Below are 55,742 nucleotides of genomic sequence, written 5' to 3'. Positions count from 1 at the left end.
CCGACCTGGCCGCGATGGCGCAGCAGGTGGTCGGCCAGCGTGAGCGCCAGCATGGCTTCGCCAACCGGCACGGCACGGATGCCGACACAAGGGTCATGGCGGCCCTTGGTGGCGATCTCGGTCTCGGTGCCAAAGCGATCCACCGTGGCGCGCGGGCTGAGGATGGATGAGGTCGGCTTCACGGCGAAGCGCACCACGATCTCCTGGCCGGTCGAGATGCCGCCGAGGATGCCGCCGGCCTGGTTCGACTGGAACTCCGCCTTGCCATCCTTCAGCCGCATCTCGTCGGCATTGGCCTCGCCCGAGAGTGCGGCGGCGGCGAAGCCCGCGCCGATTTCCACGCCCTTTACGGCGTTGATGCTCATCATGTTGGCGGCGAGATCGGCATCCAGCTTGCCGTAGATCGGCTCGCCCAGGCCCGCGGGAATGCCGCTGGCGCGCAGTTCCACAACGGCGCCAACGGATGAGCCCGCCTTGCGAATCTCATCGAGATAATCTTCCCACTCCAGCGCCACTTTCGGATCAGGGCACCAGAAGGGATTCTGCGTCACGCTGTCCCAGCTCCAGGTCGAGCCGTCGATCTTCTTCTCGCCGATCTGCACCAGCGCGCCGCGGATCTGCACCTGCGGGCCGATCAGCGTCTTCAGCACCTGGCGCGCCACCGCGCCGGCGGCTACGCGGGCAGCCGTCTCGCGCGCCGAGCTGCGCCCGCCGCCGCGATAGTCGCGGATGCCGTATTTGCTCCAGTAGGTGTAGTCGGCGTGGCCGGGACGGAATTTGTCCATGATCTCGCCGTAGTCCTTGCTGCGCTGGTCGACATTGTCGATGAACAGCATGATCGGCGTACCGGTGGTCTGACCTTCAAATGTCCCGGACAGAATCTTCACGGCATCCGGTTCGCGGCGCTGGGTGACGAAGCGCGACGTGCCCGGCTTGCGCTTGTCCATCCAGTCCTGGATATCGGCTTCGGTCAGCGCGATGCGCGGCGGCGCGCCGTCGATGACACAGCCCAGCGCCGGCCCGTGGCTTTCGCCCCAGGTGGTGACGCGGAAGAGCCGGCCGAAGCTGTTATCGGACATGGGGCCTGCTTACGCGTCTTTCTTGAGCGACAGCAGCAGTTCGGCGACCTGCGCCGCCTGATCCACCGCCACCATGCCGACGCTGTGATAGCCGCTGTCGACGTGATGGGTCTCGCCTGTCACGCCGGAGCCGAGATCGCTCAGCAGATACAGGCCGGCGCCGCCGACCTGTTCGATGGTGACGTTGCGGCGCAGCGGCGCGTTCAGCTCGTTCCAGCGCAGGATGGCGCGGAAATCGCCGATGCCGCTGGCGGCCAGCGTCTTGATCGGACCGGCCGAGATGGCGTTGACGCGGATGTTCTTGCGGCCGAGATCGGCGGCGAGATAGCGCACGCTGGCTTCCAGCGCCGCCTTGGCCACACCCATCACGTTGTAATGCGGCATGACGCGCTCGGCGCCGTAATAGGTCAGCGTGATCGCCGAACCGCCGTCAGTCATCAGCTTTTCTGCGCGCTGCATCACAGCGGTGAAGCTGTAGCAGCTGACATTCATGGTCAGCGCGAAGTTGTCGAAGCTGGTGTCGATGTAGCGGCCCTTCAGCTCGTTCTTGTCGGAGAAGCCGATGGCATGGACCAGGAAGTCCAGCTTGCCCCAGGCTTTTTCCAAGGCAGCGAAGGTGCTGTCGATCGAGGCGGGATTGGTGACGTCGCATTCCAGCACATGCTGGGCGCCGATGGTGGCGGCCAGCGGCTTCACGCGCTTCTCCAGGGCTTCGCCTTGATATGTGAACGCCAATTCTGCGCCCTGATTATGCAGCGCCATGGCGATGCCCCAGGCCAGCGAACGGTCGTTGGCGACGCCCATGATCAGGCCACGCTTGCCCTGCATGAGCGGTTGCGGATTGGACATGAATCCCCTCGGTAATCAGCTTTATTTGGGCCGGACGGCCGGGGCCGCCGTGAAAAAACAGGCAGCCGGGCACGCATTCTGGTCGGGGAGACTACCCCAGTTGAGTCGCTGCGCCAAGGCGGATAACCTGTTTTTAAACAAGGACTTGGGAGAAATTTGGGGGGCTTGGCGCAGAACGGGCGAAGAAGCCGTGCTTCCCATGGATAAAGGATGGGTTTTGCCCGTTTAACGATTATACTCCACGCGTTGCATTTTTCGCCGCCCCAGCCATGTTCAGCCTCGTTGCCCTCACATTCCTGATCGTCCTGCGCGAAGGGCTCGAAGCCCTGCTGGTGGTGGCCGCGCTGGCCGCCTTCCTGATCCGGGCCGGCGAAGCCCACCGCCTGCGCGCACTCGCCATGGGCGCCGGCCTGGCGCTGCTGGCCAGCCTGGGCGCAGCCTGGGTCTTCGAGGAAGTCTTCGCCAATGTCGACGATCTGACCGAAGCCATCATCATGCTCTGCGTCGCCGTGCTGCTGTTCCATGTCAGCGCCTGGCTTTGGCGCTTCCGCAACCTGCGGGTCTGGCAGCAGCATCTGGAACACAAGATGAGCAGTGCGCTGGCGGGCGACAGTTCGCTGATGCTGGGCGCGATCGCCTTCCTGTCGGTGTTCCGCGAGGGCGCGGAGACCATCCTGTTTCTCTATGCCGCCACCGATGATGAAGTGGGCGCGTTGCCGGCCGTGGTGATGGGCTGCTCACTGGCGTTGATTGCGCTGGCGATCTGCTACTGGGCGATGACGCGCCTGGCCATGAAGCTGCCGTTGCGGCCGCTCTTTGCCGTTACGTCGCTGTTCCTGTTCGTGCTGGGCCTGCGGTTTGTCGGCGAGGCAATCGACGAATTCCAGATCGCCGGCTGGCTGCCATCGGATCAGGTGCTGCTGCCGGACTGGCTGGTCAATCTCGGCGTCAATCCCAGCCTGCAGTCGCTGGGCCTGCAACTGCTGCTGATTCTGGCCGCAGGCGCCGTGCTGTGGCTGACGCCGTCAGGCGGCAAGCTCGGCGGCCCCGACAAGGCCGCATAATCAGATGCATCATGCCGCGCGTGATGCGCGGCATGACAATCTCTGGCTTGAAGCTCAGCCCAGGATGGACTGCAGCTTCATCGCCACGCCCATGCTGCCCTTGACCTTGAGCTTGCCCATCATGAAGGCGGTGGTGGGATCGAGATCGCCGCTCGACAGCGCGACGAAATTGTCCATCGAGATGGTGATGGTGCAATCGGCCTCGGCATCCTCGTTGCTGACGGTGCCAGCATTGCCGTCGACGAAAATCTGGCCGTCGTCGCCGAAATCGAACTTCACGGTCGCGTCGAGCGCGCCCGGCTTCACACGCTGGGTCATCTGCTGGGTGATTTGTTCGAGCGACATGGCCAAGGCTCCCGGTTGTATAGCGATAGTCGCAGGGCGGAATTGACGTAACGTCAGGCGCCATGCGGGTTTTTCGCACCCTATATTGACGCTTACGTTAGCGTCAAGTAGCGTCTCCTGATAACGAAAAACAGATGACGGTTTGCTTTCAAGGACCGCATCAGGGAGCGAAACATCCGATGCCGTATCAGTCGGTCTTCCGCGATGATTTGTTCGCCGGCCAGGTCATCCTGGTCACCGGCGGCGGGTCCGGCATTGGCCGCTGCACCGCCCATGAGTTGGCGCGTCTGGGCGCGACGCTGGTGCTGATCGGCCGCAAGATCGAAAAGCTGCAGGCCGTTTCCGAAGAGCTGCGTACGGACAATGGCGGTGACGTCAAGGTCGCCTGCTTCAGCTGTGATATCCGCGAGGAAGCCGCCGTCGCCGAGACGGTGAAACTGGCGCTGAAGCAGTTCGGTCGCATCGATGGCCTGGTCAACAATGCCGGCGGGCAGTTTCCCGCGCCGCTGGCCCAGACCTCGCAGAAGGGCTGGGACGCCGTGGTGCGCAACAACCTCACCGGCGGCTTCCTGATGGCGCGGGAATGCTACACGCAATGGATGGCCGATCACGGCGGCAGCATCGTGAATATCGTCGCTGATATGTGGATGGGCATGCCCAACATGGGCCATTCGGGTGCGGCGCGTGCCGGCATGGTCAATTTCACCGAGACGGCGGCCTGCGAATGGGGCATGAGCGGCGTGCGCGTCAATGCAGTGGCGCCAGGCTGGATCGCGTCCTCGGGCATGGACACCTATCCCGACTGGATGAAGCCGCTGATCCGCGACATGCGCAACCATGTGCCGCTGCAGCGTCTGGGCACCGAAGCCGAGGTCTCGGCCGCCATCGTCTATCTGTTGTCACCGGCGGCGAATTTCATCAGCGGCACGACCTTGCGTGTCGATGGCGCGGTGCCGAATGCGCGCCGGCATTATCCGCTCACCAAGCATGCGAAGTCGAAAGCGTTTGATGGCTTCCACCGCTCGGTGCAGCCCGACGTGCTGAAGGATAGCTAACGATGGCGCTGATCCGGTCGCAGATCGAGACGCAGTCCGACAGCTACCGGCAGAACCGCGTCGATATGCTGGCGCTGGTGGAAGGTTTCCGCGCGCTGGAACAGCGCGTGCGCGACACCTCGAATGCGCGGCGGCCAGTGTTCGAGAAGCGCGGCCAGATCACGCCGCGCGACCGCATCGCGCATCTGCTGGATCGTGGCAGCGCTTTTCTGGAAATCTCGACGCTTTGCGGTTTCCAGATGCATGACGATGACGGCGCCGAGAATATCATGGGCGGCGGCTTCATCGCCGGCATCGGCAGCATCAGTGGCATCCGCTGCATGATCACGGCGTCCGATTCCGGCATCAAGGGCGGCACCATCGCGCCGATGGGTTTGCGTAAATCCTTGCGCGCACAGGAGATGGCCTATCGCAACAAGCTGCCAGTGGTGAACCTGGTTGAGTCCGGCGGCGCCAACCTCAACTATCAGGCCGAGATCTTTGTTGATGGCGGGCGCGGCTTCGCCAACCAGGCGCGGCTCTCGGCGGTTGGCATTCCGCAAGTCACCGTGGTGCATGGCTCCAGCACGGCGGGTGGCGCCTATATCCCGGGCCTCAGTGATTACGTCGTGGTGGTGAAAGGCCGCGCCAAGATTTTCCTCGCCGGGCCGCCTTTGCTCAAATCCGCCACCGGCGAGATCGCCACCGACGAGGAGCTCGGCGGCGCCGAGATGCACACGACGGTGTCGGGCGTGGCCGAATTCATGGCTGAGGATGATGCCGACGGCCTGCGGATCGCGCGCGAGATCCTGGCCAGGCTGCCCTGGAACGAGCGCGGGCCGCAACTCCAGAAGAAAAGCTGGGCCACACCGCACTACGACATCGACGAACTCTGCGGCATCGTGCCGGTGGATTACCGCAAGCCCTATGACGTGCACGAGGTGATCGCGCGGCTGGTCGATGCCAGCGACTTCACCGATTTCAAGCAAGCTTACGGCAGTCACACGGTCTGCGGCCAGGCCAGCATCGAGGGCGAGGCGGTTGGCCTGATCGGCAATAACGGCCCCATCGACACCGAAGGTGCGGTGAAGGCCGCGCAGTTCATCCAGCTCTGCGACCAGGCCGATATGCCGATTGTCTTCCTGCAGAACACCACCGGCTACATGGTCGGCAAGGAGGCCGAACGCGGCGGCATCGTCAAGCATGGCTCCAAGATGATCCAGGCCGTGACCAATGCGCGCGTGCCCAAGCTGACCCTGCATATCGGCGCCAGCTTCGGCGCCGGCAATTACGGCATGTGCGGCCGCGCCTATGATCCGCGCTTCATCTTCGCCTGGCCCAACAACCGTATCGCCGTGATGGGGCCGGAACAGGCCGCCGGCGTGCTGGGCATCGTGGCCGAGGAAAAGTTCCGTCGCGCCGGCGTCGAGCCAGACATGGCCGCGCTGGAAAAGATGAAGGCGAGCGTCGTGAAAAAGATGGAAGCCGAGTCGACCGCCTATTACGCCACGGCGCGGCTCTGGGATGATGGCCTGATCGATCCGCGCGACAGCCGCCGCGTGCTGGCCATGTGTCTCGATATCTGCCGCATGGCCGATGCCCGCGAAACCAAGCCGAATGCCTTCGGCGTCGCCAGGATGTAAGGAGGATTCATCATGGAATTCACCCAGGAACATGAAGGCCTGCGCCGCAACCTGATCAAGTTCATCGACACGGAGATCAATCCGCATGTCGATGACTGGGAGCGCGATGGCATCTTCCCGGCCCACGATCTGTTCAAGAAAATGGGCAATCTCGGTTTCCTTGGTATCAACAAGCCCACGGAATACGGCGGCCTCGGCCTCGATTACTCTTACCAGATGGTGATGATCGAGGCGCTCGGTCATATCAACTGCGGCGGCGTGCCGATGGGTCTCGGCGTGCAGACCGACATGGGCACGCCGGCACTCGCCCGCTTCGGCTCGGATGAGCTGCGCAAGGAATTCCTTGTGCCCGCCATCGCCGGCGACCAGGTGGTCTGTCTCGGCGTGTCGGAAGTCGGCGCCGGTTCGGATGTCGCCGGCATCAAGACCACCGCCAAGAAGGACGGCGGCGATTACGTCATCAATGGTGGCAAGATGTGGACTACCAACGGCACACAGGCCGACTGGATGTGCCTGCTCGCCAATACCGGCGAAGGCCCCATCCATCAGAATAAGTCGCTGCTCTGCCTGCCGATGAAGACCAAGGGCGTGCAGATCGCGCGCAAGCTCGACAAGATGGGTATGCGCAGCTCGGATACGGCGCAGATCTATCTCGATGACGTACGCATCCCGCAGCGCTACCTGATCGGCCAGGAAGGCCAGGGCTTTGTCTATCAGATGCAGCAGTTCCAGGAAGAGCGCCTGTGGTGCGCCTTCTCCAGCCTGCTGGCGTTTGACCGCCATATCGACGAGACCATCGAATACACCCGCCAGCGCAAGGCTTTCGGGCAGTCGATCCTCGACAACCAGGTCGTGCATTTCCGCATGGCCGAACTGCGCACCGAGGTCGAACTGCTGCGCTCGATCAGCTATCGCGCCGCCGATCTCATGCTCAAGGGCGAAGATGTGACCATGCTGGCCTCGATGGCCAAGCTGAAGGCCGGACGCCTGGCGCGTGAGATCACCGATGCCTGCCTGCAGTATTTCGGCGGCATGGGTTTCATGAACGAGACGCCGATCAGCCGCGCCTATCGCGACAGCCGGCTGGCCTCCATCGGCGGGGGTGCCGACGAGGTGATGCTGGGGATCATCTCGAAATACATGGGCATCCTGCCCGGCAAGAAGAAGTAATGGGCAAGCGGAAATAGTGGCGGCTTTCGACACCATCCTGATCGCCAATCGCGGCGAGATCGCCTGCCGGGTGATCCGCTCGGCCCGCGCGCTCGGATACCGGACAGTGGCGGTCTATTCCGAGGCCGATGCCGGCGCGCTGCACACGCAGATGGCCGATATGGCGGTCTGCATCGGCCCGGCAGAGGCGAAGCAGAGCTACCTGAAGATCGAGGCGATCATCGCCGCCGTAAAACAGTCCGGCGCGCAGGCCGTGCATCCGGGCTATGGCTTCCTGTCGGAGAATGCGGATTTCGCCAAAGCATGCACAGAAGCCGGGCTGGCCTTCATCGGGCCACCGGCCTCTGCCATCGCCGCCATGGGCAACAAGGCCGCGGCCAAGCAGCGCATGATCGCAGCAAACGTTCCCTGCGTGCCGGGCTATCAGGGCGGCGACCAGTCGGATGCCACGCTGATTGCCGAGGCGAAGAAAATCGGCCTGCCGGTGATGGTGAAGGCGGCTGCCGGTGGCGGCGGGCGCGGCATGCGGCTGGTGCATGACGCGGTTGACCTGCCGCATGCGATCCAGACGGCGCGCACGGAAGCCGAGAATGCCTTCGGCTCCGGCGAGTTGATCCTGGAGAAGGCCGTGGTCGATGGCCGCCATATCGAGATCCAGGTCTTTGCCGATACCCAGGGCAACACCATCCATCTGGGCGAGCGCGATTGCAGTGTGCAGCGCCGACACCAGAAGGTGATCGAGGAAGCCCCGTCACCCGCAGTCAGCGACGCTTTGCGCGCGCAGATGGGTGCGGCTGCCGTGGCTGCGGCCAAGGCGATTGGCTATGTCGGTGCCGGCACGGTGGAATTCCTGCTCGATGCCGATGGCAGCAGTTTCTATTTCCTGGAAATGAACACGCGGCTGCAGGTCGAGCATCCGGTCACCGAGATGATCACCGGGCTGGATCTGGTGGCGCTGCAGATCGCGGTGGCGGCCGGCAAGCCGCTCCCGTTGACGCAGCAGGACGTAACGCTCAACGGCCATGCCATCGAGGTGCGGCTCTATGCCGAGGCGCCGCATCAGGGCTTCCTGCCGCAGGCCGGTGAGCTGCTGTTGTGGCGGCCCTGCGATGGCGTCCGCACCGATCACGGCCTGCATGGCGCCAGCCAGACCATTACGCCGTTTTATGATCCGATGATCGCCAAGATCATCGCGCATGGCGAAACCCGCGAGGAGGCCCGTCGCAAGCTGCTGGCCGCCCTGTCGCGCACAGTGGCGCTGGGGCTGGAAACCAATCGCCACTTCCTGACCGACCTGCTGGCGCATCCGGACTTTGCCGCCGGCCGCGCCACCACGCGGTTCATCCCGCAGCATTTCGCCACGATCACCGCACCGGTGCCGGACGATGCGCTGTTGCAGGCGGCGGCACTGCTGTGGTTCGAGCGCAGTGCCACGCAGACCGGCCATGATCCTGGTCGCGGATGGTCATCGACAGGCAGCGTCATCTGGCCGGTGCTGCTTGGCTTCGATGAACGAAAACGAAAGTGTCAGGTCGCCGTGCTGGGTGCGAATCACTACAATGTGGATGGCGCAACGCTGCAGGTGACGCAGCGCAGCATGAATAGCCTGTGCCTGCTGGTTGATGGCATGGAGCGCGAGATCGCCTTCGCCTTTGCGGCGGAGACGCTGTATATCAGCAGCAGCGCTCATCATCTGGCCTGTCGCGACCTCACCTGGGCGCCGCCGGCGGAGAATGAAGCGGCGGCCGAGCGCGAGCTGCGCGCGCCAATGAATGGCAAGATTGTCGCCGTTCTCGCCGCCGAGGGCGAGCGGGTGGCGAAGGGCCAGCGGCTGGTGGTGATGGAAGCGATGAAGATGCAGCACGAGATGGTGGCACGCATCGACGGCCTGGTGGAACGCCTGCCGGTGAAGGTGGGTGACCAGGTGGCGACGCGGCAGTTGCTGGCTGCCCTGACAGACTAGAGTGGGTGGAGTAACGCCATGAGCGAAACGATCAATGCCACGGTGCGGCCGCTGAAAGAATCGGATGCAGGCTCCTACCGCGCCTGCCTCGACCAGATCGCGCGCGAGCGCCTGTTCATCGCCTTCACCGAAGCGCCCTCGGAACGCGAAGCGCTGTTCTATATCAAGGCAATGATGCAGCGCGACCTGCCTTTCGTGGTCGCAGTCGATCCGCAGGATACGGTCGTGGGCTGGTGCAACATCCATGTCGCGCCGGATAATCCGCATCGCCCCGGCTTCAATCATGTCGGCGTACTGGGCATGGGTCTGATCGAGCGCTATCGCGGCAAGGGCCTGGGCACGCAGATGATGCAGGCCTGCTTCGACTGGTCCGGCCGTGTCGGCCTCGAGCGCATCGAGCTGCAGGTCTATGCCTCCAATACCGGCGCGGTGGCGCTCTATCGCAAGTTCGGCTTCGTCACCGAAGGCACGAAAATCCGCGCCCGCAAGCTGGACGGCCATTACGACGACATCATGATCATGGCGCGGCTGCGTCCGCCGTCTCCCGGCATGCGCTGATCATGCTGGCCGCTTCGCCCTATTACACGGCCGAGCATGAGGCCTTCCGCGACCAGCTACGACGCTTCGTGGCCAAGGAGATTGCGCCCTTCGTGGATCAGTGGGACGAGGCCGGCGAGTTTCCACGCGCGCTGTATAAGAAGGCGGCTGCTGTCGGCCTGCTGGGCCTGAATTTCCCGGAAGAATTCGGCGGTATCGCGGGCGACCGCTTCTACGCCGTCATTGCAGGGCAGGAACTGGCGCGTGCGGGGTCTGGCGGTGTCGCTGCCTCGCTGATGAGCCATACTATAGGCGCGCCGCCGGTTGCCAAGCTGGGGTCGGAGGCGCTGAAAGCCAAAGTGCTGCCGGGTGTGCTCAGCGGTGACAAGATTTCTGCGCTGGCCATCACTGAACCGTCCGGCGGCTCCGATGTCGCCAATCTGAAGACCATCGCGAAGCAGGACGGCAGCCATTACGTGGTGCGCGGTGAGAAGACCTTCATCACGTCGGGGATGCGCGCCGATTATTACACGGTGGCGGTGCGTACCGGCGGCCCGGGCATGGGCGGCATCTCGTTGCTGTTGATTGAGCGTGACACGCCCGGTTTCACCCGCACGCCGCTGAAAAAGATGGGCTGGTGGGCCTCGGATACCGCGACGCTCCATTTCGACGATTGCCGCGTGCCGGTCGAGAATCTGATCGGCCAGGAGAATGCCGGTTTCATGGGTGTGATGCTGAATTTCAACGACGAGCGGCTCGGGCTTTCGGCTTCGGCTATCGGCTTTGCCCGCGCCGCCTATGACGAGGCGCTGGACTATGCCCGGCAGCGCGAGGCCTTTGGCAAAAAACTGCTCGGCCATCAGGTGCTGCGGCATAAGCTGGTCGACATGGCGCAGCGCATCGAGGCGAGTCAGGCGTTTCTGGAGCGCATCGCCTGGGCGCTCGATCAGGGTGAGAGCCCGATTGCCGAATTATGCATGCTGAAGAATCAGGCGACTCAGACCATGGCCTTCTGCGCCTCGGAAGCCGTGCAGATTCTGGGCGGCGCTGGCTTCATGCGCGGCGCGAAATCCGAGCGCATCTACCGCGAAGTGAAGGTGAACGCCATCGGCGGTGGCACCGAAGAGATCATGAAAGACCTGGCGAGCCGGCAGCTGGGATGGTAGCTCGACTGCATGGATGATCTGCTGCTTGCCCGCGTCCTGCATGTCCTGGCCATCGTCACGTGGATCGGCGGCCTAGCCTTTGTGACGCTGGTGATCCTGCCGTCTGCCCGGCGGGCCGCGACCGCGGCGCAGGCGCTGGCGATGTTCGAGGCCGCCGAGGCGCCCTTCAGCCGTGTTGCGCGTTGGGCTGTGGTTGTTGCCGGCGCGAGTGGTTTCTGGCTGCTGGATGGCCTCGACCTCCGGCATCGCTTCACGGATCCGCGCTTCTGGTGGATGCATGCCATGACGGGGCTGTGGAGCATCTTCACGCTGGTGCTGTTCGTGCTTGAGCCACTCTGGCTGCATCGCGCCTTTCATCGCTGGGCACTGCTGCAGCCCCACCGCGCTTTTGCCTGGGCGCTGGCACTGCATCGCCTGCTGCTGCTGGCGGCAACAGCGACCATTGCCGGCGCCGTGATGGGCAGTCACTGAGCGCGGGTGGCGACGTCACCCGATGACGTCGTATTGCGGATTGCTTTCCAGCCATTGCTCCGCACGTTTCACATTGGCCTGAATCTCGCTTTCCGATGCTCCACGATAGGCGGCGATCAGATCGCGCAGGGTGCGGGCGGCCTCATGCGAGGAGCCCTGGCTGTGCTGTGCCATAGCCTTGCCGTACAGCGCCGTCGACACACCCTGGCGCATAACAGGTGAAGAGTCGGCACCATAGCGGGTGATCACGGTCTGGTAGGTGGCAATGGCGTCGGCATGCGATCCGGTTCCGTATTGGGTGACAGCCTTTGCCACCAGAATCTTGATACTGTTCTGACTGCGCGCCGGCTCGGGTGTGGCCTGTTCACGCTGCAGCAGCGTGTCGAACTCCGCCAAGATATCCTGCAGCCGTTTGCGACCCTGCTTGAGTTCCAGGGCCCGCGCCTTGCCATTAGCGGCATTCGCTGCAATCTCCCGCAGATTGGTCGAGCTCTTGCCGTACTTGCCGATCACCACATCGAAGGCGGCGATGGCTTCATCGTGACGCTGCAGGCGCAGCAGGGCATGGCCGCGGTTGCCTTCCGCGGTGGCGCGCAGTTCCTCGAACTGGGCGCCTTGGCGGGTTGACAGGCGTTGCAGGGCCTGATCGAGGGCGGGCAGGCTTTCGGCAGTGCGCCCGGACATGTTCATCAAAACGCTGGCCTTGGCGACGAGGGCGCGACTGACCGTCAGCGATATACTGGGGTCGATCTCGGCATAGTATTCGGTTGTCACTTGGTCATAGCCGCTCAGTGCGGCATCCCTCCTGCCATCCCGTTCATGCAGCAGGGCACGATTGTACATGCAGGTCGCGCGCGTGTAGCGGGCGGCGGTTTCCGCCGGTCCTATCGGCAGGGCGATGGCCGCATCATAAGCGGTAATCGCCTCGACATTGCGGCCCTGCGAGGACAGCAGCGCGGCGCGGCTCCAATGGGCGAGACGGACTTCATCGCGGATGTAGCTGACGGTGGTCAGGCCATGGCGACGTGGCGCTTCTTCATAGGCGGCCATTGCCTCATCGGTGCGCTTGAGCTCGCGCAGGGCGTTGCCGGTGAGGCGGTATGCCTTGGCGCATTGCCGCTGCAGCAGGTCGTCGTTGTCGCCGCAGCGCTGGCTGCCGGCCTGGCGCAACTGCGTCACGGTTTCGTCCCAGCGCTTGTTCTGGATCAGGTATTCGGCCTGATAGACCATCGCGGTCATGTAGGTGCGGCGGATGGCCAGATCGTTTTCTCCGGCGTAGCGTTGCAGCAGATCGGCGTAACCTGCCGCTTCCTCGTTGTAGCGCTTCAGGCCCTTCAGAGTTTGGGCCCGGTTCATCATGCTGGTCGCGCGATACCGACGTATCTCTATATTTTCATCCGTAGTGTTAAGCAGCAGATCGTCATAGGCCGCCACGGCCGCCACGCCACGGTTGCCGATCGCCAGGGCATTGGCCTTCTGGAACATGCTGCGCGCCTTGGCCAGCGGATTGCTGGTCAGGCGGATTGCCTCATCGAGGGCGGCGACTTGCTGATCAAGTGCGGAATTGGGCGGCGCGCTACTGGTCGCCGGTGTGCTGGCGCCAGGGCCTCCCTGTTGCATGTTGCAGCCGGCCAGCAACAGAAGGCTGACCCAGATCAACAAACGGACTTTCATGGTTTCCCCCGAAAACACTGCATCCTACCTGACGCCAGTATTCCCCGGATGCGCACAGTCAGGCAACAGGCTTGCGTCCTATTGGTGCGGTGACGCGGATTGCCACCCTGACAATTCCGCGCTGGATTTAGGTGGAATGCCAGACTAGAAGCAGCAGACGGTTTGAGGAGCTTTATCCATGCAGATGTCCAACATTCCCTTCGGTACGACGGACTGGTCGACGATCGCGCCGACGCATCACACGGGCGAGACCGGCAGCGCCACCTGGCGCACCCAGACATTCGGCGATGTGCGTGTGCGCATGGTGGAGTACACGCCGGGCTATCTGGCCGACCACTGGTGTGTGAAGGGCCACATCCTGTTCGTGCTGGAGGGAGAGCTGGTCACTGAGCTTGAGGATGGCCGTGTCTTCATCATGAAGGCCGGGCAGTCCTATCAGGTGGCCGATAATGCCGAACCGCACCGTTCGCGCACCGCGATGGGGGCGAAGCTGTTCATTGTCGACTGATGGCGTGATATTATCGTCAAGGGTAGGAAATACATAGAATAATGACAGCGCAGACAGCGACGGCCTATCAGGGCACGGCAGCGGATATCGAGTCGTCTTACGCCTGGCTGCGTCTTGCGGCGGCGGTGGTGCTGGGCACCATCGGCGGCGTCGGCATGTGGTCGCCCGTCGTGGCGGTGCCGGCGGTGCAGGCCGAGTTCGGCATCGCGCGGGCCGAGGCCGCGCTGCCATATACATTGACCATGATCGGTTTTGTCTTCGGCAGCATCATGATGGGCCGGCTCGCCGACAAGCGTGGCATCATGTGGCCGGTGATCATCGCGGCGATGGCGCTGGGCATCGGCTATGTCGCGCTGTCGCACGCGCCGAACATCTTAGTCTTCGCCGCGATCTCAGGCGGCATCTGCGGCATGTTCGGCAGCGCCGCCATGTTCGCGCCGCTGCTGGCCGACACCTCGCAATGGTTCGACCGCCGCCGTGGCTTCGCCATCGGGCTCTGCGCCGCCGGCAACTACCTGTCCGGCGTGGTCTGGCCGCCGGTGCTGGAGCATTTCATTTCCACCATCGGCTGGCGCGACACGCATTTCTATGCGGGGCTGTTCTGCGTCGTCACCATGCTGCCGCTGGCGCTGCTGCTGCGTCGCCGTCCGCCATTGCTGGCGCCGCCGGTGCAGACGGCGGCCCAGGCCAGCGCGGCGGCGCGGCCGCTCGGCCTGCGGCCCAATATGCTGCAATTCCTGCTGATGATCATGGGGCTGGGCTGCTGCGTCGCGATGTCGATGCCGCAGGTACATCTGGTCGCCTATTGCGTCGACCTGGGCTATGGCCCGGCGCGCGGCGCCGAGATGCTGGCGCTGATGCTGGGCTGCGGCATTGTCAGCCGGCTGGCGTCGGGCTGGATTCTCGACCGCATCGGCGGGCTGGCGACATTGCTGCTTGGCTCGACCCTGCAGATGATCGCGCTGTCGCTCTATCTGCCCTTCGATGGCCTTATGTCGCTCTATATCATCTCGGCTGTCTTCGGGCTGGTGCAGGGCGGCATCGTGCCCAGCTATGCCTTCATCGTGCGCGAGCTGTTTCCCGCCGGCCAGGCCGGCCTGCGCGTCAGCCTGGCAATCTCGGCCACGCTGGCGGGTATGGCGCTGGGCGGCTGGATGTCGGGGAAGATCTACGACTTCACCGGCTCGTATCAGGCTGCCCTGCTCAACGGCATCGGCTGGAACCTGGTGAATGTGGTGATCACGGCCATCCTGCTGTGGCGGTTGACGCGGCGGCGGCCCGCGACAGTGGCGTTCCCTGCCTGACGTGGCCTGTCGCCTGCGATTGATCGGTGTGCGATCCATATAAGCGTATGCATGCGTAGCGCCTTCGCGCGTCTTTACAAAAATTCACTGCAGCGAGCCTTCAAGCCGATGCGATGATCCCGCCGGGGAATACGGGGGAACGATCATGCGCGAACAGGGCATCTTGATGCGCGGTGCGTCACGCATCGCGGCACTGGCTGTGATGCTGCTGGGGCTGGCGGCCTGCGGCAGTTCGGTGCAACGCATCGAAAGCGATGTGACCGGCCTCGATGGCATCCGGCAGAACGGCAGCAATGGCAACAAAACGCTGGTGGTCTTCACCACGCATGGCATCGGCGTGCATTGCATCGGGCACAGCCTGCGCCTGTTCGAGGCGGTCGCGCCGGAGCTGAAGCTGGTGCGCAGCCGTTTCCGCGACAATGCCTATGACATCGATGACGAATTGCTGCGCCGGGGCGGCGACAATATCTGCGCCGAATCCCTCTCTGCGACGGTGGACGCGCTGCCATCGGTGGAGGGCATGCCGGAAATACCGCCACGGGATCCACTGCGGTCGCCGCAGGACCGGTATTGCGGCAAGGTTGGTCGTCATGGTTGCCGCCCGCTGGTTTTCGAGCTGGACGGCCGCAAGGTCCTGTATGGCTATCTGCGGCATTGGGAATACCGCCCGCAGGATGCAAACCGGCTGGATCAGCCGCCAGCCGCGGTGGTTTATGAACTGACATGGTCGCCGATCACCCTGCCGCCAAAGCTGCAAATGCTGGGCGCCGACGGCCTGACCTTTGCGCGCTACCGCGATGAAGCCACGTCGAACCGGGATGCGGCGCAGTTCCAGAGCGACCGCGATCTGCTGAACCGGTCATTGAAGACCGGGCTGATCAATACGCATTTCTCGGACGCGGTAATGTATCTGGGCCGGCTGCGGCCGCATATTCAGATGGCCTTCTACGAATCGCTCTGCCTGATGGCCTTCGATCTCGAGGACCCCCAGAATCGCGATGCCGTGCAGCGTTGCCCTTATCGTCGTCAGGCCGCTGCCGATGCTGGACGGCAACAGTCCTTCACGGGCCGCATCGGCAGCCAGAACATCGCCATCATGACGCACAGTCTGGCGAGCCGCATCATCTTCGACCTGTTCGAACAGAGTCGCGGCGCGATCACCAACTATCGCATCTCCCGGCTCAATCATTATCTGCGTGAGCAGCCGATCGGCCGCAATCTGCCGGAATGGAAGAATGACGTCTTCTGGCGCCAGGGACCCTATGCGCCATCGCTGGAGGTTCTGGCCCGCCATTACAAGGTCAGTATCCAGGACGACATGACCAACCATCCCGTCAAGGTGATGGAGGAGGTGATGCGGGGGTTGGATGCCATATACATGCTTGCCAATCAGCTGCCGCTGCTGGAACTGGCGATGCTGGATGCACCAGCCCAAAGCAGAGTGGCGCCACCGCTCACCACGGCGGCGCTGAATGCCAAGATGACCGAGCTGCTGACCATGTTGCGGCAGAGCTCGCCGGCGGTCGCAGCATCGCCACGCTCGGCGCCGGCCGTGTACGATGCCAATGCGCCCAAGCGCGTGGTCGAGGCCATTGAACGGATGGACAGCGCGCCGCAGCTGGCGCAGGACGTGCGCAGGGCCGAGCAGGCGATCCGGGAGAACCAGCGCGATCTGCAATCGCTGGAACGCAGTCTCCAGACCAAACAGGCGCAGGTCGAGCGGCTGGAGCGGAATCCCCAGCGCAGCGGACCTGTGGAGCGTCAGCGCGAACGGCTACGCACGGAACAGCAGGACCTCGGCGAGCGCATCATGGAGAAGGTTACAACCGCCACCGCGAGCGAAGCGGTGCTGGTGCAGAAGCAGACTGAACTGCAGGAGGTGAAAGACCCGGCTCGCGCCCTGCTGCAGGCCGACGAATTCGAGGTCCCGAAGACCGTGATGATCTACGCCTTCTCCGATCCCAACGATCTTCTGACCTATCGCCTGGATTCGGAGGAATATCTGAACCGGCTGCCGGATGCCAAGCTGGTGTCGAACATTGTCGTGGACAATCCGGGCCTGGGGTTGCCGGGACTGTTCTCGCATCCGTTGGGGGCGCATAACGGCTTTGCCAATAATACCCAGGCCATGCATGTGGTGGCCTGCGGCAGCGAGAAGTCGCGCCTTCTGAAAGCCATGTGCAAGTGATGCCATCCCCGCCGCGGCCGGCGGGGATGTGGATCAGGCCAGGCTGGTCTTGCCGGTGGCCTTGGCGGCAGTTTCGGCACCATGGGTGGAGCTGCGGTCCAGCCGCTCCTCGGCGCGCAGACGGGTTGCCGAGAGTTCGCCATTCTGTTCCAGGATCGGATAGGCGACAGCGGTCAGATGGCTGTTGATGCGCTTGAGGTCGCGGATCAGATCGAGATGGATGGCGCTGGTCTCGATGCTTTCAGACCGGCCGTCGCGAATGCGCTGGTAATGGTTCTCGGCTGCCAGCTGTTCGGCTTCGCGCAGGTCGGCCTTTTCCTTGAGCAGCTGGCGCGCCACCTTCACATCGCCTGACATGAACAGGTTGCAGGCCATCTGCAGGTTGGCGGCGACGCGATGATGGAAGCTGGTCAGTTCGGCCAGGCCTTCCTTCGAGAAGGTCAGCTTGTTCTTGATCTTCTTCTGGGCCAGGTCCATCAGGTTCTTGTCGATGATGTCGCCGATATGCTCCAGATTGGTGGTGAAGGTCAGCACGGCGACATAACGCCGGCTTTCGGCTTCATCCATCTCGTGCTTCGACAGTTCGGTCAGATAGAGCTTGATGGCCTCGTACAGGCCGTCGACCGCATCATCGGCCTGTTCCACGGCCTTCTTCAGCTTGGCGTCATCCTGGGCGAACACCGTCATGGTGTCGTCCAGCATGCGCGCCACCGCATCGCTGAGCCGCAGCGTCTCGCGCGCCGCGCCGGCCAGCGCCACGGTGGGCGAGTCGAGCGCGGAGTGATCGAGGTAGCGCGGCTTGGCGGCATCGTCGGCCGTGGGAATATCCGGCATGATGCGACGGGCCAGCTTGTCCAGCGGTGTGGTCAGCGGCAGGAAGACCAGCGCGATGGCGATGTTGAAGGCGGTATGGGCATTCACCGCCATGCGCGACGGATCGGCGCCAAAGACGCTGAGCCAGTCCGGCATCCTGGCGATGAAGGGTAGCACGGCGACGCAGGCGATCACGCGGGTGATCAGGTTGGCGAGCTGGGCGCGGCGCGCCGCCGGCGGTTCGCCGGAAGACGCCAGCAGCGGCGAGATCGCGGTGCCGAGATTGGCGCCAACGACCAGTGCGATGGCCAGGCCCGCATCGATGGTGCCGGCCTTGGCCATGGCGGCGGCCAGCAGCACGGTGGCCAGGCTGGCATGGCTGATCCAGGTGATCACGGCAAACAGCAGGATGGCCAGGATCGGTTCGCGTTCCAGCGGCGACATCACGATGGCGAGACCGGGCGAGTCACGCAGGGGCGCAGAGGCGCCGATGATCATTTCCAGGGAGAGCAGCATCAGGCCGAGGCCGATCAGCAGGCGTCCGCCATGGCGCGGCATGCCGCCTTCGCTGGAGAGGAAACCGATGACACCGAAGACCAGGCAGAGCGGCCCGAGCCAGTGCAAGTCAAGCGAGAGATACTGCGCGGTGATGGATGTGCCGATGCCGGCGCCGAGCAGCACGGCAATCGCCGCGCCACCGACGATCAGACCGCGGCCGGCGAAGGACGACACGATCATCGCCGTCGCGGTGCTCGACTGCAGCAGCGCGGTCACGCCGATGCCGGCGAGGAAGGCCTGGAAGCGGTTGCGCATGGCGCTGCCGAGATAGCGGCGGAGCGAGGCGCCGAAGGCGCGCGTCATGCCGGTGCGCACCATGCGCACGCCCCAGAGCAGGAGCGCCACGCCGGCGGCCAGATTGAGAAGCAGTTCAGTCGCGCCCGGTGTGTTGGCAGGGTTCATCGCGCAGCCCCCCGGATATGGCGCGACAGGTGAGCGGGGGGCGCGCCAGCGTCCAGCGCAGACGAATCAGGGTCGGGGTCCGGATCGCGGAAAACAGCCATTTATTACATATACCTCGGGACAAAGTCGCATTATTACAGTTTAATTACACCCAGATGACAGCCGGGCCAAGACCTTAATACCCCACGAAAACGCAAGGTTCTGTGACCGGTCTAAGGTGCCCCTCGCGCCGTGCCATGTGTAGGTGGATATGCGGTTACCTGCAGCCAGCATGCATCGTCGCAGCCACCGTTGGGGTTGCGATTGAGAAAGACGATGTCGGAAGAGCAGGGGCGCGGCAAGCCCGAGGCAAACGCGGCTGGTGGCGGAAGGCAAAAGCTGATTGGTTGTTGGTATCGAACCGGGCCTCTCAGGTTTAACGAGAGGCCGGTCCGCATGCGAGCTGCCTGCGCCAGTCCCCCACTAGTTGGAAAGCAGAACGGGCACGGTCATGCTGTCCAGGATGCTTTTCGAAACGCCGCCCAGCACCATTTCACGGACCCTGCTGTGTCCATAGACACCCATCACCAGCAGGTCCGCCCCGACATCAGCCAATACAGAGAGCAAGGCCTCACCGTCGTTGATGTCCTTCGCGACGGTCTGCTTTGCCTTGGCCGGAATGCCGTGGTGGATCAGGTGCTGGACCAGCGACGCAGCTGATGCGGAAACATCCGCTGTGGGGTTGATGCTGAAAACGACGACGGATTTGGCATCCTGCAACAGCGGCAAGGCATCATGCACCGCACGCGCGGCCTCCCGACTGCCGTTCCACGCCACCACAACGGTTTTTGCCTGCACTGGATACTGACCGACATAGGGAATGGCCAGGACAGGCCGGCCCAGGTCGAGCAGGAGGTCGCTGAGCACCAGATCTGCATTGGGTGATGCGAGGCTCGAGGCATCCGGATTTGTCTGACTGACAATCACAATGTCGCAGGTTCGCCCTAGTGGTGGCAGCGCGATGACGGGTGCCTGATCGCTTTTGACCCAGGCAGCAGGGACATCGGCATCGCCCGCAGCTTTCTCGAATGTCGCTTTCGTCCGGGTAGCGACGGCTTCCGCTTCGTCACTTTTCTGTTGATAGAATTCAACCGGAACATATTCGCTCATGTAATAGAGCTGGGCCGGGAATGGCATGGTGTAGAGCGCCGTGACACTGGCTTTGAAGCGCCTAGCCAAAGCCAACGCGAATTTGGTCTTCTCTGCACTCCTCGCGTCATCAGAAAGATGCAGCAGAATGTCGCTGTAGCGCATGTCGCTCTCCTGGCTCAGTGAGGCGGGGACCATGCGGGGCATTGCCGGCCGGCGCATTGAAATAGATCAAAAGTCGGCTTCCGGCCGGCCTGGCCGTTTATGGCTTTTCAATTTTGATACGGATCAAAGACGTGTGCCCGGAAATGCGTGAGGGTGCCTGGCGTCACCTGATGATGTTCCGGAGCGAGAGGAATAGAGAATGGCCTTCAAGGATATCCTGGTATATGCCGACAATGCGCAATATGCGGCGGGCCGTCTGGACATCGCCGCCAAGCTGGCGATTGCGCATGGCGCACATCTGACGGCGCTCCACGTTGATAACATCCCCTATATGCCTGTCGACGTGATGGGCCTTGGAATGGCCGGCAAGATCCAGCAATGGCAGAAGACACTTCAGAAGGAGCGGTCAGATAAAATCCGGCATCTGGTCGACGCGGCCAGCCAGCGTCATGGCATTGCCATTGAGTGGCGCGAGGCGATGGGCGAAATGGACGACGTTATCCAGATGCATGCCGCCTATGCCGACCTGATCGTGGTGGGCCAGCCGGGAAATCCGCTCGATCTGGAGCAGCCGATCGATCCTTCGCCGGGCACGCTCGCCCTATCATCTGGCCGCCCTGTCATGGTTGTGCCCAACAAGGCACAGAGCGGCCAAGAACCGGGCAATAATATTCTTGTCGCCTGGAAGCCCTGCGCCGAGTCGGTGCGCGCCGTCCATGATGCCCTGCCTCTTCTGCAGAAGGCCAAAACCGTTACCATTCTGGAGGTCAATCCGCAGCAGGCAGCAGGCGAGCGGCTCGAGGGCGCCGAGATCGCGCAGCACCTGGCGCGGCACGGCGTGCAGGTTTCGGCAGTGACCGTGAAAGAAACCTCCGCAAGTGATGGCGCTCTGATTCTGGCGCGCGCCGCCGAAATCGGGACTGACCTGATCGTGATGGGTGCATATGGCCATTCCAGACTGCGGGAGGTGGTGCTGGGCGGCGTCACAAATCACATCCTCAAGCAGCAGCATATACCTGTCTTCATGTCACATTGATCTGGATGTCCCCGCCACAGGACAATCCGGTTCATGCCATATCGGCTGATGCCGCCCTGGCGCGGTTCGGCTCCGATGGCACTGGCCTTAGCAATGAGGAGGCTGCCCGTCGCCTGCAGCAGCATGGCCTGAACCATCTGCCGATGCTGCGCGGCGCATCGCTGTTATCGATTGCGCTGCATCAGTTCCAGTCGCCTTTCATATATCTGCTGCTCGCAGCGGCGGCGCTGAGTCTGGTCATCGGTCACCTGACGGAAGGCATCTTCATTCTGTCGGTCCTGCTGATCAATGCCGTGATCGGCGGATGGCAGGAATGGCGTGCGGAACTGCGGACCCAGGGCTTGAAAGCGCTGGTGCGCGGACGCCTGCCGGTCTGGCGGAGCGGCCGGCTGGTATCCGTGGATATCGAGCATCTGGTGCCGGGTGATATCGTTCAGGTTGAAAGTGGCATCAGGGTCCCGGCGGATCTGCGTCTGATCGAGGGGCAGACACTGACGGTGGATGAAAGCCTGCTGACCGGCGAATCACTGCCGGTGGAGAAGTGGCCTGATCGCGCCGTAGCGGCAGAGGCTGTTCTTGGCGAACGGAGCAACATGCTGTTCTCCGGCGCCTCGGTACATCGAGGTCGTGGCCGTGGATTGGTCGTTGCAACCGGATGGCACAGCGAGATGGGGCGTCTGGCGCAGACTCTGCGTGCCCCGGCAGCGCCGACGCCGCTGTTGCGGCGCATGGAGGGCTTCAGTCGTCAGCTCGGTATCGTCATTATTGTTCTGATCCTGCTTATTGCCGCGTTCGAATTCACGCGTGGCAGCGATATCACCGGCATCATCCTGGTCGCCATCGCGCTGGCGGTATCGGCCATCCCGGAGGCGCTGCCGGTGGCGACCACCGTTGTCCTGTCGATCAGCGTGCACCGCATGAGCCTTCGGCAGGTGGTTGTGCGTCATTTGCCAGCAGTGGAAGGCCTGGGAGCTTGCACGGTGATCGCCACCGACAAGACCGGCACGCTAACCGTCAACCGCCTGTCGATCGATACCGTCTGGCTACCGGCTGCGGAGGCCGGTCCGGCCGCCCGGTTTGCACCTGCCGATGGCCGGGTTCGCGGCCTGTCCTTCGCGGCTGCGCGCTGCTCGGAATCGCATGGTGCAATCGCCGATCACTCTGGGGAGGAGATCGGCGATGCAGTCGATCTTGCTTTCCTGCGGCTGGCGGCGGCGGCCAATTATGATGCCGTTATAGAAGCAGTCAGCCATCGCGGTCGCATTGCCTACGAGCCTGAGCGCCGTTACGCGGCAGCTTTTCACATGGATGGCGGTGTTCTGATGGCCTATGTGAAGGGCGCCCCGGAAACGGTGCTGGCGCTCTGCGGCGCCGTGGAATGGAGCGATGAGCGGCGGCAGGAAACGGAACAGGCCGTGCAAACCCTGGCACAGGCCGGCTATCGGGTGATTGCCGTCGCTGCTGGCCCGGTGGAAACTTCGGGGCACGATGCCCTGAAGAATCTGACTCTTCTCGGCTTCGCCGGTCTGATCGATCCGCTGCGTCCGAAAGCCAAGGCTGCCGTGCAGGCTGCGCATGGCGCGGGCGTGCGCGTTGTGATGGTGACCGGCGATCATCCGGCGACGGCGCAGGCAATTGCACGAGAAGTTGGCATTCTGCGTGACGATGCCGGAGGCGCTGTCATCACCGGTACGCAGCTCCGGGTCTTGGAAAACAATCAAGCCGCCTTTGATCTGGCAGTATCCGGCGCGGCAGTTTTCGCCCGCACCGAGCCATTGCAGAAGCTGGCTATTGTCCAGAGCCTGCAGCGCCAAGGCCATGTCGTTGCCGTCACGGGAGATGGCATCAACGATGTCGCGGCCTTGCATGCTGCCGACATCGGCGTCGCCATGGGCCGCGCCGGCACCGATGTCGCGCGGGAAGCAGCAGACCTGATTCTGATCGATGATAATTTCGCCTCCATCATTGCCGGCATTGAGGAGGGACGGGCGGCTTATGCAAACCTCCGCAAGGTGGTGTTGCATTGTGTTTCGACTAGCATGGCTGGTCTGGCCTTGATGCTGCTATCCACGCTTGCGGGCATGCCATTGCCGCTCACTGCGCTACAGCTCCTGTGGCTCAATCTGGTGTCCAACGGTATCCAGGATGTTTCGCTCGGCTTCGAAAGGCCGGAGCCGGGTCTGCTGCAAAAAGCGCCGCGCCCCCCAAATAGTCCTATCTTCGACCGCGCAATGGTCGAACAGGTGGTGCTATCTGGCGGCGCGATTGGGTTGCTGTCGTTTGCGATCTACGCCTATCTGCTGCACGGCCTTGGCATCAACCTCATTGCGGCGCAGGGAGCCATGCTGTGGCTGATGTTGTGGTTTGAGAACGCGCATGTGATCAACTGCCGCTCGGAAACTCGGTCTGTATTCGGTATTCCACTATCGTCAAACTGGCTTTTGATTGGCGGTGTGATGGGTACCCAGGTCTTGCAAGTGCTGGCGGCTCATATGCCGGTCATGGGTACGATCCTGCGGCTTGAGACTATAACGTTGACTCAAGGCCTGTCCCTGGCACTCCCCGCCTTGCTGCTGACCGGCATCATGGAAGCCTATAAGGCGCTGCGCGTTATCCCCGGCCCAGGATACGCTGCATCTTCCTGAGCAGCCGGTGGCGTTCCAGATCGGTCTTGGCCGTACGCAACTGATGCTGAACCTGCAACATGATGTGCGCATAATCATTGTGCCAGTCACGGCCTGACAGGGCTTCCGCCTCGGCATAGCGGTCCAGACGCCTGATCTGCTGGGCCTGTTTCAGCAACCGCGGCTTGGCGCGGGCCAGACTGTAGGTTTCATCCAGCTTCGGGACCAGCACCGCCGGCGCACGGTCTCCCCAGAGCCTGATGGCGGCATGCAGTGCGCCCACAGCATCCGGCTCGCCATGCGTCAGCACGACGCTGCCGCGCACGGGCAGGCGACTGTTCAGCCACTCCAGCAACTCGTCATGATCGGCATGGCCGGAATAGATTTCCAGCTTGCGGATCTGCGCCCGCACCACGATCTCGTCGCCCTGGATGCGCACCGCGCGTTCGCCTCGTTCAAGCAGGGCGCCAAGCGTGCCCGGCGCCTGGTATCCGATCAACAGGATCGTCGCATTGGATCGCCAAAGGTTGTTCTTCAGGTGATGACGGATGCGGCCGGCCTCGCACATGCCCGATGCCGCGATAATGATCGCGCCGCCGGTGATCTGCTCGATCCGCATACTCTCCTGCACGGTGCGGGCGAACCGGAGGTTACCGCCCTCGAAGGGGAGCGGGCTGGCGGATTTTATGCCATTCTCCTGATGCAGGTATTTTGCGAACACGCTGGTGATGCGGGTTGCCAGCGGTGAGTCGACAAAGATCGGCACATGCTTGATCGCATCTTCGGCGATCAGTTTGCTGAGATCGGCCAGAAGCTCTTGGGTTCGCTCGACGGCGAAAGCCGGAATCACCAGATTGCCGCCGTTTGCCAGCGCCGCGGTCACCTCTTCGGCCAGGATGGCACGGCGCTGCCGGTCGTCCAGCTTCGGCCGGGGACGTCCCCCGTAGGTGGATTCCATGACCACGATATCGAGGTCCTGCGGACCCACGGCATCCTGCTGCAGGGCCTTGTGCTCCGGTCCGATATCACCGGAGAACAGCAGGCGCATCGGCTTGCCGTTGCCAGCATCCAGCTCCAGTTCGACCGAGGCCGAGCCGAGGATATGGCCGGCATTCCAGAATTTGGCGCGTAGGCCGTGCGTGACCTCGAACCAGATGCCGAAATCGCGGGTGGCGAGCAGGCGCAGGCAATCCTGCGCATCCTGCTCGGTATAGATCGGCTGCACCACGCCGCCGCCACGCCGCTGGTTGCGGCGGTTCAGGCGTTCAACCTCCATCTCCTGGATGCTGCCGGAATCGGGCAACATGAATTGCAGCAGGTCCGCCGTGCCTGGCGTAGCATAAACCGGTCCGGCATAGCCGGCCTTGACCAGCTTAGGCAGCAGGCCGCTATGGTCGATATGGGCATGGGTGACAATCACGGCCTCAATGGCGCGCGGATTAAACGGCCATGGCTGGTAGTTGAGCTGTTTAATGGTTTTGTCACCCTGGAACATGCCACAGTCGATCAGGACGTGTCGGTCACCGATATCCAGACGGTAGCAAGACCCGGTCACCGTGCCGGCGGCGCCATGGAAGGTGAGCGTGACGGGGATCATCAGTGCCTCATGTTATGCTGTAGCCGGAATCAGAGTCGGCCAGCTCGGCGGCAAAACCCAGATCGGATTCAAGGGTGGCATGAATGCGATACAAAGGTTCGCCATGTCGCACCGGATCGCCAACCTTGCGCAGCAGATCGACGCCTGCGCCCTTGAAAGCCGGAGCGCCGGCCATGCGGGCAATTCGGGCGATCCGCAGGCAGTCTATGCCTCGCACCACACCATCAGCGGGAGCCATCACCTCACGCCCCAGTGCGCTTGGCGTCAGCATGGCATTCGTAGGCCCCTGGGCCTGGATGATCTCTTCCATGGCGCGCATCGCGGCGCCACTGGCCAAGAGGGTGCGGGCGCGATGAATGCCCTGGCCGCCTTTCACTGAGATGTCGCTTTCGATCAGGGCTCCGGCCAGCAGCAGGGCGCGTTCACGCAGGTCATCCGGGGCTGCCGGATCGTTGCGCAGCACGGCCATGACATCGCGCGCTTCCAGGATCGGCCCTACGCCGCGCCCGATGGGCTGGCTGCCGTCGGTCAGGCGGATATCCAGGGTCAAGCCCAGTTTGCCACCGACATAGTCAAACATCTTGCGCAGGCTGGCGGCTTCCGTGGCGTTGCGCACCTTGGCGGTTGGACCGACCGGGATATCCAGCACCAGATGACTGGCCCCGGCGGTGAGTTTTTTCGACAGGATCGAAGCGACCATCTGTTCGCGCGTATCAATGCGGAGCGGACGCTCGACCATGATCATGACGTCGTCAGCCGGCGAGAGGTTAACGCGGCCGCCCCAGACCAGACAGCCGCCGACTTTGTCGACGATGCCCCGCATCTCGTCGATACCGATGTCGACGCGGGCCAGGACTTCCATAGTGTCCGCCGTGCCGGCTGGCGAAGTGATGGCGCGCGACGACGTCTTAGGGATAGTCAGGCCATGGGCAACGACGATCGGCACCACGATCATGGATGTCCGGTTGCCGGGGATGCCGCCGATGCAATGCTTGTCGACCACCAGGCGCCGGCCCCATTCCAGATGCCGGCCTACATTCGCCATTGCCTGGGTCAGGCTCAGAACCTCGTCGATGGTCATGAAGCCGGCGCAGCCGACCAAGAAGGCTGCCACTTCCATCTTGCTGTAGCGCAGTGCTGCAATGTCGCGAATGATCGAGACGTATTGTGCAGGATTGAGTTCCCGGCCGAGGATCTTTGCCCGCACTGCTTCCAGACTCTCGACTGGCTTGGGGTGTTGGATGGTGACTGCGGTGCCTGCCGGCTGGGCGAACATGTCGAAGGCGGTTTCGGAGAGGCCGAGTTCGTCTGGTGCCAGCAATGCCATATCGTCGACGATGTTGAGGGTTGCTGGCATGCCGGGGCCGCCGGCGCATATTTCGATTTTCCCAAGCGCCTGGAATTCCTCGGCACGGTATTGCTGACACTGCCTGCTGAGATAGGCGATGCTCTCGCGGTGGGTGTCGATTGCCATGCGCTTAAGCTTGAGCATCGTCGATGTGCTGGGCCTGATAAAATGGGGTGCTGAGTCGGACATCGGTCTGCTAAGTTTCTAGCCCGAAAAGGCGATTCCCGATTTGACCGGGATCAAGTGGCCTTTGGGATGGGGCGTATGCGGGATTTCAGTGCCGGGCTGGCTGGCTGGGGCAGAGGTCAAATGACCTGGCACTGGTCCAAGCCATTGATAATGTTGGCAATCCTTGCCGTCGGCGTGGGTTTGTCCTTCGCCGCTTATGATGAAACAGAGTCATGGATATGGGCCGGCATAGGCTTGGCCGTCACTGGCTGCCTTCTCACGGCATTCGGGCTGTCGTTCCGTGAAAGCGTGCGTGCCGAGCGTCAGGCGGCAGAGCGTTTCCGCGCTGTCATCGACAATGCGCATGATGCGATCATCGCCATTGATGCGCATGGCTCCATTGAAATGTTCAACCAGGCAGCAGAACGCATCTTCGGCTACGGACCGGCCGAGGTCCTAGGCCGCAACGTCAATATGCTGATGCCAGCCCCCTATCATGGCGAGCATGACGGTTATCTTGCCAATTATATCCGCACCGGAAAGGCCAAGATCATCGGTACTGGCCGCGAAGTCGAAGCGATGCACAAGAATGGCACGGTTTTCCCGATTGATCTGTCGATTGGTGAGATGCGAGGCGGCAATCATCGTGGCTTCATTGGCGTTATTCGCGACATCACTGAACGCCACCAGTCTGCAAGTCAGGTGCGCGAGCTGACGCGGGATCTGGTGCATATATCTCGTCTGAGTGCTATGGGGCAGTTGTCTTCCTCATTGGCGCATGAGCTGAATCAACCACTGACCGCGATCATGAATTATGCCGAAGCGGCACGACAGATGGTGGATATAGGTGGCGAGAGCGCTATGCCGAAGGTGCAGGAATTCCTTGGCAAGACCGTGGAGCAGGCAGATCGCGCCGGCCAGATTATACGCCGCTTACGCAGTTTCGTTGAAAAAGGTCCAGTAGAACGCAGCCTGGAAGAACTTAACAAGGTGGTTATAGAAGCCAGTAATCTGGCGACCATCGGTGTGCGCGTCGATGGCATTCGCGTGCAGTTCGATCTCGATGATACATTGCCGCCAATCAGTATCGACAAGATCCAGATTCAGCAGGTGGTGGTAAACCTCGTGCGGAATGCAGTCGAGGTCCTGCGGGATTCAGAGCGACGTGAACTCATCATCCAGACTGTCGGTAAGCCGGGGGCACAGGAGGTTGCCGTACGGGATACCGGTCCTGGCATTGATGCGGGGATCGCAGAGAAGTTGTTCACACCGTTCCTCACCACCAAGAAGGATGGCATGGGAATCGGTCTTTCCATCAGTCAGTCAATCATTGAATCCCATGAGGGCCGGCTTTGGGCAGAATCCAATCCCGGCGGCGGCACGGTGTTCCGCTTCCACCTGCCGATGACGGATCAGACCAAGGGCGTGTGATGGCAGCGGAAACCATATTCATTGTCGATGATGATGCAGCCGTGCGCGACTCCCTGGCCGCCATCCTGGAAGCTCAGGGGTTTACGGCCGTTGGCTTTGCATCGGCCGAAGCCTTCCTGCTGGGGTACAGTCCGGTTCCGGTTGCCTGTGCGGTGATCGATCTGCGCATGCCCGGCATGGACGGTTTGAGCCTGCTCGAGCATTTGCGCAGCAAGGGGCTGATGCTGCCGGTGGTGGTGGTGACCGGCCATGGCGATGTTCCGCTGGCCGTGCGGGCCATGAAGGCTGGGGCCATCGATTTCATAGAAAAACCCTATACCAACGCGACACTTCTCGATGCGGTCCGGCGGGGCCTCGACGCCGCCCGGGTCGGGGAACTGGGACAGGTTGATCAAGGCGATGTCCGGGAGCGTCTGGCGACGCTGACCGGGCGGGAGCGCGATGTCTTGCGTCAATTGATCATCGGTAATCCCAATAAGATTATTGCTTATCATCTGGGGATCAGCCCCCGCACCGTGGAAATCCATCGCGCCAATGTGATGAAGAAAATGGGTGCGGAAAGCCTGTCGCACCTGGTGCGGATGGGGCTTGCAGCCGGCCTTTCCACAGAGGAAAAAGACAGCCCAAAGCCGTAGGGGAAACCCCTTACTTGCCACCGGGAGAGGCGCAGAGCATTACTCAGGGATGAACGATAAACCTACCATTTACGTCATCGATGACGATGACGTGGTTCGCGATTCCCTCAAGGTCCTTCTTGAATTGCGGGGGTATCGCGTTCGAGATTTTGATTCGGGCGACCAGTTCCTGGCGGATAATCCGGTGTTGAACAACTGCTGCGTCATTGTCGACGTGCATATGCCGGGCATGACCGGGCTGGCCCTTCTCGCACTCTTGCGGGATCGCGGTGAAACCATGCCGGCGATCCTGATCACTGGCCGGCGCGACGGTTCGATCGAGAATCAGGCCGTCGGGCTGGGGAAGGTTGCCCTTCTAGACAAACCTCTCGCGCATAGTCGCCTGTTCGGCACCATCGAACAGATGCTTGCGACCACCTGACGACGGCTCTTTCCCCTGATGTCCGGATAAAAAAAGGCCGGCGAAACTGCCGGCCTAGGCGACTGCCCGAAAGAGCAGCCGGGGAGGAAGCGCAAACGGTCAGTCCGCGGCGAGGTCTTCCAGGACGTCGGGTGCGATCACCTTGATGGTGTGACTGTCGGTCAGACTGATCCAGCGTTGCGTGCGGAACTTGGTGATCAGGCGGCTGACTGTTTCGATGGTGAGGCCGAGATGATCGGCAATATCACAGCGGCTCATGGGCAGATGTATCTCTTGATCCCGCCGTACCACTGAAGTGTTGCGTGCAAACGACAGCAGAAAACTGGCCAAGCGCTCAGATGCCGTCTTTCGGCCCAGCAGAAGCAGCAGCCGATTGCTTGATTCCAAATGCCGGCACATCAGACGAAAAAGCTGGCGGCCGGCAGCGGCATCAGAATCCAGAATGGCGTCGAAGTCCTTGCGCTCATAGCGGGTCAGATCGCAGTCCGTGATCGCTTCAACACTGCTGTCCTGTTCTGCCATGTCAGAAACCCCGAAGAAATCGCCCGACTGAAGGAACCTCGCAATGTGACGACGACCATCGGGCAGAATTCTGACGACGCGCAGAACGCCCTCGGTAACCTTGTAGATATGGCTGCAGCCGCTTCCGGCTTCTATGACCGTCCGCCCCCGGGCCACCTGGAGGGGGCGCCCGATGCGCTGCAGGACATCGGCAGCGCCAGGCAGGGCAATCACGGATGCCGTTGACGGTGCCGATTTTCGGGGTGTTGCACCTGCCAGGGCGGATGCCGCATGCATCGGATGATGCTGTGCGGAGGAGGGATGAACAGTAGCTTGTGCAGTGGTCATTTTCTTTCTCCCCTGGAAGTCTTGAGTGCAGAAATACAGGAGTGCAGGGGGGAGAGAAATTTGGGTCTTATACCTAAGGAGAACTACCTAGTTCCACGCAGCCTCCCTGAGGGGTAGAACCAAAGCCGCATGGTCATCTCATTGACGTATATCAAGGTTGGCCGGCAGCTGACACAGCATATTCATGCCATCACATCCGGAATATAGGTGGCATCGTGCCGCACAAAATTCATCCTCTGACCTGGATCCTGACGGCCGATGGGCACCATGCCCGCGTATGGGAGTGGCGCAGTCGGGATGAGCCGTTGTCGCTGGTGTCAGATTTCGTTTCCTCGGCAGAAAACGTCGCAAGCTTCTCCCGTGATATGAAGAGTGACAAGCCTGGCCGAAGTTTTTCCAGTGTCGGCGACAGCAGGTCGGCCATTGAACCACGGCATGATCCCCATGAGCTGGAAAAGCATAACTTCGCGCGAAAACTCGCGGCAAACCTTGATGAAGCCTTGCGGCAACGTCGCTTCCACAAACTGGTCGTGATCGCGCCGCCGCATATGCTCGGAAGTCTGAGGGACAGCTTCAGCAAAGAGGTCATGAAAGCTGTGATTGGAGAATCCGACAAAGACTTCATGAATCTCGATGTGGGCGCGCTCTATTATCACGCGTCACGGATCGTGACGGCCGCGTAAGCATAGGTGGCATCCTGTGCCCCAGACGAGCTCTGCAGGGATAGACGAGTCACGACTGCCAATATAACAGGCGAAGTGCAGGCTCTGGCTGATCAAGCTCGTCTTGCCCTTCCGGCAGAGCTGGAGCGATGGCTAGGCCAGCAAGCCGGCCGCTTCTGTTGCAATAACTTGTTCTTCATCGGTCGGAATGACAAAAACCTGCACCCGGCTGGTGGCAGAACTGATGCAGGCCGCGTTTACCGTATTCACGGCGTCATCCAGCGCAAGGCCAAGCCAGGCCAGATGGCTGATGATTCCGGCGCGAATCTGGTGCTGGTGCTCGCCTATGCCGCCGGTGAACACGATGCCGTCCAGACCGCCGAGCACGGTTGCTTGCGCTGCCACCTCTTGGGCCACACGCAGACTAAAGGATGTAATGGCTTCCCGCGCTTCGGGTCGCGGGCTGGCCAGAAGTTCGCGCGGGTCGCCACTAAAATCCGATAGGCCGAGCAGTCCGCTGCGGTGATACAGCATGTCCTCTATCTCCTTCAGGGAGAGGCCCTGCCGAGTCATGAGATGAAGGATGATGCCTGGATCCAGACAACCGCTCCGGGTCGCCATGGGGATGCCATCCAGCGTGGAAAAGCCCATGCTGCAGCTCTGGCTCATGCCATTCCTGACGGCGCAGAGGCTGGCACCGCTACCGAGATGGGCGACCACGACGCGGCCATTGGCCAGATTGGGATGATCGCGGCGTAGGGCGTTGGCAATATGGGCATAGGACAGGCCGTGGAAACCGTAACGCTTTATTCCTGCATCAAAGAGCGAGCGGGGAAGCGGGAGGCGGCGAATCAGTTCGGGTTGATCGTGATGGAAAGCGGTGTCGAAGGAGGCGGTTTGCGGAATGCCAGGCAGCAGTTGCCGCAGGGCCTCGATTAGCCTGACGCTTTGAGGCTGATGCAGTGGCGCCAGCGGGATCAGGCCGGCGATCTTTGCCAGCACCGCATCGTCGATGAGCGCGGGTCCTCTGAAGCTGTCGCCGCCATGCACCACCCGATGGCCAACCGCGTCGATGCCTGGTGCATCGGCTGCTCTCGTCAGAATCGCCACTATTGTCGCTAGCGTCGGTACGCCAAGGTCATTGCCAATCGCATGCCCGGTGACGGTATCGTCCTGTCGCACCACCAGCATCAGCGGAGATGCGTGCAGGTCGATCATTCCCCGGCAGCGCAGGTCCACGCTGCCGTCGGTCAGCCGGTATACGACCAGCTTCAGCGTCGACGAGCCCGGATTGACGGTGAGCAGATGTTTTACCATGGCGATCGCAGCCCAGCTCCGAACAGAGGGGGGAAATCATCCCGGTGCAGCGCTAGGGGACGGTCCGGACCATCATATGCGGCGGTCGTGATCTCCATCTCCCAGGCCGAGAAGCCTGCCATGTAGAAACGGCTGCGTGAGTCGGCCCGATAGTCACTGTCGCCGGATTCAAGTCCAACGACCTGCGGGTACCAGGCGCCACCCTGCACCAGCTTTACCGGCCTGCTCCAGTTTCCAGGCATGTCCAGATGACGATTGAGGGACACGTAAATGCCTTCCTGCAGCATGTTGCCGCTGCCGCCGGCCGTGTGGTTCAGCAGCATGACATAGATATCAATGGCGCGGTTGTAATGCACAGCCGGCCCCCAGAAGGCATCAGGATCGGGATAGCGCCATCCGTGGAGAGTGGGCCAGACCGGACTTGGCAGATGAGCCGAGCTGCTTTGCCAGGCGCCATTGCTCCAGAGCTCAAGTCGCTCCGCCGGATTTTCGGGACGCGGCAGGGGCAGGCGCGCCAGGCAGATGCCCTGCGCGGCTTCTGTTGCCGTGAAGCTGGAGAATAGTATGTAGAGAAACTGCCCCTCGCGATCAGGCAGCACACACAGATCGCCATAGCCGCCGGCGCAAAAGCCGTTGCGATATTCACAGTTCGTCTCGCTTGATGGGGCGCGCAGGATTTCGCCGCGCCAGTGCCAGCGCGCGCCATCATCGTCCGAGACCAGTTCGCCGATATGCGGAATATAAAGAGATGTTGGGCAGGGCGCACGTTCTTCGGCGTGATACCAGCCGAACAGGCGACCATCCGGTGCTGGCCATACTGCCTCGATCCATTTTCCCGCGATGGGATCGGGATCGTTGTGGATGCTGACCGGTCTTGCCGGTCCCAGATTGGCGAGGGGACCCTGGCGCCGAAGGGTGTGGCCGCGCGGTTCGTAGGCGGACACGAAAACCGTTGCCGCGTCCTTCCCCATGAGCACCGGGCTGTTTCCATCAGCGCGCCAGGCGATGTCACCATGCAGTGTGATGGGCGCTGCGGCCCGCAGGACAAGCCGTCCCTGCGGAATTGCGATTGCGGCCAACGGCTGCATCGGGCGGTTACGCCTCCCAGCGCCAGTCACGGATTTCTGGCATATCCTCGCCATGCTCGCCAATATAGGCATTGTGCATGGCAAGCTGGGCCTCCATCAGGTGTTGCAGCATCTGTTCCGCCTTGCCCTGGCTGATGCGCCGGATGACGGCGAGAACCAGATGAAACCGATCCAGGCGGTTCAACACCGCCATATCGAAAGGCGTCGTGGTCGTGCCTTGTTCCATATAGCCGTGAACATGGATATTGGCGTGGTTGCGGCGGCGGTAGGTCAGGCGGTGAACCAGGGCGGGATATCCATGGAAGGCGAAGATGACCGGCCGGTCCGTGGTGAAAAGCGCGTTAAAGGCGGCATCATCGAGTCCGTGCGGATGATTGGCTAGCGGCCGCAGTCGCATCAGATCGACGACATTGACGACGCGGATGCCAAGATGCGGCAGGTGACGACGCAGGATGCTGACCGCTGCCAGCGTTTCAATGGTAGGCACATCGCCTGCACAGGCCAGCACGACATCCGGCGCGTCCTTTGTGGCATTTCCGGCCCATGACCATTCCCCGATGCCGGCGGCGCAATGCGCAACCGCGGCATCGTGATCCAGCCATTGCGGCTGACTGTGCTTGCCGGCGACAATCACATTAATGCGGTTCCGGCTGGTCAGGCAGTGATCGGCAACGACCAGCAGGGTATTGGCATCGGGCGGCAGATAGATGCGCACCACCTCGGAATCCTTGTTCGCGACCAGATCGAGAAACCCGGGATCCTGATGACTGAAACCATTGTGATCCTGCCGCCAGACATGAGAGGTGAGAAGGTAGTTCAGGGAGGCCACCGGCTTGCGCCAGGATACCTCCCTGCAGGTCTGCAGCCATTTCGCATGTTGATTGAACATGGAGGCGACGACATGAACGAAGGCTTCATAGGTAGCGAATAACCCGTGCCGGCCGCTGAGCAGATAGCCTTCCAGCCAGCCCTGGCAGGTCTGCTCGCTGAGGATTTCCATCACGCGGCCATCGGGGCTGAGATGATCGTCACCTGATTCGCGCTCTGCCATCCAGGTCCGATCAGTTGCCTCGAAAACAGCCTCAAGATGATTGGACGCCGCTTCATCCGGGGAAAAAAGGCGGAAATTGTGCCGGGCTGCATTCAGGCGGAAGACGTCGCGCAGATAGCGGCCGAGCTGCTTCGTCGCCTCCGCCTTTACAGATCCGGGCTTTGGCACTGCAATGGCATGAGCCTGAACCGCAGGCAGCTTCAGATTTATAAGGTGTAGGCCGCCATTGCCTTCAGGGGTGGCGCTCATGCGGCGTTCTGGTCGCGGCAATACCTGCTCGATCCAGGCGCGCGGCCGGCCCGCCTCGTCGAACAGCGTCTCGGGGCTGTAGCTTCGCATCCACTGTTCCAGCTGCGTGCGGTGCGCCTCATTGTCACGCACATCCGGTATTGGCACCTGATGGGCGCGCCAGGTGCCGGTATTCTTCAATCCATCCACTGTGGTTGGCCCAGTCCAGCCTTTCGGACTGCGCAGCACCAGCATGGGCCAGCGCGGCCGTGTGATGGCGGGCTGGTCTCCGCGCGCCTGCCGCTGAATCTCGGTAATCTCCATCCATATGCTGTCCAGCGCTGCAGCCATCGCGACATGCATGACCTGCGGGTCATCGCCGGCAACGGTATAAGGTTCATAGCCATAGCCCCGTAGCAACTGGTCGAGCTCGTCGGCGGGCAGGCGGGACAGCACGGTGGGGTTGGCGATTTTGTAGCCGTTCAGATGCAGGATCGGCAGCACGGCGCCGTCGCGGGCCGGGTTCAGGAATTTGTTGGAATGCCAGGCGGTGGCCAGGGCACCGGTTTCCGCTTCGCCGTCGCCGATAACGCAGGCAACCAGCAGGTCGGGATTGTCGAAAGCCGCACCAAAAGCATGAGACAGGGCGTATCCCAGCTCGCCGCCTTCATGGATCGAGCCCGGCGTCTGCGGAGAGGCATGGCTCGGTACGCCATGAGGAAAGGAAAATTGCCGAAACAGTTTCGCCATGCCTTCGGTATCCAGCGACACGTCCGGATAGGCGTCGGAATAGGTGCCATCGAGGTAGGCGCTGGCCAAGACCGCTGGCGCGCCATGCCCGGGGCCAATAACCTGCAGCACACGCATGTCGTGGCGCCGGATCAGCCGATTCAGATGCGCTGAGATAAAGTTCAGGCCAGGCGCGGTCCCCCAGTGGCCGAGCGGGCGGGGTTTCACGTGCTCCGACCGTAGAGGTGTTTGCAGCATCGGATTGTCGAGCAGGTAGATCTGACCAATGGAGAGGTAATTCGCCGCCCGCCAGTACTGGTCGCAGGCCGTCAGATCATCGGTTGTCATCAGTATGTCTCCCGTAGGCCGTGCCCGGTCAGCATCTATGGTTCTGCCATGTGGGGTGGGGTTAATCGTTGATCCCGATCAATGTTTTCAGGGTCTTTTCCCGGCACAACTGACCGATGACGGGCTCGCCCCGTTCAAGCATCGGAGTTCTGGCCTTCATGAATGAGAACACCCGTCTCAAAGCACCTCTACGGCGTGATTTCGTATGGGGGGTTTCGACGTCCAGCTATCAGATCGAAGGCGCTGCCGCAGTCGATGGCCGTGGGCTGAGCATCTGGGACCGGTTTTCCCATCAGTCGGGTCGGATTGCCAACGGCGATACTGGTGATGTCGCCTGCGATCATTATCACCGCTGGGCGGAAGACGTGGCGCTGATGCGTGACATGGGCGTCAAAGCCTATCGTTTCTCCACAGCCTGGCCGCGCCTGCTGCCGACAGGACGCGGCCGGCCCAACGAAGCAGGCCTGACTTTTTATGACCGCCTGATCGATGACTTGCTGGCATCCGGCATCGAACCCTGGCTCTGCCTGTATCACTGGGATTTGCCGCAGGCCTTGCATGACCAGGGCGGCTGGTCCAACCGCGATAGTGTTGGATGGTTTGCCGACTATGCTGCGCTGGTGGCCCGGCGCTATGGCGATCGCGTGAAGCGTTTCGCCACTTTCAACGAGCCATCGGTATTTTCACTGTTTGGCTATCTTTTCGGCTGGCAGGCGCCTGGCGTTCATGACCTGCCGACCTGCCTGAAAGTTGTTCATCATGTGAACCTTTCTCACGGTGCGGCTGTCGATGTGATCCGTAATCTGGTCTCACGTGCATCCATCGGCGCCATTCATAATCGTCAGCCTTGTCTGCCGCTGCATAATACGGATGCCGACCGGGCTGCGGCTGCGACTTTGGACAGCTTCTGGAACAGGGTTTATCCAGATCCGCAGCTGCGTGGCTTCTATCCGGAACCATTCGCTGCATTGCTCGAGCCTTATGTGAAGCCTGGCGACATGGCGGCCATCTGCCGCGGGGTCGATTGGTTCGGCGTCAATCATTATTCGCCGATCTTCGCGCGGCACGATGACAAGGCGCCATTGGGCTTTGCCTGGGCCGACCCGCCAAAGACCTCGGCGCAGACGCAGATCGGCTGGCAGGTGCGGCCTGATGCCTTCAAGACTACGTTGCTGGACATCCATAATACCTATCGCCTGCCGATATACGTCCTGGAGAACGGATGCGGTGGTATTGAGCAGCCGGATGAAACTGGGCAGATCAATGATCGCGATCGAATCGATTTTCTAACACGCTATACCGCTGCTATGCGTGAAGCTGTGGCGGAGGGAGCGGATGTGCGCGGTTACTTCGTCTGGTCCTTGCTGGACAATTTTGAATGGGGCTCTGGCTACGGACAGCGCTTTGGTCTCGTCTACGTCGATTACCCCACCCAGCGCCGCATACCCAAGGCGTCAGCCCACTGGTACGCCAATATGATTCGGCATGGAGTTCCGTCATGACCGGTCGTCCAGTCACATATCTGCTTGCAGATATCGGAGGAACCAATGCGCGGTTTGCTCTGTCGCGTGACGGTACAATATTCGGATTTAAGGCATTGCCTGTTGTCGGATTTGCCGGTTTCGGGCCTGCGCTGGAAGCGTATCTCGCGACACAGCAGCCGCACCCTTTGATTATTGACCAGGCCATTCTAGCCGTTGCGGGACCCGTTGCGGGTAACCGCTGTGCGTTGACGAATAGTCCATGGGTTATTGATGGAGGCTTGATCGAGCGTGACTTTGGCATTGGCCGGGTGACGGTTTGCAATGACCTGGAGGCTGTTGCCTGGGCGCTGTCGGCATTGCGTGCCAGCGACTACATATCCCTGGGTGATGGTCACGCCGTGTTGCAGGCGCCGCAGGCGATTGTTGCCCCTGGCACAGGCCTTGGTATTGCGGCCTGGCTCGGAGGCGGTCGCGCACTGGCCTCCGAGGGCGGTCATGCCAGCTTTGCGCCAGAAGACAGTGCTGAAGATCTTCTGCTGCAGACGTTGCGCTCGAAGTACGGTCATGTGTCGGGCGAGCGGTTGCTCTCCGGTCCGGGGCTGGTGGCGATCTATACTGTGTTGGCGGAGCAGGCGGGCCAGCCGGCCGTGCTGACGGCTGCTTCGGACATTACCGCGCAGGCCATTGCCGGCGGTTGTGCACTCAGTCATGCGGCGGTGATGCAATTCTGCGCCATTCTCGGCAGTGTCGCGGGAAATCTTGCACTAACCTTCAACACTCGCGGCGGTATCTACATTGCTGGCGGCATCGCGCCCCGGATTATTCCCCTGCTCGCGCGCTCGCCCTTCCGGCAACGTTTTGCCGCCAAGGGACGCCTGTCTGACTGGCTGGTGCATATACCGACCAAGGTTATACAGCGACCCGATGTTGCCCTTGTCGGCCTGTGGGAACGACACCGGCAAGAAAATCTCGCATGACTGATCAACCCACCAATCATTATCTAACACTGCGCCGCTTCCTGACGGTCTCGGCAGGTTACTGGCGAGGCGAGCAGAGGTGGCGGGCTTACTTCATGCTGGTTTCCATGGTGCTGCTGGGCGTCATGCAGGTCGGGTTGGTCATCCGCCTAAATCTGTGGAGTGCCGATCTGTTCAATGCGCTCGAGCGCCGTTCTGGAGACGGTTTCCTGCAACAGGTTGTGATTTTCACCCTGCTGGTGGTCAGCGTTATGTTCGTGAACATGCTGCACCTTGGCGCGAAACGCGGCCTGCAGATCGGTTGGCGCGAATGGCTGACGCAGCATATCGTGGACGGCTGGATGGCCGACGCTCGCCATTATCAGATTTCGCTTCTGCCCGGTGACCATGATAATCCCGATGGCCGGATCGCCGATGACATCCGTATCGTCACCGAGTCCGCCATAGAGTTGGTGCATTCGGGGTTATACTGCCTGATGCTGTTTGCCAGTTTCAGCACCATTCTGTGGTCCTTGTCCGGTGTTCTGCAAATAAGCATGAAAAGCATCGAGCTTTCGTTGCATGGACACATGGTTTGGCTCGCCTTGCTGTATGCCAGCGCCGGATCTGTGCTTGCGTTCATGGTTGGTGGTCGGCTGGTTGAGGCAACAAACAGGCGGCAGACGGCAGAAGCGGACTTCCGTTTCATGCTGGCGGAGGCACGCGAGAATGCCGAGGCCATTGCCCTTGTCCAGCGGGAACCGGATGAGCGTAGACGACTTCTGGGGATGCTAAGACCTATCCGCCAGTTCTGGGATGCTCAGACCACCGGCCTTCGCCAGCTTATGCTGTTTTCCTCGGCCTACAGTGTGTTGGCGACGATGTTTCCCATTCTTGTGGCCAGCCCGCGCTATCTGGCGGGCAGCATAACGCTTGGCGTGCTGATGCAGACCGGCCAGGCATTCCAGCAAATGACGGCCGCGCTATCTTGGCCGATCGACAATTTTCCGCGTCTGGCTGAGTGGCAGGCGTCGGTCGAGCGCATACTCGCACTGCATGATGCCGTGACAAATCGCAAGCTGGGTGAAGCGGCAACCGGAATCGTGGTCAATGCGACGGCCGGTCCAGCCTTGAATATTCATGACTTGGCGATTTCCAGCCCTGAGGATGGAATATTGGCTTCGGGGATCAGCGCAACCATTCAGCCGGGTGAACGGGTGCTGATTGCGGGGGACAGTCAAGTCGGCCTCATGCTGTTCAAGGCGGTGACCGGCATCTGGCTCTGGGGCGCTGGCGTCATTGAGACGCCAGACAATGCAGAGATCGTATTTATGCCGCCCAAGCCCTACTTTCCATCCGAGTCTCTGCGTGAAATCCTGACCTATCCAGATACGACAGGGGCGCATAGCGATGATGTCTGCAGTGCTGCCCTGGGCGTGGTGGGCCTTGCACGACTGCAGGACCAGCTTGATATGTCTGAGCCGTGGATGAAGGCGTTGTCCCCAGCGGACCAGCAAAGACTGGCATGTGCAAATATTCTGGTTCGCCGTCCTGATTGGGTCTTCATGGCTTATGCTACAGAAGCGCTGGATGAATCAGAAGAAACGGCGTTGCTCGAACGCGTTTTTGGCGAACTTCCTGGCGCAACGTTTCTAACGCTTAGCCATCGCCCCGACCTGGAAAAGTTGCATACACGGAAAATTCTTCTCGAACGTACGGGCGGCAAGACAGTGACGGTTCGCGAAACCGGAATCCGGGCTGAAAAGAAAACACAAAACAGCGACCGCGGATTCATCGGCGTGCGAAGGTTGCTGGAGTATATAAAAGAAGGCTTGGCGTAGCGTTCAGGACCAGCATCGGATTGACCGCTGCCTGAGCGATATGGACGCCTCAGGTCTCACGATTGGAATCCGAAACCAGCAGGGTTCGATTTCACGCACCCGTGACGAGCGAAACGCGGAAAGTATGCGGTTCCTGATTCGGCTCCGAGATCGAGATGTATTCGCCCGGCAGGATAACATGTCGGTCGAGGCGATAGATTGGCTCGTCGTCTAGATCGGTTTTGGGGTCGTATGAAAGCGCCCAGTGCCCGCCTTTTGTGTGTATGAACTCTCCATACTGATCTGGCTCACCTTCCCAGAAGCGCCGGACCGTGCAGCGTCCGCGGTTAGCCTCCCATTCCTTCCGGTCCAGGTGACCCTCGGCATCGAGCGGAGCAATGATTTCATAACCGTGACGCCCACTCCCTGCGGGATGACTCTTTTCGCGCGCCAGTTCCAGACGAATAAATGACAGAGACATGCAAGAACTCCTTTGTACTGGATTCTCCAGTTTGAAGTTCGGAGAGCCTTGATCAGAATCAAGTTGCGGCAATTTTTCTATAAACTGGGCGGGAAAGTTTGATGTAGCGCAAGGCGTGGCTGCATTGTTCTGTCCATTGTCGTCTTCAGGGAGTACAGCGGAGTCGACAATGCACTACTGCGATATTCTTCTCCATCTGACTGCGGATAACCAGTCAGCCGTTAAAACCACGGTCGCATTGGGGCTCGCGCGCAAATTCCGCGCTAAAATCACGGCGATCTATACGCTGCCATTCCCGAGTCAACTTTATTACATGGGCAGCGATGTTCCCCCCGCCTTCTATCAGCAGCAAATGGACGAAACGCGTCTGGAGGCAGCCAATGCCAAAACCGCTTTCGAAGCGGCGGCAGCCGCCGCTGATGTGGCGGTGGCATGGGTCGACAGCGAGCGGCCGCCGCTGGAAGCACTTCAGGACTGCGCTAGGATCAGTGACCTGGTGGTCGTCGGGCAGCCTGACCCGGATCGCGAGACTATCGGCATGAGCAATACTGGCGTGGGGACATTGCCCGCAGACCTTGCCCTGACGGCGGGACGACCGGTTTTGGTTGTGCCTTATGCGGGAACCTACGGGAAGGCGATGAAATCGGTGATGATCGCCTGGAACGGCAGCCGCGAAGCAGCGCGGGCCGTTCACGACGCGCTGCCGCTTTTGCAGGAAGCATCATCGGTTGTCATTCTGTGCATAGATCCGACGGCTGATCAGCTCAGCAGCGCTGCCGGCCTCACACATCATCTGCTGAAATACGGTATTACCGCAAAAGTGAGAAACACCACCGCTGTCGGCATACCAGCGGGGGATATCCTGTTGTCGGCCCTGGCCGATCACAGCATTGATCTGCTGGTGATGGGTGCCTATGGCCACAGCAGGATGCGCGAAACCGTATTTGGCGGCGTGACCGACTTCATCCTCAAGCAGATGACGGCACCTGTCTTGCTATCGAACTAGGACGTTACTGCGAGGCAGACAGGCTTTTCAGGTGGTCAATATCCTTGAGCTGAACCCGATCGGGTGCCGGCAGGCCGATAATGTCGAGCTTCTTGAGCTTGGTGAAGCAACGGCTCACCGTTTCAATGGTCAGGCCCAGATAGTCGCCGACTTCCGCCCGTGTCATTGGCAGGACGACCGGGTTATCTGCGATGCCCCGCGCCTTCATGCGGGACGACTGCAGAATTAGGAAAGATGCGATCCGTTCCATGGCGGTCTTGCGGCCCAGCAGCAGGATCTGGTCCTGCGCCATGGTGATTTCGGTTTCAGCTTGAGTGAGCAGGCGGCGCTCAAGTGTCGGAAACTCCGCAATGATCTTCTGGAAACTCTGGCGCGGGAACCGGCATACCCGTGTCGGCATCAGGGCTTCGGCACTGACCGTATAGGCCGACTGCGTATTCAGTCCGAGAAAATCTCCGGCGCCGAGGAAACCCATGATCTGACGGCGCCCGTCCGACATGGATTTAAACAGCATCATACTGCCGGAGGTGATGTTGTAGACGTAGCCGGCCTCATCGTCTTCATTGAACAGAATATCGTGTGCCCCCAGCTTTACCGTGGTCACTAGCTTGGTCAGCTTCGTCTGCTCTTCGTGGGAGAGCGATGCGCAGATGGTCAGGCTGCGGGCCGTGCAAGTATCGCAGGGCTCGGCGAGATGGGCAGGAGATGAAATAGGCAAGGGCCTTGACGGGAATGCATGAACGTCAGCCATCGACTCGGCCTTCCAAAAAGTGAGGTGTTACATTTTACCTCGGAAAATGGCCGATGGCTCAGGTTATCATGCGGTAACGTTGTCGCATCCCCGCAGCCCATTTCGCGAGGTCATCCGGTTGCAGACGGTCACGCGCCATGGGAAGAATGGTTGCATCTTCCCAGATCAGATGCCGGCGCTGCTGTTCCGCAAATGTGCATAGCGCTTCATACAGGTCGGACCAGTCGGTCTCTATGCCGTCTGCATACGCTGCGCATCGATCAGAGAGAATCCGCGCCTGCATACAATCCTGACGGTGCTCCTCGGTGAGATGACTGATCAAGAAGTCGAGTTCGTCGCCCACCATCAGGCGGGCTGTCAGGAAGACCAGCAGCCCTTCCTGCTCTTCGGCGACGATCCTGGCGAAGTCCCGCGCCAGGAAATCTGCAATGCCGGGGGCAAGGGCTTTCAACAGGGCTGGCGACGCATTGGGCAGAGAGCGCAGGATGGCGCAGAATCCCTGCAATATCATGCGCATCCCGACCAACCGGTCGATGGGCGTCAACGCCCCCTCTTCGACCGTCAGGGCTTTTTCAATCGCGACCATGGCCGAGACCGGGGCCGCGTCATCAGGAATGCGGGTCTCTGACATCATGACGTAGTCTTCCAAATCTCCACATGGGCCTCATTGATCCGGATCAACGACGACCGATGATGGCGCGTCTAGTCTCCGGGCATGTCGGAGCGATGGGCGGAAATCCTGGCTGCATGTGCGTCAACACTGCATGGCAGTGCGCTTGGCGAGTGGCTTCCGCTTTCCCACCCTGTCGGAATGCTGCTGCTGGGCCTTGTTGGCGGCGCCGTCCACTGCTCCGGCATGTGCGGGCCGTTCGTGCTTGGCCAGGTTGGCGCTCACCTGTCGACCATGCCTGCCATGCAGGTTTCCATGCTTACCCGTCTGCGCGGCATGGCCCTGCTGCCGTATCATGCTGGACGGACCACAACATATTCACTACTGGGCGCCGCCGCTGCCGGCATGGCAGGCGGCGTGCAGCGGCTGACGGCTGGGGGGTATCTGCCGGCTTTTGCGCTGCTGGCCGGTGTCGCCCTGGTGATCGCGCTGGTGACCCGGCAGTCGATGGCTGCCTCTGCCTATGCCGGTAATGCGACGGGGTTTCAGCAATGGTGGCTTGAGCGCCTGCGGCCGGCCTTCCGGCAGCCCACTGGCCTGTATGGCTATGGGCTTGGTCTTGCCCTCGGATTCCTGCCTTGCGGGCTGTTGTATTCAGCCCTGGTCATGGCCGGGGCCGCCGGCAGTTGGCAGGCGGGTGCGATCGGCATGGCCGCCTTTGCTTTGGGGACATTCCCCGCCCTGATGATTGTCGGGTTTCTCGGCGCGGCAGCCGGTCAGCGCTGGCGCCGCATGGTGCGGTTCCTGTTTATCCCGGTCATCATCCTGAATATCGGTTTGCTGTTGGCTCTCGCCTTGCGCTGGGTGGCCTAACTGACGAGGTCGCGATAGGCATGCCAGGTCGCATGGGCGACCAGCGGAAACAGCAGGGCAAGCCCGAAGAAGAACGTGGCCAGCCCGACAAAGGTGAAGCCCACGATCAGCCCGGCCCATAGCAGCATGGCCTTGGGATTCTCCAGCACGGCCCGCAGGCTGAGGAGAATGGCCGAAATGACATCGATCTCGCGATCGAGCAGCAGGGGCAGCGAAATGGCCGATATCGCGAAGGTGAGGAACGCGAAGCCGCCACCAATCGCCGTTCCGATCACCAGAAACGGCAGATTGGCCGCATCAAGCATGTAGATGGGAAGTTGGTCCAGGGGCGGCGTGCCGGCGTGGAAATACAGCACGAACCACAGGAAAGCTGCGCGAATCCAGGCAAAATGCAGCAGTAGCAATACGACCCCGAAAATGGCGATGCGCGGGTGCTTCGCAAAAGCATCAAGAGTGGCGCGCAGCGACACGGTCTGGCCGCGCTCTATCCGCCGGCTGGCCTCGTAGAGGCCGACGGCGATGAACGGTGCGATCAGCAGGAAGCCGCCGGCCATGGGCAGCACGGCCCAGGTCCAGCCCGCAATCCAGAGTGCATAAGCCAGTATCCAGCTGAGTCCCGCGATCAGGGCGCCATAGGCCAGGCTCACCGCAGGTGCGGTTGCGAGGTCGCGCCATCCGCTTTGCAACCAGATCCAGGGTTGGTCTGCTGCCACTGTCTGTATTTCGGGGCGATCCGTCCGGCTGCTGATGTCCTGAACCATGGTGGCCTCTCTGCGGCATTCGGTCACAGTGTCAAGGGCATACTGCATGGTGTCCGGTCAGCCTCCATTGACATGGGTCAATGTCGTAGTCCGTCGAAACTGCATGAATGGCCTCGCGTTGCCAGCCAGGCCGCACCAGTTCCGGGAGCCCGCATGACAGCCATTGCTGCCAATCAGACCTTCACCCCTCGCGCGGTCGAGCCGTATGTGGAGGATGTCGTCCGTGCCTTCGTGATCGCCACGATTTTCTGGGGCGTCGTCGCTTTCGCCGCTGGCGTCTATATCGCCTTGCAGCTGGCCTTCCCGGTGCTCAATCTGGGTCTCGAGTGGACGACCTTCGGCCGTCTGCGCCCCGTCCATACCTCGGCAGCGATCTTCGCCTTCGGCGGCAATGCGCTGCTGGGGTCTTCCATCTATGTCGTGCAGCGCACCTGCCGCGCCCGTCTGTTTGGCGGCGCGCCGGTCGGCTGGTTCCTGTTCTTCGGCTATCAGCTCTTCATCCTTCTCGCAGCTTCGGGCTATGTGCTCGGCGTCACCCAGGGCAAGGAATACGCCGAGCCGGAATGGTACACTGACCTGTGGCTGACTCTGGTCTGGGTGGTCTACCTGCTTGCCTTTGGCGGAACGCTGCTGCGTCGCGAAGAGCCGCATATCTACGTCGCCAACTGGTTCTATCTCGCCTTCATCATCACCGTAGCGATGCTGCATATCGTCAACAACCTGTCGATGCCGGTGTCATTCGTCGGCACCAAAAGCTACTCCGCCTTCGCCGGCGTGCAGGATGCCCTGACCCAGTGGTGGTACGGCCACAATGCGGTCGGCTTCTTCCTCACGGCGGGATTCTTGGCGATGATGTATTATTTCATCCCGAAGCAGGCAGAGCGGCCGATCTATTCCTACCGCCTGTCGATCGTGCATTTCTGGTCACTGATCTTCCTCTACATCTGGGCCGGTCCGCACCATCTTCATTACACCGCTCTGCCTGACTGGGCAGCGACGCTTGGCATGGTTTTCTCGATCATGCTCTGGATGCCGTCCTGGGGCGGCATGATCAACGGCCTGATGACGCTCTCTGGTGCCTGGGACAAATTGCGCACCGATCCGGCCCTGCGTTTCTCGGTGGCGGCTGTAGCCTTCTACGGCATGGCGACCTTTGAGGGGCCGGTGATGTCCATTCGCCAGGTGAATGCGCTCAGCCACTATACCGACTGGACCATCGGCCATGTCCATTCCGGCGCGCTCGGCTGGAACGCCTTCATCACCTTCGGCATGCTGTATTACATCGTGCCGGTCCTGTGGAAACGTGAGCGGCTCTACTCGATCCGCCTGGTCTCTCTGCATTTCTGGATCGCGACGCTGGGTATCCTGCTTTACATCACGTCGATGTGGGTCTCTGGCATCATGCAGGGCCTGATGTGGCGCGCCTATGATCATCTCGGCTTCCTGCAATATTCATTCATCGAGACGGTTCAGGCGATGCAACCCTTCTACGTTATCCGCGCCATGGGCGGGATACTGTTCCTCACCGGTGCGCTGATCATGGTTTATAACCTCTGGCGTACGGCTCGCGGCGATATCCGCAACGAGGAAAACCTGCCGCATTACACGCAGCCGCAGCCGGCGGTTTGAGCGAGGCCGTCATGTTCATCAAACACGCCACCATCGAACGCAACACCATCCTGCTGGGCGTCCTCACGTTGCTGACTGTCGCTATCGGCGGTCTGGTCGAGATCGTCCCGCTCTTCACCATTGAAACGACGATCGAACGCGTGGAGGGGATGCGCCCCTATTCGCCGCTCGAATTGACCGGCCGCAACATCTACATCCGTGAAGGCTGCTACCTCTGCCACAGCCAGCAGATTCGTCCGCTGCGCGATGAGGTCGAGCGCTACGGTCACTACAGCCTTGCCGCCGAGAGCATGTACGATCATCCCTTCCAGTGGGGATCGAAGCGCACCGGACCGGATCTTGCCCGCATCGGCGGCAAATATTCCAACGAATGGCATGTCGCGCATCTACTCGACCCGCGTGCCGTGGTGCCGCAGTCGATCATGCCGTCCTACGCGTTCCTGGCGCAAAAGCCGGTCGGCACAACCGATATCTCTGATCATCTCAAGGCGCTGCGCAACGTTGGCGTGCCTTACACCGACGAGATGATTCGCGCCGCCAAGGCCGATATTGGCGCGCAGGCTGACCCGGATGCCGACACCGACGGCCTGCTGGCCCGCTATCCCAAGGCTGCTGTCGGTGATTTCGACGGCAACCCCGGCCGTTTGACCGAGATGGATGCCCTGGTCGCCTACCTGCAGATGCTGGGCCGGCTGGTGGACTTTGATCGCACGCAGCCCGGCGGCCTGCGGCAGTGAGGACAATATGACAACGCTGCTCGAGCATTATCCCTGGCTGAAGTCACTCTGGACGGTCTGGTTCTTTGTCGTCTTCGTCGGGTTGATCGTCTGGACGATGTGGCCTTCGCGCCGTGCCGTCTGGGACAAACGCGGTGAAATCCCCCTGCATGACTCGCAGCCCTCGGCAAAGGACCGGTGACCATGGCCAAGACCCCGCATGCCAAGACGTCGCATGATGGGCCGGAGACAACCGGCCATGAATGGGATGGTATCCAGGAACTGAACAATCCGCTGCCGAAATGGTGGCTGTATGTTTTCTATGTGACAGTCCTATTCGCCATCGTCTGGTCCGTGCTGTATCCGAGCGTGCCCGGCTTTCGTTCGTATTTCGCCGGCACGCTTGGCTACAGCCAGCGTCAGGCCGTTGCCGACAGCCTGCAGCAGGCAGCCAACAGTCAATCGGTCTATCGCACACGCATCCGAGAAGCCTCGGTGGAGCAGGTGAAGGCCGATGCGGATCTGTATGGCTTCGCCATTGCCGGTGGGCGGGTGCTGTTTGCCGAGAATTGCGCGGGTTGCCATCAGTCTGGCGGCGTGGGCACCAAGGGCTATCCCAGCTTGGCCGACGATGACTGGCTCTGGGGCGGCCAGTTGGCCGACATCGAACGCACCATTCGCTTCGGCATTCGCGCCGCGCATGACGAGAGCCGGCAGTCGTTGATGCCGCGCTTCCTGGCCGACGGGATCCTGAAACAGAAGGATGTCGAAGCCGTCGCTGATTTCGTATCCGCCCTGTCGGATCTGCGGCCGATCAATCCGCATGGCGCCGCGGTGTTCAAGGAGAATTGCGCGTCCTGCCATGGCGAGACGGGCAAGGGCAATCGCGAGATGGGCGCGCCCAATCTGACCGACAAGATCTGGCTCTATGGTGGCGACCGGACCGCCCTGATCCAGACGATTGCGCAATCGCGCAATGGCATGATGCCGGCATGGACGGGTCGCCTCGATGATGCGACCATCAAGATGCTGGCAGTCTATGTTCACTCCCTTGGCGGCGGGGAATAGGGGGCGAGGGTGAATGCCGTCGCACCAGATCCGCTACCAAATCCGCCGGCTCAGGCCCGCGACGAAGCGTTGCTCGGCGTTTTTGCGCCTTCGCTTTACGCCGATCACGTCAAGGTCTATCCGCGCGCCGTTGCGGGAACATTCCGCCGGCTGAAGTGGGCTATTCTGGTTGCCTGCCTGACGATCTATTACGGCCTGCCCTGGCTGCGCTGGGATCGAGGCCCCGGCGCGCCGGATCAGGCCCTGCTAATCGATATGTCGGCGCCGCGCGCCTATCTCTTCAGCCTCGAAATCTGGCCGCAGGAAATCTACTACATCACCGGACTGCTCATCCTGGGTGCCGTGGCCCTGTTTTTGGCTACGGCTCTGTTTGGGCGGATCTGGTGCGGCTACACCTGCCCGCAGACGGTGTGGACCGACCTTTTCCTCGCCGTTGAACGCTGGGTGGAGGGCGATCGCAATGCCCGCATGCGTCTTGATGCCCAGCCGATGAGCGCGGGGAAGCTGGCGCGCAAGGGGCTGAAGCATGTCATCTGGCTGCTGGTTGCGGCGGCCACCGGTGGCGCCTGGATCATGTATTTCCAGGATGCGCCAACGGTCACGCGGGCGCTGGCAACGGGTGGCGCATCGCCGGCTACCTACTTCTTCTTTGGCCTGTTCACGCTGACCACCTATGTTCTGGCCGGCTGGGCCCGTGAACAGGTCTGCACCTATATGTGCCCCTGGCCGCGATTCCAGGCCGCGATGCAGGACGAGCATTCCCTGGTGGTCAGCTATCAGGCTTGGCGCGGGGAGACACGCGGAAAGCACAAGGCGGGAGAATCCTGGGAAGGGCGGGGCGACTGTATCGACTGCCGCGCCTGCGTGCATGTCTGCCCCACCGGCATTGATATCCGCAACGGGCCCCAGCTTGAATGCATCGGCTGTGCGCTGTGCATCGATGCCTGTGATGAGATGATGGAAAAGGTCGATCGGCCGGTGCGGCTGATCGATTTTGTCTCGTTGAACAACATGCAGCGCCGCGCCGACCGGCTTCCGGACATCCTCAAGCTCGTCCGGTCGCGCACGGTTCTGTATGCCGTCCTGCTTGTGGCTGTTAGTGCCGTTATGATGATAACGCTGCTTGGCCGCAGCGATGTGGTGGTGACGGTGCAGCAGGATCGCGCACCGCTTTATGTTGTGCTGTCAGATGGCAGCATCCGAAACGGCTACATAGTCAAGGTAACCAACCGCTCGCCTCTTTCCCTCGATCTTGTGCTGGACGCCGATGGCCTGAATGAGCCGCAGCTTCTGCAGGCCGGTCTGCCCGGCCGGCATCGGAATCTCGGTGTCACTGTTCAGCATAACAGCGTTGTATCGCAGCATGTCTTTGTCGCGAAGCCGCGCCTGCGTAGCGATGCCACGCTCCAGCAGTTCTATTTCGTTCTGCGTGACTCCGCCGGCAGGGAAGTGGCGCGGATGCAGACGCAATTCTCGGAACCCATGTGAGGCCATCATGCTGAAATCCATGATCAGGCAGCGCTGGATACCCTCGATCTTCATTCTGGGGTTCCTTGTTATTATAGCCGTCAACGGGATTCTGATCGTCGCCGCGGTCAAAACCTTCAGTGGACTGGTCGTGGCGCATCCCTATACCAAGGGCATCGAGTATAACGAAAACAAGAAAGCCCTGATCGAACAGCAGCGCCTGGACTGGAAGCACAGCGTTTCGGTTGCGTCAGGCAGGGACGGATCGATCCTGTTGCAGGTGCAATGGTCCAACAGCGCCGGCGCTGCCCTGGGAGGGTTATCGCTGACGGCAAGCCTGGAGCGGCCGGTGGAAAAACTCCCCGGCGTGACGGTCGTCTTGCAGGATCGTGGCGGCGGTGTTTACGCCGGGTCCGTGATGTTGCCGCGTGCCGGCCTGTGGGATCTGCATATGACCGCGACTCAGGGCGATCGCCGCTTCGTCGCGGCCGACCGGATTCAGGTGCCATGATGACGGCGCAGGCTGTTCGCGCACCATCATCGGTGATTGCTGTGGACGGCACATGCCTCCATTGCGGCGAACCGTCGCGCGGCGATGACCGCTTCTGCTGCACCGGTTGCGCCACGGCGCATACCTTGATCACGGGGCTGGGCCTCGAGCAGTATTACCAGCTGCGCAGCCGGGCAACGCCCGTTGCTGCCGAAACCGGAACAACTATCGACTGGCGGGAATTCTGCACACCGCTGTCTGAGAGTGGCTTGCGTCTGTCGGTGCTGGTGGATGGCCTGCATTGTGCGGCCTGCCTATGGCTGATCGAACATGCCCTGCGGGCGCAGCCGACCGTGGCGCGCGCACGCTTGTCCTCTGCAACCAGCCGTCTGACCGTGGATTGGTCCGGCAGTAACGCAGACGCGGCGCGTCTTGTCGCCGTGGTCGAGAAGCTCGGCTATCGCTGCCGCCCGGTCGACGTTTCCGCACTGGAAACAGAAACCGCGACGGAAGAGCGTGGCCTGTTGCGCGCCATGGCTGTGGCCGGGTTCGCGGCCGCCAATATCATGCTGCTGTCGGTATCCATCTGGTCGGGGCATGCGGATGGCATGGGGCCGCATACCCGCGACCTGTTCCATGTCATCTCCGGCATGCTGGCGGTCCCCGCGATCGCTTATGCCGGGCAGCCGTTCTTCCGGTCGGCTTTTCATGCGATCCGTCATCGTCGCACCAATATGGATGTCCCGATTTCCATCGGCGTTACACTCGCCGTGATCGTCAGCCTGGCGGAAGTCATGCGCTCCGGTCCGCATGCCTATTTCGACGCTGCCGTGACGCTGCTGTTCTTCCTGCTTGTCGGTCGCTATCTCGATCTTCGCGCCCGCGGTTTCGCGCGCCGGACCGCGCAGCAGCTGCTGGCCATGACGACCCGGCCCGTAACGGTCCTGACGGATTCCGGAAGCATGCAGCGCCCCGCCAGCCGTCTGGCAATCGGGGATCGGGTTCTGGTGGCGACCGGGGAGCGCATCGGGGTTGACGGACTTGTCTGCGACGGTCGGTCTTCAACGGATTCCAGCCTCCTGAGCGGCGAAAGCCTCCCGCGCGCCGTCGCACCGGGTGACGCCGTCTATGCCGGCGAAATCAATATCGATGCGCCGCTGACCGTGCGGGTCAATGCGGTGGGGCCTGATACCCGCGTTGGCGAGATGACCCGCCTGCTGGAAGCGGCGGAGCAGGGCAGGGGGCGCTTTGTCCGCCTGGCTGAGCAGGTGGCACGTTGGTATGCGCCGGTCGTCCATGTCACGGCGCTCTTGAGCCTTGCCGGCTGGATGCTGCTGGGTGATGCCGACTGGCGCGCGGCCATCCTGATTTCAGCCGCTGTTCTGATCATCACCTGCCCCTGTGCTCTGGCGCTTGCCGTTCCCGTGGTCCAGGTCGTCGCCAGCAGCCGTCTGATGCGGCACGGTATCCTGTTGAAATCCGCCACCGCGCTCGAGCGTGCCGCCGCCATCGACACAGTTGTGTTCGACAAGACCGGTACGCTGACGATGGGCAAGCCGGTCCTAGCTGCGCTGGACGGCGAGGGTATCGCCCGGCTGCCGTTGGCGGCCGCTATGGCAAGTCGCAGCCGGCATCCGCTCTGCCTGGCCTTGACCGCCGCCTATGATGGTGCGTTGTCGTCGGTGGATATGCAGGAGGTTCCCGGGCAAGGCCTGATTCTGGCAGGCGCTGATGGGGAATGCCGCCTTGGCAATGCCATGTTCACCGGTGTTGTGCCGGATGGGCGCGATGGCTGCAGTGAGTTGTGGCTGACGCAGCCTGGCCGGCCGCCATACCGTTTCCGCTTCCGCGACGATCTCCGCAGGGATGCGATCACGGTGATCGACAGCCTGCGGCGGCAGGGCCGGCGCGTCATCATGCTGTCCGGCGATCATCGCGATGCCGCTTCAGCCGTGGCGGGGAAGCTGGATATCGGGGAGTGGCAATCTGGCGTCACGCCGAAAGACAAAGTCGATTTCATCCTGGCGCTGAAACAACAGGGCCGTCGCGTGCTGATGGTGGGCGACGGGCTGAATGACGCGCCGGCGCTCGGCCATGCCGACGCTTCGCTCTCCCCGGCCAGTGGCATCGACATCGCACAGAATGCCGCTGATGCGGTTTTCCAAGGCGAAAAGCTGGTGTCGGTCCTGGAGTTTCTGGATGTGGCGGCGCGCAGTCAGGCTCTGTGCCGGCAGAACATCGCCTTCTCCCTTCTGTACAACCTTTTTGCCGTGCCTCTGGCCATTGCGGGCCTGGTCACGCCGTTGATCGCGGCCATCGCCATGTCATCATCTTCGCTGGTGGTTGTGCTCAATTCGCTCCGCCTGGAGCTCTTCAACCGGAAGGACGCACCATGACGATCCTGTTGCTGCTCATACCGGTTGCATTATTGCTTGGTGTTGCTGGAATCGCCGGATTCCTGTGGGCGATCTCGGATGGTCAATTCGACGACCTGAATGCCGCCGGCGCGCGAATCCTGTTTGACGATGCTGATGCGCGACTGCGCGAAGGAAGGCAGAAATGAAGAACAACGAATCTTTCGGCTATGCCCTTATGGCGGGCTTTCTGATCATTCTTGGCATGCTGGGCATTGTCATGGCGGCCCAGGCCGTCGACCTGACGATGCAGGTCTTTGGTCTTGCTCTGGCCGCCTTTGCGATCTTTTACAGCTTCTTTGCCATTGACCGGGCAAACAAATAGCCCAGTGGATTTTACTGCCGGGCTTATGAATGTGCGCGGGAGCGATGCCGTGCGCCCGGAAGCCGCACGTTCGGATCCAGGATTGTCTGGAATCCCAGGCCACGGAAGGCATAGGCCAGCAAATCCACAGGCTTGTCCGTTCCATCCCAGCCGGATCCGGTAAGGCATATCGTGTCATACCCCGGGCGCAGCCCGGACTTCTCGATCAAGGACTGAGCGATGGTGAGGGCTGAACTGCTCTTGTCGCGTTCGTCAATTCGGTCCGCACAGACAATCGCATGCCGTTCGGTGCGTGTCATCAATGCATGAAAAGCGGATTCGAGTGCTGGATGGTTGCTGATCTGCAGCAGATCGATATCCATGACAACGCCGCAGATTTTGCCCTTAAACTCGTTCAGGCTTTGTGTCAGGCCATCACGCAGCTTGTGCGTCAGTATTGCCCGGACGGAGGTATCTTTCTTATGAAAGATCTGGCCGGGCATAACGATGATAATGGCTGAGAAATCCCATGCGGGATACTCATGAGCATGCTTCAGGTTTGATGTCGTTCTCATGGGTGCATTCTATGTCGGGTTGGGAAAGACCCGGAAGTCACCAGATGTAAACGGCACGAATCTATGCGGAAGCTTCTTCTTTGCTTTCTATGGCAATGCGATAGCCGGCTTTGCTCGTCAGGATGATCTTCGGCGACTGAGGGTCGCGCTCGACTTTAAGGCGAAGTTTTCGTACCAGGACGCGAAGTGTGTGCCGCGAGTGCTCGTCATCACGCCCCCATAATTCAGTGGTGAGCTGTTCGGGCGTAATTGCGACGCCGTTACGGCGGGAAAGGGCCATCATCAGGATGGCTTCCATGCGCGACAGGCGGATTGGCCTGCCATTGCGCCGCACGATGCCGAGCGAGACATCCATCTCGATATTACCGTCGGTCGTTATTTTCCCTGCATCATGGGGTTTACGTAGATTGGCCCGCACGCGCGCAAGAAGCTCCGTGCCATCGAATGGCTTCTCCACATAGTCATTGGCGCCTTCATCAAGAGCGCTGACCTTGGAGCTGATCGCATCCACACCGGAAACGATGATCACGGGGCCATGCCAAAAGGTCCGCAGTTCTGCCAGCACACGCAGGCCGGACAGGCCCGGCATCTCCATGTCGAGCAGGATCAGGTCAACGGGCTTCTGGCGAAGGGTCGTGAGGGCGGTTTCCCCGTCGGCGGCCTCGTAAACGCAATAGTCCTCGGTTGACAACAATGCTGTCAGATATGAACGGATACGCGGATTGTCGTCCACGATGAGAATGGAGTGACTGCTTGACATGGATCTCCCTGTTCCCTGCGGAATTCTTTTTTCGCGAGGACTTGCCGGATGGCGTAGAGGGCACTTTAGGCCCCGTAATGCTGAGCATGTTTGACCTGAATCAATCGCCGCACGGGGTCATTATTTGCTGATCCTTGAAATACAGTAATAAATCTGCCTGCTCGGCAAATTGTCCGAGACCGGAGTGCCTGCCAAAGTTGCCACTGCAACTGATTAACAGATGTCTCTCGACCGCACCGATGCCGGCATGGGCATCATCATCTGTTGATTTCAAATATCCGTCGGTTATGGCCATCAATCCTGCCGCGTGCCCCATGATTCGATGGGGCCGGGCGTAAAGCGCGCTGAAGAATACGAATCGGAAGGATTCTTCGATGTTCCCTGCACGATCTCCCCGCGACAATGATGAAAAAAGCCGCGACCGGGCTGTTGATTTCAGCGGCGCCAGCAGCTTTCTCGCCGGCCTCAAGGTTGATGCCGGCCTATGCCAGGAGCCCTGCCGATCAGAAGAATGGCTGGCCACAGTCCAGAATCTGTTCCATGCGCTGCTGTCCATTGAACAGGAAAGCAGAGAGATAGCCCGATCCCCGACCGCGTGGTCGCATGATTCGATATTCGGCCATGAACTAGGGCAATTGATCAGGATCGCCGGTGAAGTGCCGGTGGATGCCCTGGAGGCAATCTCCGCTCAGAAGAAGATTGGCCTTCTGGCCGCGATTCTGGACGCACTTGTATTGGCATGCTGTGAGGTTGCCGGACCCGCGATAAAGCGTCCTTCCGCCGCATGAGGGCCTTGGCACACTTTATTCTTTGACGGCGCCTGTCATGGCTGAGACGTAATGCTCGACAAAGAAAGCATAAAGCACCACGAGCGGCAGTGATCCGACGAGGGCGCCGGCCATCAGCGAACCCCAGCGGTAGATATCGCCATCGACGAATTCGTTGACGATGGCCACGGGCACAGTCTTGTTCTGCGCCGACTGCAGGAAGGTGAGCGCGTAGATGAACTCGTTCCAGCACAGCGTGAAACAGAATATGAAGGCCGAGATAAGCCCCGGTACGGAAAGCGGCAGCACGATCCGGGTGAGAATCTGCCAGCGCGACGCACCGTCGATCAGGGCGCATTCCTCCAGCTCGAAGGGAATGGTCTTGAAGTAGCCCATCAGCAGCCAGGTGGAAAACGGGATCAGGATCGTCGGGTAGACCAGGATCAGCGACAGCGGGCTGTCGAAAAGACCATAGTTATAGACGACGGTCGCCAGCGGAATGAACAGAATCGATGGTGGCACGAGATAGGCGAGGAAGATCAGCCCGCCGACGGTCTGCGCCCCCTTGAAGCGCAGGCGTACGATCGCATAGGCGGCTAGCACACTGGCGAAAATCGACAAGGCCGTCGCTGCGGCGGCGACATACATGGTGTTCCACAGCCATCGCGGATAGTTCGATTCAAACAGAAGCTTCTTGATGTGCTGGAGTGTCGGCTCCCAGGTCCAGAACGGGCTGACACGATCCATATCCAGCAGCTGTTCATTCGGCTTCACGGATGTGAGCGCCATCCAGTAAAACGGGAACAGCAGAATGACCAGGAAGATGACAAGTGGCAGATACAGCGTGACCAGCCGTCGCGGGATCGATTCCAGGTAGCTCATGCCCTCGGAATGGTCGTCGCGGGGTGCGTCCATGGGTTTTGCGGTATCAGTCATTGTCAGACCCCTGCTGCCATTTGCGGCGTTGCAGACCGAACCAGGAAATCATGATCGCGCCCAGCAGGAAGGGGATCATGGCGGTGGCGATGGCTGCACCCTCGCCGAGTTGTCCGGCGATGATGCCGCGCTGATAGGACAGCGTGGCCATGAGATGCGTGGCATTCACCGGTCCGCCGCGCGTCATCGCCCAGATCAACTGGAAGTCGGTGAAGGTGAACAGCACCGAGAAGGTCATCACCACCGCGATGATCGGTGTAAGCAGCGGGTAGGTGATGTGG

At 61.3% G+C, this 55,742-nt stretch carries 53 protein-coding genes (2 of these 53 only partly in view); 32 read left to right on the top strand and 21 right to left on the bottom strand.

The features are described 5' to 3' along the window. Positions 1-1,079: the 5' portion of a chorismate synthase gene (aroC, locus tag AC1RRT_RS08165; RefSeq protein ID WP_493013283.1), read on the bottom strand. It extends 31 nt beyond the left edge of the window; 1,079 of the gene's 1,110 nt are visible here — the first part of the coding sequence; it begins with the start codon at positions 1,077-1,079; the stop codon falls past the left edge of the window. A 9-nt stretch (positions 1,080-1,088) separates the two neighbouring features. Continuing rightward, positions 1,089-1,928, bottom strand: coding sequence for an enoyl-ACP reductase FabI (gene fabI / locus AC1RRT_RS08160; RefSeq protein WP_493013282.1), 840 nt, complete (start codon positions 1,926-1,928; stop codon positions 1,089-1,091). Between the two features lie 269 nt (positions 1,929-2,197). Between fabI and AC1RRT_RS08155 the strand changes: the two genes are divergently transcribed. Further along, positions 2,198-2,992: an FTR1 family iron permease gene (locus tag AC1RRT_RS08155; protein ID WP_493013281.1), complete on the top strand. Its 795-nt coding sequence runs from the start codon at positions 2,198-2,200 to the stop codon at positions 2,990-2,992. A 54-nt stretch (positions 2,993-3,046) separates the two neighbouring features. Here the strand turns inward: AC1RRT_RS08155 and AC1RRT_RS08150 are convergent, their stop codons facing one another. Continuing rightward, positions 3,047-3,337, bottom strand: coding sequence for an SCP2 sterol-binding domain-containing protein (locus AC1RRT_RS08150; RefSeq protein WP_492979256.1), 291 nt, complete (start codon positions 3,335-3,337; stop codon positions 3,047-3,049). 179 nt (positions 3,338-3,516) lie between these two features. On the opposite strand from AC1RRT_RS08150, the gene AC1RRT_RS08145 reads away from it, so the two are divergent. Genes AC1RRT_RS08145 through AC1RRT_RS08115 form a run of 7 tightly spaced genes read left to right on the top strand, consistent with a single transcriptional unit; the run spans position 3,517 to position 11,321 of the window. Next, entirely contained in the window at positions 3,517-4,392 is an 876-nt protein-coding gene (locus tag AC1RRT_RS08145; protein WP_493013280.1) for an SDR family oxidoreductase, read from the top strand. A 2-nt stretch (positions 4,393-4,394) separates the two neighbouring features. Then, positions 4,395-6,014 (top strand): acyl-CoA carboxylase subunit beta, encoded by a 1,620-nt coding sequence (locus AC1RRT_RS08140; RefSeq protein WP_493013279.1) that lies wholly within the window; start codon positions 4,395-4,397, stop codon positions 6,012-6,014. A 12-nt stretch (positions 6,015-6,026) separates the two neighbouring features. Next, positions 6,027-7,184, top strand: a complete 1,158-nt coding sequence (locus tag AC1RRT_RS08135) for an acyl-CoA dehydrogenase family protein (RefSeq protein ID WP_493013278.1) — start codon at positions 6,027-6,029, stop codon at positions 7,182-7,184. Between the two features lie 16 nt (positions 7,185-7,200). Next, positions 7,201-9,147, top strand: coding sequence for an acetyl/propionyl/methylcrotonyl-CoA carboxylase subunit alpha (locus AC1RRT_RS08130; RefSeq protein ID WP_493013277.1), 1,947 nt, complete (start codon positions 7,201-7,203; stop codon positions 9,145-9,147). 18 nt (positions 9,148-9,165) lie between these two features. Continuing rightward, a complete protein-coding gene (locus AC1RRT_RS08125) occupies positions 9,166-9,705 on the top strand; it encodes a GNAT family N-acetyltransferase (RefSeq protein WP_493013276.1) in 540 nt (179 codons plus the stop codon). 2 nt (positions 9,706-9,707) lie between these two features. After that, positions 9,708-10,850: an acyl-CoA dehydrogenase family protein gene (locus tag AC1RRT_RS08120; RefSeq protein WP_493013275.1), complete on the top strand. Its 1,143-nt coding sequence runs from the start codon at positions 9,708-9,710 to the stop codon at positions 10,848-10,850. A 9-nt stretch (positions 10,851-10,859) separates the two neighbouring features. Continuing rightward, positions 10,860-11,321, top strand: a complete 462-nt coding sequence (locus AC1RRT_RS08115) for a hypothetical protein (RefSeq protein WP_493013274.1) — start codon at positions 10,860-10,862, stop codon at positions 11,319-11,321. Between the two features lie 15 nt (positions 11,322-11,336). Here the strand turns inward: AC1RRT_RS08115 and AC1RRT_RS08110 are convergent, their stop codons facing one another. Beyond that, positions 11,337-12,995, bottom strand: coding sequence for a tetratricopeptide repeat protein (locus AC1RRT_RS08110; RefSeq protein ID WP_493013273.1), 1,659 nt, complete (start codon positions 12,993-12,995; stop codon positions 11,337-11,339). A gap of 178 nt (positions 12,996-13,173) precedes the next feature. On the opposite strand from AC1RRT_RS08110, the gene AC1RRT_RS08105 reads away from it, so the two are divergent. The 3 genes from AC1RRT_RS08105 to AC1RRT_RS08095 all read left to right on the top strand — a co-directional run bounded on the left by AC1RRT_RS08105 (position 13,174) and on the right by AC1RRT_RS08095 (position 16,995). Further along, positions 13,174-13,503, top strand: a complete 330-nt coding sequence (locus AC1RRT_RS08105) for a DHCW motif cupin fold protein (RefSeq protein ID WP_493013272.1) — start codon at positions 13,174-13,176, stop codon at positions 13,501-13,503. Between the two features lie 41 nt (positions 13,504-13,544). Then, positions 13,545-14,807, top strand: a complete 1,263-nt coding sequence (locus tag AC1RRT_RS08100; protein WP_493013271.1) for an MFS transporter — start codon at positions 13,545-13,547, stop codon at positions 14,805-14,807. 145 nt (positions 14,808-14,952) lie between these two features. Next, positions 14,953-16,995: a hypothetical protein gene (locus AC1RRT_RS08095; protein WP_493013270.1), complete on the top strand. Its 2,043-nt coding sequence runs from the start codon at positions 14,953-14,955 to the stop codon at positions 16,993-16,995. Positions 16,996-17,028: 33 nt separating this feature from the next. On the opposite strand, the gene AC1RRT_RS08090 is transcribed toward AC1RRT_RS08095, so the two are convergent. Next, positions 17,029-18,768, bottom strand: coding sequence for a Na/Pi cotransporter family protein (locus tag AC1RRT_RS08090; RefSeq protein ID WP_493013269.1), 1,740 nt, complete (start codon positions 18,766-18,768; stop codon positions 17,029-17,031). A gap of 462 nt (positions 18,769-19,230) precedes the next feature. Further along, positions 19,231-20,061, bottom strand: a complete 831-nt coding sequence (locus tag AC1RRT_RS08085) for a universal stress protein (RefSeq protein ID WP_493013268.1) — start codon at positions 20,059-20,061, stop codon at positions 19,231-19,233. A 199-nt stretch (positions 20,062-20,260) separates the two neighbouring features. Here AC1RRT_RS08085 and AC1RRT_RS08080 point away from each other — a divergent pair, with 199 nt between their 5' ends. Next, positions 20,261-21,097, top strand: a complete 837-nt coding sequence (locus tag AC1RRT_RS08080) for a universal stress protein (protein ID WP_493013267.1) — start codon at positions 20,261-20,263, stop codon at positions 21,095-21,097. Positions 21,098-21,102: 5 nt separating this feature from the next. Further along, entirely contained in the window at positions 21,103-23,742 is a 2,640-nt protein-coding gene (locus tag AC1RRT_RS08075) for a cation-translocating P-type ATPase (protein WP_493013266.1), read from the top strand. On the opposite strand, the gene AC1RRT_RS08070 is transcribed toward AC1RRT_RS08075, so the two are convergent. Both AC1RRT_RS08070 and AC1RRT_RS08065 read right to left on the bottom strand, forming a co-directional pair. Then, positions 23,708-25,318, bottom strand: a complete 1,611-nt coding sequence (locus AC1RRT_RS08070; protein WP_493013265.1) for an MBL fold metallo-hydrolase — start codon at positions 25,316-25,318, stop codon at positions 23,708-23,710. The two genes, AC1RRT_RS08075 and AC1RRT_RS08070, sit on opposite strands and share 35 nt — an antisense overlap. Positions 25,319-25,325: 7 nt before the next feature. Further along, positions 25,326-26,810 (bottom strand): thymidine phosphorylase family protein, encoded by a 1,485-nt coding sequence (locus AC1RRT_RS08065; RefSeq protein WP_493013264.1) that lies wholly within the window; start codon positions 26,808-26,810, stop codon positions 25,326-25,328. A 120-nt stretch (positions 26,811-26,930) separates the two neighbouring features. Between AC1RRT_RS08065 and AC1RRT_RS08060 the strand changes: the two genes are divergently transcribed. The 3 genes from AC1RRT_RS08060 to AC1RRT_RS08050 are packed head-to-tail and all read left to right on the top strand — an operon-like array spanning position 26,931 to position 29,321. Next, positions 26,931-28,265: a two-component system sensor histidine kinase NtrB gene (locus AC1RRT_RS08060; protein WP_493013263.1), complete on the top strand. Its 1,335-nt coding sequence runs from the start codon at positions 26,931-26,933 to the stop codon at positions 28,263-28,265. Next, positions 28,265-28,900 carry a response regulator FixJ gene (gene fixJ, locus AC1RRT_RS08055; RefSeq protein ID WP_493013262.1) on the top strand — a complete coding sequence of 212 codons (636 nt, stop codon included), beginning with the start codon at positions 28,265-28,267 and terminating at the stop codon, positions 28,898-28,900. The genes AC1RRT_RS08060 and fixJ overlap by 1 nt, the downstream gene beginning before the upstream one ends. A gap of 49 nt (positions 28,901-28,949) precedes the next feature. Next, positions 28,950-29,321, top strand: coding sequence for a response regulator (locus AC1RRT_RS08050; RefSeq protein ID WP_493013261.1), 372 nt, complete (start codon positions 28,950-28,952; stop codon positions 29,319-29,321). Between the two features lie 99 nt (positions 29,322-29,420). Here AC1RRT_RS08050 and AC1RRT_RS08045 read toward each other — a convergent pair whose 3' ends face one another. Continuing rightward, complete coding sequence (locus tag AC1RRT_RS08045; RefSeq protein WP_493013260.1) at positions 29,421-30,170, bottom strand: Crp/Fnr family transcriptional regulator; 750 nt, start codon at positions 30,168-30,170, stop codon at positions 29,421-29,423. Between the two features lie 215 nt (positions 30,171-30,385). On the opposite strand from AC1RRT_RS08045, the gene AC1RRT_RS08040 reads away from it, so the two are divergent. Next, complete coding sequence (locus tag AC1RRT_RS08040) at positions 30,386-30,853, top strand: host attachment protein (RefSeq protein WP_493013259.1); 468 nt, start codon at positions 30,386-30,388, stop codon at positions 30,851-30,853. A gap of 132 nt (positions 30,854-30,985) precedes the next feature. Here the strand turns inward: AC1RRT_RS08040 and AC1RRT_RS08035 are convergent, their stop codons facing one another. From AC1RRT_RS08035 to AC1RRT_RS08025, 3 genes are read right to left on the bottom strand one after another with little or no spacing between them, the layout of a single operon-like run. Then, a complete protein-coding gene (locus AC1RRT_RS08035) occupies positions 30,986-32,149 on the bottom strand; it encodes an acetate/propionate family kinase (RefSeq protein ID WP_493013258.1) in 1,164 nt (387 codons plus the stop codon). Beyond that, positions 32,143-33,237, bottom strand: a complete 1,095-nt coding sequence (locus AC1RRT_RS08030) for a hypothetical protein (protein WP_493013257.1) — start codon at positions 33,235-33,237, stop codon at positions 32,143-32,145. Before AC1RRT_RS08030 ends, AC1RRT_RS08035 begins: the two co-directional genes overlap by 7 nt. 7 nt (positions 33,238-33,244) lie before the next feature. Beyond that, entirely contained in the window at positions 33,245-35,593 is a 2,349-nt protein-coding gene (locus AC1RRT_RS08025) for a phosphoketolase family protein (protein ID WP_493013256.1), read from the bottom strand. 158 nt (positions 35,594-35,751) lie between these two features. On the opposite strand from AC1RRT_RS08025, the gene AC1RRT_RS08020 reads away from it, so the two are divergent. The 3 genes from AC1RRT_RS08020 to AC1RRT_RS08010 are packed head-to-tail and all read left to right on the top strand — an operon-like array spanning position 35,752 to position 39,874. Further along, positions 35,752-37,095, top strand: a complete 1,344-nt coding sequence (locus AC1RRT_RS08020) for a GH1 family beta-glucosidase (RefSeq protein ID WP_493013255.1) — start codon at positions 35,752-35,754, stop codon at positions 37,093-37,095. Next, complete coding sequence (gene glk / locus AC1RRT_RS08015; protein WP_493013254.1) at positions 37,092-38,054, top strand: glucokinase; 963 nt, start codon at positions 37,092-37,094, stop codon at positions 38,052-38,054. Before AC1RRT_RS08020 ends, glk begins: the two co-directional genes overlap by 4 nt. Continuing rightward, positions 38,051-39,874: an ABC transporter ATP-binding protein/permease gene (locus tag AC1RRT_RS08010; protein ID WP_493013253.1), complete on the top strand. Its 1,824-nt coding sequence runs from the start codon at positions 38,051-38,053 to the stop codon at positions 39,872-39,874. The genes glk and AC1RRT_RS08010 overlap by 4 nt, the downstream gene beginning before the upstream one ends. A gap of 91 nt (positions 39,875-39,965) precedes the next feature. Here AC1RRT_RS08010 and AC1RRT_RS08005 read toward each other — a convergent pair whose 3' ends face one another. After that, the gene (locus AC1RRT_RS08005; protein WP_493013252.1) at positions 39,966-40,334 is read right to left on the bottom strand and encodes a hypothetical protein; all 369 of its coding nucleotides are present in this window, start codon (positions 40,332-40,334) and stop codon (positions 39,966-39,968) included. 169 nt (positions 40,335-40,503) lie between these two features. Here AC1RRT_RS08005 and AC1RRT_RS08000 point away from each other — a divergent pair, with 169 nt between their 5' ends. Beyond that, complete coding sequence (locus tag AC1RRT_RS08000; RefSeq protein ID WP_493013251.1) at positions 40,504-41,340, top strand: universal stress protein; 837 nt, start codon at positions 40,504-40,506, stop codon at positions 41,338-41,340. A 4-nt stretch (positions 41,341-41,344) separates the two neighbouring features. Here the strand turns inward: AC1RRT_RS08000 and AC1RRT_RS07995 are convergent, their stop codons facing one another. Beyond that, complete coding sequence (locus AC1RRT_RS07995; protein WP_493013250.1) at positions 41,345-42,091, bottom strand: cyclic nucleotide-binding domain-containing protein; 747 nt, start codon at positions 42,089-42,091, stop codon at positions 41,345-41,347. A 58-nt stretch (positions 42,092-42,149) separates the two neighbouring features. Beyond that, positions 42,150-42,725 (bottom strand): hypothetical protein, encoded by a 576-nt coding sequence (locus AC1RRT_RS07990; RefSeq protein WP_493013249.1) that lies wholly within the window; start codon positions 42,723-42,725, stop codon positions 42,150-42,152. An 81-nt stretch (positions 42,726-42,806) separates the two neighbouring features. Here AC1RRT_RS07990 and AC1RRT_RS07985 point away from each other — a divergent pair, with 81 nt between their 5' ends. Further along, on the top strand, positions 42,807-43,574 hold the full coding sequence (locus AC1RRT_RS07985) for a sulfite exporter TauE/SafE family protein (protein WP_493013248.1): 768 nt from the start codon (positions 42,807-42,809) through the stop codon (positions 43,572-43,574). Here AC1RRT_RS07985 and AC1RRT_RS07980 read toward each other — a convergent pair. After that, positions 43,571-44,335, bottom strand: coding sequence for a DUF2189 domain-containing protein (locus AC1RRT_RS07980; protein ID WP_493013247.1), 765 nt, complete (start codon positions 44,333-44,335; stop codon positions 43,571-43,573). The genes AC1RRT_RS07985 and AC1RRT_RS07980 overlap by 4 nt on opposite strands. 153 nt (positions 44,336-44,488) lie before the next feature. Here AC1RRT_RS07980 and ccoN point away from each other — a divergent pair, with 153 nt between their 5' ends. Genes ccoN through AC1RRT_RS07935 form a run of 9 tightly spaced genes read left to right on the top strand, consistent with a single transcriptional unit; the run spans position 44,489 to position 52,444 of the window. Further along, positions 44,489-45,964 (top strand): cytochrome-c oxidase, cbb3-type subunit I, encoded by a 1,476-nt coding sequence (ccoN, locus tag AC1RRT_RS07975; RefSeq protein ID WP_493013246.1) that lies wholly within the window; start codon positions 44,489-44,491, stop codon positions 45,962-45,964. Positions 45,965-45,975: 11 nt separating this feature from the next. After that, entirely contained in the window at positions 45,976-46,701 is a 726-nt protein-coding gene (gene ccoO / locus AC1RRT_RS07970; RefSeq protein ID WP_493013245.1) for a cytochrome-c oxidase, cbb3-type subunit II, read from the top strand. A gap of 7 nt (positions 46,702-46,708) precedes the next feature. After that, positions 46,709-46,882 carry a cbb3-type cytochrome oxidase subunit 3 gene (locus tag AC1RRT_RS07965; RefSeq protein ID WP_493013244.1) on the top strand — a complete coding sequence of 58 codons (174 nt, stop codon included), beginning with the start codon at positions 46,709-46,711 and terminating at the stop codon, positions 46,880-46,882. A 2-nt stretch (positions 46,883-46,884) separates the two neighbouring features. Beyond that, the gene (gene ccoP / locus AC1RRT_RS07960) at positions 46,885-47,748 is read left to right on the top strand and encodes a cytochrome-c oxidase, cbb3-type subunit III (RefSeq protein WP_493013243.1); all 864 of its coding nucleotides are present in this window, start codon (positions 46,885-46,887) and stop codon (positions 47,746-47,748) included. A gap of 9 nt (positions 47,749-47,757) precedes the next feature. Then, complete coding sequence (gene ccoG / locus AC1RRT_RS07955) at positions 47,758-49,236, top strand: cytochrome c oxidase accessory protein CcoG (protein ID WP_493013242.1); 1,479 nt, start codon at positions 47,758-47,760, stop codon at positions 49,234-49,236. A gap of 7 nt (positions 49,237-49,243) precedes the next feature. Beyond that, positions 49,244-49,726: a FixH family protein gene (locus AC1RRT_RS07950; protein ID WP_493013241.1), complete on the top strand. Its 483-nt coding sequence runs from the start codon at positions 49,244-49,246 to the stop codon at positions 49,724-49,726. Beyond that, positions 49,723-52,101 carry a heavy metal translocating P-type ATPase gene (locus tag AC1RRT_RS07945; protein ID WP_493013240.1) on the top strand — a complete coding sequence of 793 codons (2,379 nt, stop codon included), beginning with the start codon at positions 49,723-49,725 and terminating at the stop codon, positions 52,099-52,101. The genes AC1RRT_RS07950 and AC1RRT_RS07945 overlap by 4 nt, the downstream gene beginning before the upstream one ends. Next, entirely contained in the window at positions 52,098-52,268 is a 171-nt protein-coding gene (ccoS, locus tag AC1RRT_RS07940) for a cbb3-type cytochrome oxidase assembly protein CcoS (protein ID WP_493013239.1), read from the top strand. The genes AC1RRT_RS07945 and ccoS overlap by 4 nt, the downstream gene beginning before the upstream one ends. Further along, the gene (locus tag AC1RRT_RS07935) at positions 52,265-52,444 is read left to right on the top strand and encodes a hypothetical protein (RefSeq protein WP_493013238.1); all 180 of its coding nucleotides are present in this window, start codon (positions 52,265-52,267) and stop codon (positions 52,442-52,444) included. Before ccoS ends, AC1RRT_RS07935 begins: the two co-directional genes overlap by 4 nt. Before the next feature lie 23 nt (positions 52,445-52,467). Here the strand turns inward: AC1RRT_RS07935 and AC1RRT_RS07930 are convergent, their stop codons facing one another. From AC1RRT_RS07930 to AC1RRT_RS07920, 3 genes are all read right to left on the bottom strand, one after another. Beyond that, on the bottom strand, positions 52,468-52,998 hold the full coding sequence (locus AC1RRT_RS07930) for a hypothetical protein (RefSeq protein WP_493013237.1): 531 nt from the start codon (positions 52,996-52,998) through the stop codon (positions 52,468-52,470). Between the two features lie 61 nt (positions 52,999-53,059). After that, the gene (locus AC1RRT_RS07925; RefSeq protein WP_493013236.1) at positions 53,060-53,758 is read right to left on the bottom strand and encodes a response regulator transcription factor; all 699 of its coding nucleotides are present in this window, start codon (positions 53,756-53,758) and stop codon (positions 53,060-53,062) included. A gap of 100 nt (positions 53,759-53,858) precedes the next feature. Beyond that, a complete protein-coding gene (locus tag AC1RRT_RS07920; protein WP_493013235.1) occupies positions 53,859-54,053 on the bottom strand; it encodes a hypothetical protein in 195 nt (64 codons plus the stop codon). Positions 54,054-54,132: 79 nt separating this feature from the next. On the opposite strand from AC1RRT_RS07920, the gene AC1RRT_RS07915 reads away from it, so the two are divergent. Next, positions 54,133-54,546: a hypothetical protein gene (locus tag AC1RRT_RS07915; RefSeq protein ID WP_493013234.1), complete on the top strand. Its 414-nt coding sequence runs from the start codon at positions 54,133-54,135 to the stop codon at positions 54,544-54,546. A gap of 15 nt (positions 54,547-54,561) precedes the next feature. Here the strand turns inward: AC1RRT_RS07915 and AC1RRT_RS07910 are convergent, their stop codons facing one another. Both AC1RRT_RS07910 and AC1RRT_RS07905 read right to left on the bottom strand, forming a co-directional pair. Next, positions 54,562-55,461 (bottom strand): carbohydrate ABC transporter permease, encoded by a 900-nt coding sequence (locus AC1RRT_RS07910; protein ID WP_493013233.1) that lies wholly within the window; start codon positions 55,459-55,461, stop codon positions 54,562-54,564. Further along, positions 55,454-55,742, bottom strand: partial view of a carbohydrate ABC transporter permease gene (locus AC1RRT_RS07905; protein WP_493013232.1) — the end only. It continues 665 nt past the right edge of the window; only the last 289 of its 954 coding nucleotides appear in the window; the start codon falls outside the window, past its right edge; its stop codon occupies positions 55,454-55,456. Before AC1RRT_RS07905 ends, AC1RRT_RS07910 begins: the two co-directional genes overlap by 8 nt.

Source organism: Ferrovibrio sp. GW821-FHT12B10 (assembly GCF_058807515.1).
The sequence above is the reverse complement of the archived record's forward strand: the minus strand, read 5'-3'. Positions and strand labels throughout refer to the sequence as shown.

What these genes read in the sequence shown, in the direction of transcription:
- fabI (WP_493013282.1), bottom strand. Translation starts at nt 1,928, where the DNA reads ATGTCCAATCCGCAACCGCTCATGCAGGGCAAGCGTGGCCTGATCATG.
- AC1RRT_RS08155 (WP_493013281.1), top strand. Translation starts at nt 2,198, where the DNA reads ATGTTCAGCCTCGTTGCCCTCACATTCCTGATCGTCCTGCGCGAAGGG.
- AC1RRT_RS08150 (WP_492979256.1), bottom strand. Translation starts at nt 3,337, where the DNA reads ATGTCGCTCGAACAAATCACCCAGCAGATGACCCAGCGTGTGAAGCCG.
- AC1RRT_RS08145 (WP_493013280.1), top strand. Translation starts at nt 3,517, where the DNA reads ATGCCGTATCAGTCGGTCTTCCGCGATGATTTGTTCGCCGGCCAGGTC.
- AC1RRT_RS08140 (WP_493013279.1), top strand. Translation starts at nt 4,395, where the DNA reads ATGGCGCTGATCCGGTCGCAGATCGAGACGCAGTCCGACAGCTACCGG.
- AC1RRT_RS08135 (WP_493013278.1), top strand. Translation starts at nt 6,027, where the DNA reads ATGGAATTCACCCAGGAACATGAAGGCCTGCGCCGCAACCTGATCAAG.
- AC1RRT_RS08125 (WP_493013276.1), top strand. Translation starts at nt 9,166, where the DNA reads ATGAGCGAAACGATCAATGCCACGGTGCGGCCGCTGAAAGAATCGGAT.
- AC1RRT_RS08120 (WP_493013275.1), top strand. Translation starts at nt 9,708, where the DNA reads ATGCTGGCCGCTTCGCCCTATTACACGGCCGAGCATGAGGCCTTCCGC.
- AC1RRT_RS08115 (WP_493013274.1), top strand. Translation starts at nt 10,860, where the DNA reads ATGGATGATCTGCTGCTTGCCCGCGTCCTGCATGTCCTGGCCATCGTC.
- AC1RRT_RS08110 (WP_493013273.1), bottom strand. Translation starts at nt 12,995, where the DNA reads ATGAAAGTCCGTTTGTTGATCTGGGTCAGCCTTCTGTTGCTGGCCGGC.
- AC1RRT_RS08105 (WP_493013272.1), top strand. Translation starts at nt 13,174, where the DNA reads ATGCAGATGTCCAACATTCCCTTCGGTACGACGGACTGGTCGACGATC.
- AC1RRT_RS08100 (WP_493013271.1), top strand. Translation starts at nt 13,545, where the DNA reads ATGACAGCGCAGACAGCGACGGCCTATCAGGGCACGGCAGCGGATATC.
- AC1RRT_RS08095 (WP_493013270.1), top strand. Translation starts at nt 14,953, where the DNA reads ATGCGCGAACAGGGCATCTTGATGCGCGGTGCGTCACGCATCGCGGCA.
- AC1RRT_RS08090 (WP_493013269.1), bottom strand. Translation starts at nt 18,768, where the DNA reads ATGAACCCTGCCAACACACCGGGCGCGACTGAACTGCTTCTCAATCTG.
- AC1RRT_RS08085 (WP_493013268.1), bottom strand. Translation starts at nt 20,061, where the DNA reads ATGCGCTACAGCGACATTCTGCTGCATCTTTCTGATGACGCGAGGAGT.
- AC1RRT_RS08080 (WP_493013267.1), top strand. Translation starts at nt 20,261, where the DNA reads ATGGCCTTCAAGGATATCCTGGTATATGCCGACAATGCGCAATATGCG.
- AC1RRT_RS08075 (WP_493013266.1), top strand. Translation starts at nt 21,103, where the DNA reads ATGTCCCCGCCACAGGACAATCCGGTTCATGCCATATCGGCTGATGCC.
- AC1RRT_RS08070 (WP_493013265.1), bottom strand. Translation starts at nt 25,318, where the DNA reads ATGATCCCCGTCACGCTCACCTTCCATGGCGCCGCCGGCACGGTGACC.
- AC1RRT_RS08065 (WP_493013264.1), bottom strand. Translation starts at nt 26,810, where the DNA reads ATGCTCAAGCTTAAGCGCATGGCAATCGACACCCACCGCGAGAGCATC.
- AC1RRT_RS08060 (WP_493013263.1), top strand. Translation starts at nt 26,931, where the DNA reads ATGCGGGATTTCAGTGCCGGGCTGGCTGGCTGGGGCAGAGGTCAAATG.
- fixJ (WP_493013262.1), top strand. Translation starts at nt 28,265, where the DNA reads ATGGCAGCGGAAACCATATTCATTGTCGATGATGATGCAGCCGTGCGC.
- AC1RRT_RS08050 (WP_493013261.1), top strand. Translation starts at nt 28,950, where the DNA reads ATGAACGATAAACCTACCATTTACGTCATCGATGACGATGACGTGGTT.
- AC1RRT_RS08045 (WP_493013260.1), bottom strand. Translation starts at nt 30,170, where the DNA reads ATGACCACTGCACAAGCTACTGTTCATCCCTCCTCCGCACAGCATCAT.
- AC1RRT_RS08035 (WP_493013258.1), bottom strand. Translation starts at nt 32,149, where the DNA reads ATGGTAAAACATCTGCTCACCGTCAATCCGGGCTCGTCGACGCTGAAG.
- AC1RRT_RS08030 (WP_493013257.1), bottom strand. Translation starts at nt 33,237, where the DNA reads ATGCAGCCGTTGGCCGCAATCGCAATTCCGCAGGGACGGCTTGTCCTG.
- AC1RRT_RS08025 (WP_493013256.1), bottom strand. Translation starts at nt 35,593, where the DNA reads ATGACAACCGATGATCTGACGGCCTGCGACCAGTACTGGCGGGCGGCG.
- AC1RRT_RS08020 (WP_493013255.1), top strand. Translation starts at nt 35,752, where the DNA reads ATGAATGAGAACACCCGTCTCAAAGCACCTCTACGGCGTGATTTCGTA.
- glk (WP_493013254.1), top strand. Translation starts at nt 37,092, where the DNA reads ATGACCGGTCGTCCAGTCACATATCTGCTTGCAGATATCGGAGGAACC.
- AC1RRT_RS08010 (WP_493013253.1), top strand. Translation starts at nt 38,051, where the DNA reads ATGACTGATCAACCCACCAATCATTATCTAACACTGCGCCGCTTCCTG.
- AC1RRT_RS08005 (WP_493013252.1), bottom strand. Translation starts at nt 40,334, where the DNA reads ATGTCTCTGTCATTTATTCGTCTGGAACTGGCGCGCGAAAAGAGTCAT.
- AC1RRT_RS08000 (WP_493013251.1), top strand. Translation starts at nt 40,504, where the DNA reads ATGCACTACTGCGATATTCTTCTCCATCTGACTGCGGATAACCAGTCA.
- AC1RRT_RS07995 (WP_493013250.1), bottom strand. Translation starts at nt 42,091, where the DNA reads ATGGCTGACGTTCATGCATTCCCGTCAAGGCCCTTGCCTATTTCATCT.
- AC1RRT_RS07990 (WP_493013249.1), bottom strand. Translation starts at nt 42,725, where the DNA reads ATGATGTCAGAGACCCGCATTCCTGATGACGCGGCCCCGGTCTCGGCC.
- AC1RRT_RS07985 (WP_493013248.1), top strand. Translation starts at nt 42,807, where the DNA reads ATGTCGGAGCGATGGGCGGAAATCCTGGCTGCATGTGCGTCAACACTG.
- AC1RRT_RS07980 (WP_493013247.1), bottom strand. Translation starts at nt 44,335, where the DNA reads ATGGTTCAGGACATCAGCAGCCGGACGGATCGCCCCGAAATACAGACA.
- ccoN (WP_493013246.1), top strand. Translation starts at nt 44,489, where the DNA reads ATGACAGCCATTGCTGCCAATCAGACCTTCACCCCTCGCGCGGTCGAG.
- ccoO (WP_493013245.1), top strand. Translation starts at nt 45,976, where the DNA reads ATGTTCATCAAACACGCCACCATCGAACGCAACACCATCCTGCTGGGC.
- AC1RRT_RS07965 (WP_493013244.1), top strand. Translation starts at nt 46,709, where the DNA reads ATGACAACGCTGCTCGAGCATTATCCCTGGCTGAAGTCACTCTGGACG.
- ccoP (WP_493013243.1), top strand. Translation starts at nt 46,885, where the DNA reads ATGGCCAAGACCCCGCATGCCAAGACGTCGCATGATGGGCCGGAGACA.
- AC1RRT_RS07950 (WP_493013241.1), top strand. Translation starts at nt 49,244, where the DNA reads ATGCTGAAATCCATGATCAGGCAGCGCTGGATACCCTCGATCTTCATT.
- AC1RRT_RS07945 (WP_493013240.1), top strand. Translation starts at nt 49,723, where the DNA reads ATGATGACGGCGCAGGCTGTTCGCGCACCATCATCGGTGATTGCTGTG.
- ccoS (WP_493013239.1), top strand. Translation starts at nt 52,098, where the DNA reads ATGACGATCCTGTTGCTGCTCATACCGGTTGCATTATTGCTTGGTGTT.
- AC1RRT_RS07935 (WP_493013238.1), top strand. Translation starts at nt 52,265, where the DNA reads ATGAAGAACAACGAATCTTTCGGCTATGCCCTTATGGCGGGCTTTCTG.
- AC1RRT_RS07930 (WP_493013237.1), bottom strand. Translation starts at nt 52,998, where the DNA reads ATGAGAACGACATCAAACCTGAAGCATGCTCATGAGTATCCCGCATGG.
- AC1RRT_RS07925 (WP_493013236.1), bottom strand. Translation starts at nt 53,758, where the DNA reads ATGTCAAGCAGTCACTCCATTCTCATCGTGGACGACAATCCGCGTATC.
- AC1RRT_RS07920 (WP_493013235.1), bottom strand. Translation starts at nt 54,053, where the DNA reads ATGGCCATAACCGACGGATATTTGAAATCAACAGATGATGATGCCCAT.
- AC1RRT_RS07915 (WP_493013234.1), top strand. Translation starts at nt 54,133, where the DNA reads ATGTTCCCTGCACGATCTCCCCGCGACAATGATGAAAAAAGCCGCGAC.
- AC1RRT_RS07910 (WP_493013233.1), bottom strand. Translation starts at nt 55,461, where the DNA reads ATGACTGATACCGCAAAACCCATGGACGCACCCCGCGACGACCATTCC.